Annotated in this window: 49 protein-coding genes and 1 pseudogene (2 of these 50 running past the window's edge); 31 read left to right on the forward strand and 19 right to left on the reverse strand. The window is 62.3% G+C overall.

The genetic code is table 11. The features are described from left to right. Positions 1 to 178, reverse strand: the 5' portion of a protein-coding gene (locus J0J06_RS02530) for a hydroxymethylglutaryl-CoA lyase (RefSeq protein ID WP_294039780.1). It extends 779 nt beyond the left edge of the window; only the first 178 of its 957 coding nucleotides appear in the window; its start codon is at positions 176 to 178; its stop codon lies beyond the left edge, outside the window. 85 nt (positions 179 to 263) lie between these two features. Between J0J06_RS02530 and J0J06_RS02535 the strand changes: the two genes are divergently transcribed. From J0J06_RS02535 to leuD, 3 genes are read left to right on the forward strand one after another with little or no spacing between them, the layout of a single operon-like run. Beyond that, positions 264 to 1,403 carry a CoA transferase gene (locus J0J06_RS02535; RefSeq protein WP_366931189.1) on the forward strand — a complete coding sequence of 380 codons (1,140 nt, stop codon included), beginning with the start codon at positions 264 to 266 and terminating at the stop codon, positions 1,401 to 1,403. Next, positions 1,400 to 2,806, forward strand: coding sequence for a 3-isopropylmalate dehydratase large subunit (locus J0J06_RS02540; RefSeq protein WP_294039781.1), 1,407 nt, complete (start codon positions 1,400 to 1,402; stop codon positions 2,804 to 2,806). The genes J0J06_RS02535 and J0J06_RS02540 overlap by 4 nt, the downstream gene beginning before the upstream one ends. Continuing rightward, complete coding sequence (gene leuD / locus J0J06_RS02545; protein ID WP_294039782.1) at positions 2,803 to 3,444, forward strand: 3-isopropylmalate dehydratase small subunit; 642 nt, start codon at positions 2,803 to 2,805, stop codon at positions 3,442 to 3,444. Before J0J06_RS02540 ends, leuD begins: the two co-directional genes overlap by 4 nt. Positions 3,445 to 3,540: 96 nt before the next feature. Here leuD and J0J06_RS02550 read toward each other — a convergent pair whose 3' ends face one another. Further along, positions 3,541 to 4,560, reverse strand: a complete 1,020-nt coding sequence (locus J0J06_RS02550) for a VOC family protein (protein WP_294039783.1) — start codon at positions 4,558 to 4,560, stop codon at positions 3,541 to 3,543. Positions 4,561 to 4,635: 75 nt separating this feature from the next. Here J0J06_RS02550 and J0J06_RS02555 point away from each other — a divergent pair, with 75 nt between their 5' ends. Further along, positions 4,636 to 5,274 (forward strand): TetR/AcrR family transcriptional regulator, encoded by a 639-nt coding sequence (locus tag J0J06_RS02555; protein WP_294039784.1) that lies wholly within the window; start codon positions 4,636 to 4,638, stop codon positions 5,272 to 5,274. Between the two features lie 150 nt (positions 5,275 to 5,424). On the opposite strand, the gene J0J06_RS02560 is transcribed toward J0J06_RS02555, so the two are convergent. The 4 genes from J0J06_RS02560 to J0J06_RS02575 all read right to left on the reverse strand — a co-directional run bounded on the left by J0J06_RS02560 (position 5,425) and on the right by J0J06_RS02575 (position 10,938). Beyond that, complete coding sequence (locus J0J06_RS02560; protein ID WP_294039785.1) at positions 5,425 to 7,692, reverse strand: TonB-dependent receptor; 2,268 nt, start codon at positions 7,690 to 7,692, stop codon at positions 5,425 to 5,427. 400 nt (positions 7,693 to 8,092) lie between these two features. Beyond that, positions 8,093 to 8,725 carry a 3-oxoacid CoA-transferase subunit B gene (locus J0J06_RS02565; RefSeq protein WP_294039786.1) on the reverse strand — a complete coding sequence of 211 codons (633 nt, stop codon included), beginning with the start codon at positions 8,723 to 8,725 and terminating at the stop codon, positions 8,093 to 8,095. After that, a complete protein-coding gene (locus J0J06_RS02570; RefSeq protein WP_294039787.1) occupies positions 8,722 to 9,426 on the reverse strand; it encodes a 3-oxoacid CoA-transferase subunit A in 705 nt (234 codons plus the stop codon). Before J0J06_RS02570 ends, J0J06_RS02565 begins: the two co-directional genes overlap by 4 nt. Before the next feature lie 12 nt (positions 9,427 to 9,438). Beyond that, positions 9,439 to 10,938, reverse strand: a complete 1,500-nt coding sequence (locus J0J06_RS02575) for a bifunctional 3-(3-hydroxy-phenyl)propionate/3-hydroxycinnamic acid hydroxylase (RefSeq protein ID WP_294039788.1) — start codon at positions 10,936 to 10,938, stop codon at positions 9,439 to 9,441. A gap of 201 nt (positions 10,939 to 11,139) precedes the next feature. Between J0J06_RS02575 and J0J06_RS02580 the strand changes: the two genes are divergently transcribed. After that, positions 11,140 to 11,802: a TetR/AcrR family transcriptional regulator gene (locus tag J0J06_RS02580; protein WP_294040812.1), complete on the forward strand. Its 663-nt coding sequence runs from the start codon at positions 11,140 to 11,142 to the stop codon at positions 11,800 to 11,802. Between the two features lie 4 nt (positions 11,803 to 11,806). Here J0J06_RS02580 and J0J06_RS02585 read toward each other — a convergent pair whose 3' ends face one another. Then, entirely contained in the window at positions 11,807 to 12,787 is a 981-nt protein-coding gene (locus J0J06_RS02585) for an amidohydrolase family protein (protein WP_294039789.1), read from the reverse strand. Between the two features lie 254 nt (positions 12,788 to 13,041). On the opposite strand from J0J06_RS02585, the gene J0J06_RS02590 reads away from it, so the two are divergent. Genes J0J06_RS02590 through J0J06_RS02600 form a run of 3 tightly spaced genes read left to right on the forward strand, consistent with a single transcriptional unit; the run spans position 13,042 to position 16,191 of the window. Continuing rightward, the gene (locus J0J06_RS02590; RefSeq protein WP_294039790.1) at positions 13,042 to 13,899 is read left to right on the forward strand and encodes a VOC family protein; all 858 of its coding nucleotides are present in this window, start codon (positions 13,042 to 13,044) and stop codon (positions 13,897 to 13,899) included. Next, positions 13,896 to 15,221 carry an MFS transporter gene (locus J0J06_RS02595; protein WP_294039791.1) on the forward strand — a complete coding sequence of 442 codons (1,326 nt, stop codon included), beginning with the start codon at positions 13,896 to 13,898 and terminating at the stop codon, positions 15,219 to 15,221. Before J0J06_RS02590 ends, J0J06_RS02595 begins: the two co-directional genes overlap by 4 nt. 10 nt (positions 15,222 to 15,231) lie before the next feature. Further along, complete coding sequence (locus J0J06_RS02600; RefSeq protein WP_294039792.1) at positions 15,232 to 16,191, forward strand: MBL fold metallo-hydrolase; 960 nt, start codon at positions 15,232 to 15,234, stop codon at positions 16,189 to 16,191. Positions 16,192 to 16,469: 278 nt separating this feature from the next. Here the strand turns inward: J0J06_RS02600 and J0J06_RS02605 are convergent, their stop codons facing one another. The 3 genes from J0J06_RS02605 to J0J06_RS02615 are packed head-to-tail and all read right to left on the reverse strand — an operon-like array spanning position 16,470 to position 20,022. Next, positions 16,470 to 17,444, reverse strand: a complete 975-nt coding sequence (locus J0J06_RS02605; RefSeq protein ID WP_294039793.1) for an MBL fold metallo-hydrolase — start codon at positions 17,442 to 17,444, stop codon at positions 16,470 to 16,472. Between the two features lie 54 nt (positions 17,445 to 17,498). Then, on the reverse strand, positions 17,499 to 18,530 hold the full coding sequence (locus J0J06_RS02610) for an alpha/beta hydrolase (RefSeq protein ID WP_294039794.1): 1,032 nt from the start codon (positions 18,528 to 18,530) through the stop codon (positions 17,499 to 17,501). Between the two features lie 55 nt (positions 18,531 to 18,585). After that, on the reverse strand, positions 18,586 to 20,022 hold the full coding sequence (locus J0J06_RS02615; RefSeq protein ID WP_294039795.1) for an amidohydrolase family protein: 1,437 nt from the start codon (positions 20,020 to 20,022) through the stop codon (positions 18,586 to 18,588). A gap of 374 nt (positions 20,023 to 20,396) precedes the next feature. Between J0J06_RS02615 and J0J06_RS02620 the strand changes: the two genes are divergently transcribed. The 7 genes and pseudogenes from J0J06_RS02620 to J0J06_RS02650 all read left to right on the forward strand — a co-directional run. After that, a complete protein-coding gene (locus tag J0J06_RS02620) occupies positions 20,397 to 21,263 on the forward strand; it encodes a fumarylacetoacetate hydrolase family protein (RefSeq protein WP_294039796.1) in 867 nt (288 codons plus the stop codon). A gap of 21 nt (positions 21,264 to 21,284) precedes the next feature. Continuing rightward, on the forward strand, positions 21,285 to 22,217 hold the full coding sequence (locus J0J06_RS02625) for a VOC family protein (protein ID WP_294039797.1): 933 nt from the start codon (positions 21,285 to 21,287) through the stop codon (positions 22,215 to 22,217). After that, positions 22,214 to 23,830, forward strand: coding sequence for an FAD-dependent monooxygenase (locus J0J06_RS02630; RefSeq protein ID WP_294039798.1), 1,617 nt, complete (start codon positions 22,214 to 22,216; stop codon positions 23,828 to 23,830). The genes J0J06_RS02625 and J0J06_RS02630 overlap by 4 nt, the downstream gene beginning before the upstream one ends. Continuing rightward, on the forward strand, positions 23,827 to 25,152 hold the full coding sequence (locus J0J06_RS02635; protein ID WP_294039799.1) for an MFS transporter: 1,326 nt from the start codon (positions 23,827 to 23,829) through the stop codon (positions 25,150 to 25,152). Before J0J06_RS02630 ends, J0J06_RS02635 begins: the two co-directional genes overlap by 4 nt. 172 nt (positions 25,153 to 25,324) lie before the next feature. After that, positions 25,325 to 27,679: a TonB-dependent receptor gene (locus J0J06_RS02640; protein WP_294040813.1), complete on the forward strand. Its 2,355-nt coding sequence runs from the start codon at positions 25,325 to 25,327 to the stop codon at positions 27,677 to 27,679. A gap of 122 nt (positions 27,680 to 27,801) precedes the next feature. After that, positions 27,802 to 28,506: an FCD domain-containing protein gene (locus J0J06_RS02645; protein WP_294039800.1), complete on the forward strand. Its 705-nt coding sequence runs from the start codon at positions 27,802 to 27,804 to the stop codon at positions 28,504 to 28,506. Positions 28,507 to 28,549: 43 nt separating this feature from the next. Beyond that, positions 28,550 to 28,726: pseudogene (locus J0J06_RS02650) on the forward strand (efflux RND transporter permease subunit); the annotation flags it as partial. A 140-nt stretch (positions 28,727 to 28,866) separates the two neighbouring features. On the opposite strand, the gene J0J06_RS02655 reads toward J0J06_RS02650, so the two are convergent. The 3 genes from J0J06_RS02655 to J0J06_RS02665 all read right to left on the reverse strand — a co-directional run bounded on the left by J0J06_RS02655 (position 28,867) and on the right by J0J06_RS02665 (position 31,993). Beyond that, entirely contained in the window at positions 28,867 to 29,463 is a 597-nt protein-coding gene (locus tag J0J06_RS02655) for a ParB-like protein (RefSeq protein ID WP_294039801.1), read from the reverse strand. 36 nt (positions 29,464 to 29,499) lie between these two features. Next, on the reverse strand, positions 29,500 to 31,113 hold the full coding sequence (locus J0J06_RS02660) for a SulP family inorganic anion transporter (RefSeq protein WP_294039802.1): 1,614 nt from the start codon (positions 31,111 to 31,113) through the stop codon (positions 29,500 to 29,502). Between the two features lie 220 nt (positions 31,114 to 31,333). Further along, positions 31,334 to 31,993 (reverse strand): helix-turn-helix domain-containing protein, encoded by a 660-nt coding sequence (locus J0J06_RS02665; RefSeq protein WP_294039803.1) that lies wholly within the window; start codon positions 31,991 to 31,993, stop codon positions 31,334 to 31,336. A gap of 212 nt (positions 31,994 to 32,205) precedes the next feature. Between J0J06_RS02665 and J0J06_RS02670 the strand changes: the two genes are divergently transcribed. Beyond that, positions 32,206 to 33,054 carry a class I SAM-dependent methyltransferase gene (locus tag J0J06_RS02670; protein WP_294039804.1) on the forward strand — a complete coding sequence of 283 codons (849 nt, stop codon included), beginning with the start codon at positions 32,206 to 32,208 and terminating at the stop codon, positions 33,052 to 33,054. Between the two features lie 185 nt (positions 33,055 to 33,239). Here the strand turns inward: J0J06_RS02670 and J0J06_RS02675 are convergent, their stop codons facing one another. From J0J06_RS02675 to J0J06_RS02685, 3 genes are all read right to left on the reverse strand, one after another. Continuing rightward, the gene (locus J0J06_RS02675; protein ID WP_294040814.1) at positions 33,240 to 33,770 is read right to left on the reverse strand and encodes a fasciclin domain-containing protein; all 531 of its coding nucleotides are present in this window, start codon (positions 33,768 to 33,770) and stop codon (positions 33,240 to 33,242) included. A gap of 94 nt (positions 33,771 to 33,864) precedes the next feature. Next, on the reverse strand, positions 33,865 to 34,518 hold the full coding sequence (locus J0J06_RS02680; RefSeq protein ID WP_294039805.1) for an anti-sigma factor: 654 nt from the start codon (positions 34,516 to 34,518) through the stop codon (positions 33,865 to 33,867). Positions 34,519 to 34,528: 10 nt separating this feature from the next. Continuing rightward, positions 34,529 to 35,098 carry a sigma-70 family RNA polymerase sigma factor gene (locus J0J06_RS02685; protein WP_294039806.1) on the reverse strand — a complete coding sequence of 190 codons (570 nt, stop codon included), beginning with the start codon at positions 35,096 to 35,098 and terminating at the stop codon, positions 34,529 to 34,531. 211 nt (positions 35,099 to 35,309) lie between these two features. Between J0J06_RS02685 and J0J06_RS16855 the strand changes: the two genes are divergently transcribed. Beyond that, positions 35,310 to 35,801, forward strand: a complete 492-nt coding sequence (locus tag J0J06_RS16855) for a divalent metal cation transporter (protein ID WP_366931190.1) — start codon at positions 35,310 to 35,312, stop codon at positions 35,799 to 35,801. A gap of 52 nt (positions 35,802 to 35,853) precedes the next feature. Here J0J06_RS16855 and J0J06_RS02695 read toward each other — a convergent pair whose 3' ends face one another. After that, positions 35,854 to 36,654, reverse strand: coding sequence for a hypothetical protein (locus J0J06_RS02695; protein WP_294039807.1), 801 nt, complete (start codon positions 36,652 to 36,654; stop codon positions 35,854 to 35,856). Beyond that, a complete protein-coding gene (locus J0J06_RS02700) occupies positions 36,651 to 37,916 on the reverse strand; it encodes an MFS transporter (RefSeq protein WP_294039808.1) in 1,266 nt (421 codons plus the stop codon). Before J0J06_RS02700 ends, J0J06_RS02695 begins: the two co-directional genes overlap by 4 nt. Before the next feature lie 265 nt (positions 37,917 to 38,181). On the opposite strand from J0J06_RS02700, the gene J0J06_RS02705 reads away from it, so the two are divergent. From J0J06_RS02705 to J0J06_RS02715, 3 genes are read left to right on the forward strand one after another with little or no spacing between them, the layout of a single operon-like run. Continuing rightward, positions 38,182 to 39,177 (forward strand): extradiol ring-cleavage dioxygenase, encoded by a 996-nt coding sequence (locus tag J0J06_RS02705; protein WP_294039809.1) that lies wholly within the window; start codon positions 38,182 to 38,184, stop codon positions 39,175 to 39,177. Beyond that, positions 39,174 to 40,640, forward strand: coding sequence for a carboxylesterase family protein (locus J0J06_RS02710; RefSeq protein WP_294039810.1), 1,467 nt, complete (start codon positions 39,174 to 39,176; stop codon positions 40,638 to 40,640). The genes J0J06_RS02705 and J0J06_RS02710 overlap by 4 nt, the downstream gene beginning before the upstream one ends. Beyond that, entirely contained in the window at positions 40,621 to 42,279 is a 1,659-nt protein-coding gene (locus J0J06_RS02715) for an AMP-binding protein (protein ID WP_294039811.1), read from the forward strand. Before J0J06_RS02710 ends, J0J06_RS02715 begins: the two co-directional genes overlap by 20 nt. Positions 42,280 to 42,282: 3 nt before the next feature. Here the strand turns inward: J0J06_RS02715 and J0J06_RS02720 are convergent, their stop codons facing one another. Beyond that, positions 42,283 to 43,086, reverse strand: coding sequence for an IclR family transcriptional regulator (locus tag J0J06_RS02720; RefSeq protein ID WP_294039812.1), 804 nt, complete (start codon positions 43,084 to 43,086; stop codon positions 42,283 to 42,285). Between the two features lie 173 nt (positions 43,087 to 43,259). Here J0J06_RS02720 and J0J06_RS02725 point away from each other — a divergent pair, with 173 nt between their 5' ends. From J0J06_RS02725 to J0J06_RS02775, 11 genes are all read left to right on the forward strand, one after another. Further along, the gene (locus tag J0J06_RS02725; RefSeq protein ID WP_294039813.1) at positions 43,260 to 44,606 is read left to right on the forward strand and encodes a Rieske 2Fe-2S domain-containing protein; all 1,347 of its coding nucleotides are present in this window, start codon (positions 43,260 to 43,262) and stop codon (positions 44,604 to 44,606) included. Positions 44,607 to 44,669: 63 nt separating this feature from the next. Further along, entirely contained in the window at positions 44,670 to 45,641 is a 972-nt protein-coding gene (locus J0J06_RS02730) for a PDR/VanB family oxidoreductase (protein WP_294039814.1), read from the forward strand. A gap of 230 nt (positions 45,642 to 45,871) precedes the next feature. Continuing rightward, positions 45,872 to 46,267: a hypothetical protein gene (locus tag J0J06_RS02735; RefSeq protein WP_294039815.1), complete on the forward strand. Its 396-nt coding sequence runs from the start codon at positions 45,872 to 45,874 to the stop codon at positions 46,265 to 46,267. A gap of 5 nt (positions 46,268 to 46,272) precedes the next feature. Then, complete coding sequence (locus tag J0J06_RS02740) at positions 46,273 to 46,665, forward strand: RidA family protein (RefSeq protein ID WP_294039816.1); 393 nt, start codon at positions 46,273 to 46,275, stop codon at positions 46,663 to 46,665. A gap of 54 nt (positions 46,666 to 46,719) precedes the next feature. Then, on the forward strand, positions 46,720 to 49,638 hold the full coding sequence (locus J0J06_RS02745) for a TonB-dependent receptor (RefSeq protein ID WP_294039817.1): 2,919 nt from the start codon (positions 46,720 to 46,722) through the stop codon (positions 49,636 to 49,638). 2 nt (positions 49,639 to 49,640) lie between these two features. After that, entirely contained in the window at positions 49,641 to 51,182 is a 1,542-nt protein-coding gene (locus J0J06_RS02750) for a class I adenylate-forming enzyme family protein (protein ID WP_294039818.1), read from the forward strand. 31 nt (positions 51,183 to 51,213) lie between these two features. Then, the gene (locus J0J06_RS02755) at positions 51,214 to 53,241 is read left to right on the forward strand and encodes a 3-hydroxyacyl-CoA dehydrogenase NAD-binding domain-containing protein (RefSeq protein ID WP_294039819.1); all 2,028 of its coding nucleotides are present in this window, start codon (positions 51,214 to 51,216) and stop codon (positions 53,239 to 53,241) included. Positions 53,242 to 53,353: 112 nt separating this feature from the next. Beyond that, positions 53,354 to 54,679, forward strand: coding sequence for an MFS transporter (locus tag J0J06_RS02760; protein ID WP_294039820.1), 1,326 nt, complete (start codon positions 53,354 to 53,356; stop codon positions 54,677 to 54,679). Then, positions 54,676 to 55,614, forward strand: a complete 939-nt coding sequence (locus J0J06_RS02765) for a helix-turn-helix domain-containing protein (RefSeq protein ID WP_294039821.1) — start codon at positions 54,676 to 54,678, stop codon at positions 55,612 to 55,614. Before J0J06_RS02760 ends, J0J06_RS02765 begins: the two co-directional genes overlap by 4 nt. Positions 55,615 to 55,652: 38 nt before the next feature. After that, a complete protein-coding gene (locus J0J06_RS02770) occupies positions 55,653 to 56,639 on the forward strand; it encodes an NADPH:quinone oxidoreductase family protein (RefSeq protein ID WP_366931191.1) in 987 nt (328 codons plus the stop codon). Next, positions 56,636 to 57,671, forward strand: partial view of an AMP-binding protein gene (locus J0J06_RS02775; RefSeq protein ID WP_294039823.1) — the 5' portion only. It continues 641 nt past the right edge of the window; 1,036 of the gene's 1,677 nt are visible here — the first part of the coding sequence; its start codon is at positions 56,636 to 56,638; its stop codon lies beyond the right edge, outside the window. The genes J0J06_RS02770 and J0J06_RS02775 overlap by 4 nt, the downstream gene beginning before the upstream one ends.

Consider the following 57,671-nt stretch of genomic DNA (forward strand, 5'->3'; position numbering starts at 1 on the left):
TATCGGCGAGTTGAGGAAGGAGACCGGCGGGCACGAAGCTGCCTACCTCGATCTCGCGGACGCCCGCCGCCGCTTCGGCCGCTATCCATGCTTTCTTGGCGGCGGTCGGCATGGTCCGGACGATGCTTTGCAGGCCGTCGCGCGGCCCTACTTCGCTGACCAGAATATCGGATGTCATCAAACCTCCGCTTGCTTTATTGTCCTATTTCTATATCAAATGGGAGTGGGCTGTCGAGACGCTGCGACGTAAAAGAGAAACAGGGATGATGGAATCGCTGCCGCTTGCCGGTCTGAAGGTCGTTGAGTTCACGCATATGGTGATGGGGCCATCGATCGGCCTGATCCTAGGCGATCTCGGCGCGGATGTCGTCAAGGTGGAGCCTGAGGGCGGCGATCATACGCGCCGGCTGCTGGGATCGGGCGCTGGCTATTTCCCGATGTTCAATCGCAACAAGCGGAGCGTCACGCTCAATCTAAAGACCGACGCCGGAAAAGCGATGGCGCGCGATCTGATCGACGACGCCGATGTGGTGATCGAGAATTTCCGGCCGGGCGCGCTGGCGAAGCTGGGTCTCGGGCCGGAGGTGTTCAGGGATAGCAATCCGCGCCTGATCTACTGCACGGCAAAGGGTTTCCTGACCGGGCCTTATGAGGAACGCACCGCGCTGGACGAGGTGGCTCAGATGATGGGCGGATTGGCCTATATGACCGGACCGCCGGGCCGTCCGCTGCGCGCGGGGGCATCGGTGATCGACATCGCCGGCGGCATGTTCGGCGTGATCGGTATCCTCGCCGCGCTGGAACGGCGGCATCGCACGGGCGAGGGCGGCGAGGTCAAATGTTCGCTGTTCGAGACCGCCGCCTTCTTCGTCGGGCAGCACATGGCGCAGATGGCAGTGACCGGAACACCGCCGTCGCCGATGCCAACGCGAATTTCGGCCTGGGCGGTGTATGACGTGTTCGAAACGGCCGATCCCGACGAGCAATTGTTCATCGGCGTCGTTAGCGATCCGCAGTGGAAGGCGTTTTGCGGCGAGTTCGGGCTGACCGAGTTCGCGGCCGACCCGGGCCTTGCCGCCAACAACGACCGCGTGCTGCAGCGCGACCGCGTGCTGCCACCGTTGCGCGCGATGTTTGCTGCGATGCCCCGCACGGCGATCATCGCGAGGCTGGAGGCGATCGGCCTGCCGTTCGCGCCGATCATGCGACCCCAGGATCTGTTCGAGGACGAACATCTGCTGTCCGGCGACGGATTGGTCGAGGTGACGCTGGAAAATGGCGACAAGACCATGCTGCCGGCACTGCCGATCGAGTTCGACGGCGAAAAACCAGCGCTGCGCCGCGACCTGCCGCTACCCGGACAGCACGACGCCGAGATATTGGGACAGGGCGCGGACACTTGAGCCGGACGATCTTCGACAAGATCTGGGACGCGCATAGTATTGCTCAAGCGCCGGGCGGACAGGATCTTATCCTGATCGACCGTATCCTGTTGCATGAGCGGACCGGCGGCGTGGCATTGCGCGGGCTGCAGGAGCGGGGCCTGCCCGTTCTCGCCCCCGATCAGGCGTTCGCGGTGATGGATCATATCATCGACACGTTTCCCGGCCGCACCGATCGCACGTTGATGCCGACCGGCACCGATTTCATCCGCGCGACGCGTGAGGCGGCGAACGAAGCGGGGATCCGGCTATTCGACTTGAATGATTCGCAGCAGGGTATCGTGCACGTCATGTCGCCCGAACTCGGCATCGTGCTGCCGGGCGCCACACTGATCTGTCCGGACAGCCATACCTGTTCGCAGGGCGCGTTGGGCGCGCTGGCTTGGGGGATCGGATCGACCGACGCCGAGCATGCGCTGGCGACCTCCACGTTGCGCGTGCGCCGTCCGCCGCGCATGCTGGTTCGGATCGACGGCGAATTGTCGCCGGGCGTCACCGCGAAGGATCTGGCACTCGCCCTGCTCGGGCGGTTCGGGGTCGGCGGGGGGGCGGGCCATGTCGTCGAATATGCCGGCAGCGCGATCCGCGCGCTGGATGTCGAGGGTCGGCTGACGCTTTGCAACATGGCGACCGAATTTGCCGCGTTCACGGCGATCATCGCACCGGACGAAAAGGTGTTCTCGTTCTTGAAAGGGCGGCGGTTCGCTCCGGTCGGCGAGCAATGGGATTCGGCGGTCGAATACTGGCGGACGTTGGCCAGCGACGATGATGCCGCGTTCGACGTAGAGCGATCGTTCGACGCATCGGCCGTGGCGCCGATGGTCACCTGGGGCACCAGCCCGCAACAGGTGGTGCCGATCGATGGCGCGGTGCCGGCGGTGGAGGATACAGCGGGGCAGGGGATGCGCGACGCGCAGGACCGGGCGCTTGCCTATATGGGACTGGAGCCGGGCCGGGTCCTGACCGATCTTCCGATCGACGCCGCATTCATCGGGTCGTGCACGAACAGCCGGATCACCGACCTGCGTCGTGCTGCCGCGCTACTGAACGGGCGGCGCGTGGCGGCCGGAGTCAAGGCGATCTGCGTTCCCGGATCGACCCAGGTAAAGGCGCAGGCCGAGGCCGAGGGGTTACACGAAATTTTCCAAGCGGCGGGCTTCGAATGGCGCGAGTCGGGCTGTTCGATGTGCTTCTACGCCGGGGGCGAGAGCTTCGGCCCGCAGCAGCGCGTCATTTCGTCCACCAATCGCAATTTCGAAAGCCGGCAAGGGCCAAAAACGCGCACGCACCTCGCATCGCCGGAAACTGTGGCGGCTTCGGCGATTGCCGGCCGGATCGCCGATCCCCGGAAGATAGCCGGATGACGCCGTTCACGAAGGTCACCGCGATCGCTGCGCCCTTGCTACGCGACAATATCGATACCGACGCGATCATCCCCTCGCGCGAGATGCGCAGCGCGTCGAAAAAGGGGCTTGCCGACGGTTTGTTTGCAGGCTGGCGCTATACTGCGATCGGGTCACGCGAACCGCAACCGGACTTCGTGCTCAACCGCGCGCGCTATGCCGGCGCACAGATCTTGGTCGGCGGCGCCAATTTCGGCTGCGGGTCCAGCCGCGAGCATGCCGTCTGGGCGATGGCCGAATACGGGTTCCGCGCGGTGGTCGCGCCGTCGTTCAATCCGATATTCAAGGGTAACTGCATCGCCAACGGCATGGTGCCCGTGATGCTCGACCATGCGGCGGTGGATACGATCGCGACGGCGCTGGAGCAGGCGGCTGAGCCGCTCCTGACCGTCGATTTGGAAATGCAGCGCGTCGCGCTTACCCAGGGGCTATCATGGCCTTTCGCTATCGATGGCGAGGCGCGCGAGGCACTGCTGGCGGGCCGCGATCCGATTGGCCAGACACTCCAGCTGGCGGAACGGATCAGGCGTTTCCGCGAGCAGGACGTGACCGTCCGTCCTTGGATTTACCGGACGGTGGCTACTTCACCGGCGGAATAGCGACCACATCGTAGACCGGGGTTCTGCTGGATGTAGGGCATCCGCCGGTACTCAGGGCGGGGGTCGGCAGGATGGGCGGCGAGGTGTTAGGCATATCTATACCGCGTTGCTTCCCGACTTTCGGCGAAACAAATTCTTGAGCCGGATCTGTGTCGCAGCGACAAAGGCAACGAGCCCGGGCGGGGGAGGGCGCTTGCCCGCAAACATCGGATGTGGCGCTCCCCATTGTACGTTCAGCAACGCGCTCATCGGTTGCTTCTGAGGAGGGTCTGCGGCGGCGAAAAGGTCGCCGTCGGTCCAATGCTCCAGCTCGTTACCGAACGGGTCTTGCCAATAGTCGAATACCTGGCTGCCCATGATGTGCCTGCCGACGCCCCAGGCTTGTTCGCGCTTCTTCGACTTTAGATATTGGTGTCCCAGCATCAGGTCGTCGAAGTTGGCCACTTCGAACGCCGCGTGCAGAAGGCCCAGTTCCCCAGGCAGTTGGGCAAGAAACAAGGTGTGGTGGTCCGCCGGCTTGTCACCCCGATCGCAACGCATGAAAGCGCCGAGAGGGACGCCCGCCGCTGCTTCCACTTCGTCCGAGGTCAGGAAGCCGAACCTGTCCTTGTACCAGCGTTCCGAGGTGCGAAAATCACGCACTTTGAGGACCGCGTGCCCAATCCGGAGCACGTGAGCAGGTGCGGCTTGCAGCCGTACCGCCGACCGGAAGCGGGGCTTCGATGTGGCAGTGTTGCGCGGCAGATCGGGCAACACCTCCGCCGGCGCTTCGCGTTGCTGACCTGCGACAACTTCGACCAGATACCCATCGGGATCGGTCAATCGCAAGACTTTGCCACCGCCCGGCTCGTCCAGGTCTGAGACGCTCAAGCCTTCAGCGGCAGCAAGAGTTTCCAAATCCGCCACGCTCTCCGCACGCAATCCGACGGCAAGAAACCTCGCATCGCCGTACTCGGTCACGTGAACGAATGGCCGGCCGTCCGCGCTCTGACCATACAAGCGGCCGCCAACCTCACTCACGCGAAGCCCGAAGTCGACCAGGAACGACCGCATGACCGCCAAGTCCGGCGCAGCGAAGCGTACGTGCGCAATGTCCTCGATCTTGATCACCGGCATCGCAGATCTCGAACCCTAGTTGACTATTTGGTCATATATGTTTGCGTTGACCAGTTAGTCAAGTATGGTGGTGATATGCTTGATCAACCCCTTATTTCGCCACGCGCTACGCGGACCCGTTCCGCGCTCGTCACGGCAGGATTCGATTTGCTTGCGACAAAGCCGATCGATGCCATCGCCATCGATGAACTGGTAGCTGCAGCTGGCGTTGGGAAAGGAAGCTTCTTCAATCACTTTGCCGACAAGCAGGCATTTGCAAGCGCACTGGCGACCGAAGTTCGGCTTGAGCTCGAGCAGCATGTGGATCGCGCGAACAATGGTCTAACGGATCCGGTCGAGCGAATTGCCGGGGGGCTGCTGACCTGCGCCAACTTTGCCATCGAGAAGCCCAAACGGGCCGCCGTGCTCCTACGCAGCGTTGCAAATGTAACTGACCCCAAGCACCCGCTGAACAAGGGCCTTGCCGACGATTTTTACGAAGCGGTGCGGTTGGGTCTGGTCCGGCCGGAGGCCAGGGAGAGCGGTGTGCTGTATTGGTTGGGACTCTGCCAGACTGTCATAGCATATCTGCTCGAGTGGACCGGCGACTCGTCACAGGCCGAAGCGCGCATTGCCGACCTCTTGTTATTCGGTCTGGCAGGTATCGGTGTCGACCATCGGCGCGCCGAAGAGCTATCTACACGACCACACAACGTAGTGAGGGCCAAGCAGTAGAATGTTAAATGAGCGCACCTGTTTGCCGCTGATTGGATAACCAATCAAAGCGGGCTTGGGATCATCGCTCAAAATCATGCCGTTCGCTAGGACACGTCAATTGCGACATGCCCGGCCAACCTTTGCATCGTCGGCCGGGCATACGATCAATCAGAATTTGAATTTCGCCGAAACGCCGACTTCTCGTGGTCGACCCACATTCCATCGCGCCGCGCCGACGCTGCTGAAGCGGATCCCGCCGATGAAGTATTTCTTGTCCAACAGGTTCGTGCCGAACAGCCCGATCGAGAATTTTCCTGAAGCATCGGTGAAGTCGATCCGTCCGCCTAGCAACCCATACGCCGGCAGCATCAGCGCGTCTGCGTCCGCAGCAATGCTGCGCTGATCGTCCTGGAAGCTGTAGTTAATCGTTGAAACGATTTTCGCGCCGGAATCCAGCCTAAGGGTGTGAGCTCCGCCAAGAGAGAATGTGATCGGCGGCGCACGCTGGAAATCGCTGTTCAGCGTAATGCCATCCGCGCGACCAATGTCGGTGTAATGAAGATTGAGATAGGCGAATGTCCCAAAGATTCGGACGGCCTCGGAGACTGACGCGGACCATTCGAGCTCGAACCCGTAGCTTCGCGCCGTACCCGCGTTGCTGAGAACCTTTACTAGCGTTCCGGTATTGTCAGGCTGCAGGGCCTGGATCTGAATTTTGTTCCAGTTGGTGTAGAAGATCGTCGGGTTGATCGTGATCCTGCGATTGAGGAACTGCATGCGCGCGCCGGCTTCGTAGGTGATCGCCGTTTCCGGCTCGAACGCCGTGAGAGGCGGGTTCTGCGTCGCCATGTAGGGATTGTATCCGCCCGCGCGGAACCCGGTCGCGACATTCACATAGGTCATGATGTCGGACGTCCAATCGTATTGCAGACCGGCACGATACGTGTTGCTCTTGAACACATCCGACCCCGATGCGACCGCGGCGCCGGTTGCGACGCTCTTGATCCTGATGTCGCGATGGTCTTCGCTATAGCGGTAGCCTCCAAGCAGCTTGAGCTTGTCCGTCAGCGCGAAGTTCGCATCGATATAGGCCGCATAGGACTTCAGGAATCGAAAGCCGAGCGTCGTCGTGACGACCGGGACGCCGGCCGTGGTGTTCGCCCGCCCGGGAAGCGAATCCGGATCGCGTTGATTGATGTAGAATAGCCCGCTTACGAAGTTGAGGCGGTCATCGAACAGCTTGCCGTTAAGCTGCAATTCCTGGGTGAAAGCCTTGGTCTTGGTGATGGTGATACCGCCGCCGAACACGGGCAGGGGGGTGCTGTCCTGATCGTTGCTCGCGCGATTGTATACGTCTTGCCAGCTTGTCAGTGACTTGAGCGTGAAGTTATTGGTCAGGTCCCAAGTGACAGTCGCCTGAGCGCTTTTGTAGGTGGTATTGCTGAATTCGCGGTTCAACGTTCCATACTGACAATAGAAGCAGCTGGATCGATATGTTTCGTTGTAGAGTGGCAGGCCCCGCGGCGTCGCGAACAGATTATAGCGCCACGCAGCGGTCGCCGCGGCCCCAGCCGCAGGCGCCACAGGCGTGAACGGACCGGGATTGTTATACGCGATCCCGTCATTGTTATCTTCGCTGTATTGGCCCGCCAGATCGATGCGTAGCCGCGACGTGGGTTCGATCGCGAGTTGGAGTCTCACGAGGTCGGCGTTCGTGCCGCCGACGTCCTTTCCGCCGCTCTGCACCTTCACGTATCCGCCATGCTGGAGATGGCCGCCCGACACGTTGAGGGCGGCGAAATCCCCAATCGGAACGTTCAGAGCGCCGGTCAGGTCATAGCGATCGTAGGTTCCGATCGTCCCCTTGATGCTTCCCGACCACTTACCCAGCTCGGCGCGCCGCGTCGTATACCGGATGGCGCCGCCGATAGTGTTGCGACCGAATAGGGTTCCCTGAGGCCCTCTGAGAACCTCGACCCGGTCGAGGTCTACGGTCTCGAAAACGGAGCCCGAGATCGAGGGATAATAGAAATCGTCGATATAGATGCCGACCGCGGCTTCCGAGCCGTTGGTGGCGGCTTGCTGGCCCATACCGCGCAGGAAGAAGGTTGCATTGCCGCTATTGCTCGCGGCCACGGGACTAACCTGGAGGCTCGGCACTACGGTCATTAGGTCGCGCGTGTCGGAAATGTTGAATTGGTCGAGCGCTTCGTTCGACAGCGCGGTCACCGCAACCGGTGCGTCCTGCAGTCGCTGGGACCGGCGCTGCGCCGTCACGACGATGTCCGCGCCAGCGGCGTCCTGAGCGTTAGCGGTATCGTTGGCTGCCGGAGCAGCGGGAGCGGTTTGCGCCAGCGCCGGAGTGACGACGATTCCTGCCGCAAGCGCCGTAACCGATGCAGCAATCATCGAACGTCGGCCGACAGAAATGCGCATAACCCTCTCCCTTTTTGACTCCGACGTGCCATTGAGCGGCGACGTTCGCAGATTGTTGATCTGACTATTCGGTCATTTATATCGGAACGTCAAGCTCTATGAAATACTGCTTCTTAAGATAGTTCGGCACATTTTATGACCAAGGCGTCAATTCTATCGCCCGAGAATGGGACGTCTGACGCAGCGAGCGTGCCTTAGAAAAGCGCATCTTCTGCACTGGCGACCGGAAACGCCACGCAATGGTCGCCTTTGGTCAAATGCGATTGTCAGCCTACCAATCGGCGGCCGTCAGCCAGTTATCCAGGCGTGAGTAATTAAAGGCTCATGCTTCCGCGCAATTCGATTGACCAGGCTCACCAGATTCATGAAATGGTCTTTCGAGCGAGGGTGTTGAGGATGGTTACGCCGTCAAGACGTCTGCGCCTGTAAAGCTGGCCAGGTGATCAAGGCTCACGCCGGGGGCTAGTCGCAACAGGCGGAAGGCGCTGCCAGTGGGTTCGAGTACCGCCAAGTCGGTGTAGACGCGCTTGACGATGTTGCGGCCGGTCGCCGGAAGCCTGACGGTCTTGAGCAGCTTGGGATTGCCGGCCCGCGTTGTGTGCAATGTAATCACGCGAACGCTCTTCGCGCCAGCCGCCAGATCCATTGCGCCGCCGACTGCAGGGACGCCGTCTCCACCAGTGGTCCAATTCGCTAGATCACCGTTGCAGGCTACTTCGAAGGCGCCAAGGATACATATATCGACATGTCCGCCACGGATCATCGAGAAGCTGTCGGCATGGTGGAAGAAGGCGCCACCGGGAAGAAGCGTCACTGGCTTCTTGCCGGCGTTGATCAGTTCCATATCTTCATCGGCGGCGGATGGCTGCGGACCCATGCCAAGAATGCCGTTTTCGCTATGAAGCACCACCTCGCGGTCGGTGGGGATGAAATTCGCCACACGTTCAGGCTGCCCGATCCCGAGATTAACGAACGCACCCTCCGGGATGTCGCTCGCGGCGATCGCCGCAATCTCGTCGGCGGTCCAGCTCATGCTGCTTTGTCCAGCACATGGTCGCGTTCACTGACCGGTGTCGGCACCAGCACCACGCGGTTGACGAAGATTGACGGCGTGACGATTTGCTCCGGGTTGATCGCCCCCAGGTCGACAGAGCGTCTTACTTGGGCGATCGTGGTCTTGGCGGCCATCGCCATCACCGGACCAAAGTTGCGCGCCGCCTTTCGGTAGATCAGGTTTCCCCACCGATCCGCGACTTCGGCCTTGATAAGTGCGACATCGCCCCTGATCGCATGTTCCAGCACGTGATCTCGACCATCGAACTCGCGGACTTCCTTACCGTTCGCCAAATCGGTACCGGCTGCGGTGGGCGTGAAAAAGGCAGGAATTCCCGCGCCGCCGGCCCTGAGGCGTTCGGCTAGTGTGCCTTGAGGCACAAGCTCAAGCTGGATGCGCCCCGCCCTGTAGAGATCGTCGAACACATGGCCATGCGCGCTGCGGGGAAACGAACAGATCAACTTTCGGACCCGGCCTTTCAGGATCAGCCTGGCTAAACCGATCTCCCCGTTCCCCGCATTATTGTTGACGACGACGAGATCCCGCGCGCCCTGTTCGATAAGCGCATGAACGAGTTCGGTGGGATTTCCGGCTTCGCCAAAACCTCCGATAAGAACGGTATCGCCGTCTTGGACTGCCGACACCGCTGACAGTGCATCTTCCGTCAATTTATTGATCATGGGATTTCTCCGTCACGCAGCCGATTGCACGGCAGGGACCGGAGAGACGACCTCTGCGCGCCAGTGGTCCAGGAGATCACCAGGCGCTCCCGTGCCGAAAATGTAGCGATCGGGGCGGACCAACACCGCTTCGACCGAATTGGTTTCCAGCCAGCGCCGTAGTTCATCCTGAAAAGGAGCTATTCTCGGATCGGTTGAGGCGATGTGCAGGACATCTGGTTCGTCTCCCCCTGTTGCATCGATCAGCCAGGCGTCCCCGGACAACGCATCATCGAGCCTCTGGTCGCCATTCACGAACTGAGGCAAAATGGTGCCTGATAAGGCATTATCAGCCATGAACGCGCCGCCCGTTTTGCCTGGCGCGCCGGCCCGAGCCGGGGCGGGGGCCGAACCGGATTTGAGCGCGGCGATCATTTCCGCATCGCGCTGCGCCGCGCGTTGCTCGTCGAGCGTGCACACCACGCGTCCCATCTCGATCGCGAGTTCTATATAGTCGCGTACGCTTCGCTCACGTTCCGCCTGATACGTGTCGAGCAGGCGTGGCGCGGCGCGCCCAGCGAGGACGGCAGCCAGTTTCCAAGCCAGGTTGGCGGCGTCGCGAATACCTGAGCACATTCCCTGCCCGGCAAAGGGCGGCATCTGGTGCGCAGCATCGCCCGCGATAATGACGCGTTCGCTTCGCCAGTCCTCTGCAATCAGACCGTGAAACCGATAGACGGCACGCCGTTCCATGGTGACGTCGACATTCCATTGCCGAAGCAGATCTTCGACGAAGCCCGGTTGCATCACCGTATCGGCGTCTTCGCCCGGCAATAGCATGAATTCCCAGCGATGCCGGCCTGGTCCCATCAGCACGCATGTCGTCGGGCGTGCCGGATCGCATATCTGTAGATTGGCGGTGGGGAGCTGCTTCGGGTCCGACGGGATCGTATCGACCACGAGCCAGGGCTCATCGAACTGATAGTCTTCCAGCGTGGTGCCCAAGGCTTCACGCACCGGACTCCAGGCACCGTCGCACCCCACGACGTATCTCGCTTCGTAAAGTTGAGATCCGCCGTCACCGTCTCCAGTCGATACTTCGACCTCCACGTGCTCTGCAAATGTGCGAAGACCAACGAAGCTGGCGCCAAGCGCGACTGAGACATTGGCCATGTTTGCCAGCTTGGCTCGCAAGGCTAGTTCGACGCCGGGCTGGTTGAACATGTAGGAATATGCCCAGCCGGAAATCCCGCGCTCGTCGCCGCGCCGAGCGAGCATGAGTAGTTCGCCCTTCGCATTGCGGAACTCGTAACGGCCGGCGGGCCGGGCGTGCCGGAGTACCTCGTCCGCTATGCCCAACCGCTGGAATATGCGCATGATCTCATGGTCGAAATGCGCAGCTCTGGGCAACGGGTAAACCTCTGTTGATCGCTCGACCACCGCGACGGAGAGGCCATATTCCGCCAGCAGGCCGGCTAATACCGCCCCGACTGGTCCAAGGCCGACGATCAAAACGTCGTAGCGCTGCTTCATCCTCTATGAGCCTCTCCCCGTTATTTCTCTATAATGACTAATCGGTCAGATTTGTAAATGCCTCATGTTCATCGGCTCTGACTTAACGGTTTAGGGCGCGCATTAATATGACTATCTGGTCAATAGAGATTATAGAGCTTGGCCCTGCGACTTGTGGTGCTAGCGCCTTCTACGCCGATGGTGCAGCTAGGACAGATGACGATGCTTTCTCGATCGACACCACCCTCGTCCCGTACCGCGAAGACGCGATCTGCGCTGCTGTCCGCAGGGCGGAAGTTATTCGCGGCGCGACCGATCGATGCAGTGGCGGTCGACGACATTGTGAGCGAAGCTCTCGTCGCCAAAGGCACTTTCTACAATCACTTCGAAGATAAAGAGGCGCTGCTGTATGCGATCGTCTCCGAAATTCGTTCGGGCATCGAGGGGCGGGTAACAGCGGTAAACGCTGGCATCGAGGACCCCCCCGCCCGCATCGCCCGGGCGATCTGCGTCTATGTGGTTAGCGCGTCCGACGACCCTGCCGAGGGCCAGATTCTGCTACGTAACGACCTGCGAAGCTCGAGCAGTATGCCGCTCAATGACGGACTGGAGGCAGATCTCGCTGCTGGCCTTCATAGCGGCCGGCTGGTCATTCCCTCGATCGACGCCGGGCTTCTCTACGTTATCGGCGTCGCGCACAGCCTTTTGCTTGCGGCAGTGAGGTATCGAGATCTTAGCAGGGCGATGATCGCCGCTCAGCAACTGTGCATGCTGATGCTGCGCTCATTCGGTTTGTCGAACCATGAGGCGGAGATGATTGCGTCGCAAGCTGCAGACAGCATTATCCGGCGCCGCGCCTTCGAAGACGGCTCGTCGTCTGGCTGATCATTCAGTCGATCGTGCATCCGCAAGACTTTGCGAATGGAGGAAAGAGCCTCGCCGCGTTGCCATGCAAAATCGCACGGCGGTCTTCCGAGGGGAAAGGAAGAGTCGGGAAGGCTTGGACAGCTAGTCTTACTGAAGGTGCGGGAGAGAAGGGATAATCAGTCCCGAACAAGATCTGCGATGCCGGCACCATGGTACGCAACGCCTCGACCTGCGCGGGCGTCGTGACCGACGCCAAGTCGTAGTGCCAAGACCTTAGACGGTCGAGCGACTCTTGTACGGGACGTGAGCGATCGCCGGTCACGGGGCTTGCGCCAACGCGGGCGATGCGCGGCGCCAGAAAGGGCATCGTCCCACCGCCGTGCGAGAAGATGAATTTTATGCCTTCGTACCGGCGTGAGGCGCTCGAATAGAGTAAACTGATCATCGAGCGCGTCGTATCGAAGGGAAATTCGATCATCGGTGCCGGAAGCGCCAATCCGAATTTCTCGAAACAGCACGGCGATGTGGGATGGACAAAAACAGTCGCTTGGCGTTCGTCGAGGGCGGCAAGCACGGGCGCCAGTGCTGGGTCCCCAAGATAGAGGCCCGCGGCATTGGTCGGCAAAGCGACGCCATCGAGGGCCAGATCGTCCAGTGCGCGACCGATCTCGTCAAGGCTGGCGGCGACATCCGGGACCGGGAGCATGGCGAGGGCGCCAAATCGCGTCGGATATCGCGACTTCAGCTCGGCGGCGTAATCGTTGACCTTTCGGCAAAGTGAAGCGGCATCAGCGCCCGCGACGGTGGTCGCGAATGGCGACGAGACCGACAGCATCGCGGCCGTCAGGCCGACCTCGTCCATGAGATCGAGCGCTTGTTGCGCAGACCACTCCGGTATCGGCATTCCACCGTCCAGCAAGCGGAACCCGTTCGACCTTAGCGCATCGCGGTAGGCGCGCGGCAGGAAATGAGCGTGAACGTCAATCGCTTTTTCGGGCAGCATCGCGCGTCCTCGTCTGCGTGGCGTGGCTCGATCCGCCCGGCATATGACTAGGTGGTCAAATATGGTCGCTCGTGTTGGCAGGTGGGAATGGCGTCGGCAAGCAATTAGCACACTTCGTTCTCACACCAGTCTAAGATTCTTGTTGCATAATATGCAGCCCTACTCATAAAATGACCATATAGTCATAAACGGAGAGGGCTGTGCGAATAATCGACGTCGCCCACGTACGCTTCACTGCGCCAGATCTCGACCTCATGGAACGGTTCATATCCGACTTCGGGATGGCGCCGTTTCGCGATGCGGGGTCGCTCTATGGTCGCGGCCTGACGTCGAGCGCCTATCTGCATGTAACCGATTTGGGAGAGCCGGCGTTTCGAGCGCTCGGCCTGATGGCGCCGTCCCTCGAGGAGTTGCGCGAATTCGCAAATCGCTATGAATGCGAGGTCACGCCATCGTCGCGTCCGGGCGGGGGTTGGGTCGTCGAACAGACTGATCCCGATGGGTATCTGATCGAGATCGTGGCTGGCCAGGCCCAAGTCGAACGCCGTGAGCCAAGTCGCGATGTGGGATGGAACGACGCGATAGCCAAGTCGCGCATCCGCGCTGTAAAGCGGGTCGGCAATCGCCCCTCGCAGGTGGTCCGGATGGGCCATTGCGTGCTTGGTGTGTCGGACTTCCGGCGCTCCGAGCAATGGTACAAGGAGCGGTTCGGCTTCATCACTTCTGACGAAATCGTCTTGCCGGACGGAAAGTCGATCGGCGCGTTCCTGCGCTGCGACCGGGGTGACGAGCCGACCGACCACCATAGCCTGTTCCTGATCCAGGGCATCCGGGGCGTCGGATTCAATCACGCCGCTTTCGAGATCGTCGATGCCGACGACTTGTTCGCGGGCCATGAGTGGCTGTCCGGCGCGGGCTGGAAACCGCACTGGGGGATAGGGCGGCACCTGCTTGGGTCGCAAATCTTCGACTATTGGCGCGATCCATGGGGGCATGCGCTGGAGCATTGGACCGACGGCGACCTGCTCGTCGCGGCCGATGGATCGCGGACCGCCTCGCTGGTTGAACTTACATCTGTGCAATGGGGGCATCAGGCCCCCCACGCCGCATGACCAGCATTGAGTCCGACGCGCCCCAAGGCTTGTTCGATCGCGCGCCGATGCACCGCTTGCAACGGGGCGTCATCGCTCTGACGATCATGTTGTCGGCGCTGGACGGTTATGACGTCCTGTCGGTCACCTTTGCGGCGCCCGCGATTACTTTGGGCTGGGGGATCGGCAAGGCCGCGCTGGGCGCTGTATTGTCGGCCGGACTCGCTGGCATGGCGCTCGGATCGTTCTTCCTGGCACCACTGGCAGATGTCTTCGGCCGACGAAGGATGGTTTTGGTGAGTCTGACCCTCATGGGTCTTGGCACGTTGTTGTCGGCCAGCGCCCAATCTCTCGCGATGCTCTCCGCCTGGCGGGTGGTCACAGGGCTGGGGATCGGTACCTGCGTGGCTGTGATCAATCCGCTCGCGGCAGAATTCTCCAATGCGCGCTGGCGTCCGCTCGCGCTCGCCGCGATGGCTATGGGATATCCGGCTGGCGGGCTTTTCGGAGGGCTCCTCTCCACGCTCCTGCTCAAGAGTTTCGGCTGGCAAGCAATTTTTCTGGCGGGGTTCGGTTTTGCCGCGATCCTTTTTGTGGTCGTTTTGCTGATCCTGCCGGAATCTATTTCGTTTCTGGCGACGCGTCAGGCTCCCGATGACCTCGACCGCGCCAATGCGCTTCTCAGTCGGTGTGGGCACCCGACGCTTCGTGCTTTTCCGCCACGGCCCGAGGCTCGCGCGAGGGGGTATGCGGCGCTCTTCTCAGGGGCGGAGGCCAAGCGAACGTTTTTGCTGGCGGGGGTAAACGGGGTGAACGCGGCCGTGGCCTATTACGTGCTGAGTTGGCTGCCCCAGATGGTCGGCGATGCGGGGTTCAATCCGGCAACGGCCAGTCTGGTCGCTGCCGTCTCTAACCTCGCCGGGATCGCTGGCGGTCTGCTCCTTGGCTTTGTCGCGCAACGCGCGGGTATTGTCCGATCGACGAGTTTTGTCGTTGCGGGTCTCGGCTTTGCCACGTTGGCCTTTGGCCATGTGCCGCCATTTTTCCCGGCACTCGTCCTCGCCGCAGCCCTGTGCGGTTTCTTCCTCTTTGCCAGCGCTGCCGCCTTCGCCGCGTTGCTCGCTGCGTCGTTTGCCGCCGAAGAGCGGGCATCCGGCGTGGGCTTTGTCATCGGCGTCGGCCGGATCAGCAGCGCGATTGCGCCTCTCGCCGCCGGTTGGCTGTTCGCGGCTGGCCTCGGCCGCGGCACCGTGTCTGCCTCGTTCGGCATTGCCGCCGTCCTGGCCGCACTGATGCTCTTTGCGGCGCTACGCCCAACCATGTCCTCGACGGAGGGCTCTTAGGAGAATTGTGATGAAGAAGTCGACGAAAGCTGTGCTGGCAGCATTTTGCGGGTCTCTTGCTTTAGCTGGCGTCAGTGCCCAGACGCTGCCATCGGCCTCGTTTACGACGCTCGGCACGAATTCCGGTCCGATCCCGAATCCGCGGCGCGGCGAACCGGCCAACCTTCTGCGCGCGGACGGTCAGACCATTCTGATCGATGCGGGTGATGGCGCTGCCTGGCAATTGGGCAAAAGCGGTGTCGAACTGGGCAAGATCAACACGATTTTCATCAGTCACTTGCACTTCGACCATACCGGTGGCCTGTTCGCCGTTCTGGGCCAGCGCTTTCAAACGCTGAACTCGACGCCCATCACGATTTACGGGCCGCGCGGAACGAAGGCGGTAGTCGCCGGGCTCGTGACGGCACTGACCGCATCGGTCGAGGGTGCGATGAATATGCGCGCGCGCATGCCTGGGGCGCCCGGCGATAATATCAAAGTCGTCGAGCTTGATGACGGTGCATCGTTTGCTTTAGGTCAGATCCGCGTGACCGCGGCGTCAAATTCTCATTTTTCAGCCACGCCAGGTAGCGAGGCGACGAAGCGTGCTACACTGTCTTTCCGGTTCGACACCCCTGGGCGATCCATCGTGTACACCGGTGACACAGGACCCAGCGCTGCTGTCGAGAAGCTAGCCAAGAATGCGGACCTGCTGGTCAGCGAGATCATGGACCCCGACGAAGCGATTGCGCGCCGCCGGAAGCAAACGCCCGATCGTCCGGAAGCTGTTTGGAAAATGATCAGCGAACACTTTTACAAGGAGCATCTGTCGCCGACCGAAGTGGGCCTTCTGGCGTCGCGGGCCAATGTGAAGATGCTCGTCCTGACTCACAACGCGCTGCCGCCGGAAATCATCGATCGCGCACGCACGCAGATCCAAGCCAACTTCAAAGGGCCAATCCAGTTTGCCGAAGATCTGAACTCGTTCTGATAGATGCGGCGAGCATCCCAATCATCCGGTCGGCTAAGTGCTGACTGAAGGCAGCAAGCGCGGGGTGTGCTGGGTGGTCGTCTCGATTGTACTTCCGACGGCTTGGGGCTGCGGGCTATTCGAAAGCCCATAGCCATATCTTGGAGGAATTGCCTGAAAGGCAGTCGAGGCCGTCGCTGGCTTTCGCGAGATGATCGGGCGCCGTGGAGCGGCGCCCGTCATCGTTTGAGGTCGGGACCGAGCGCCGATAGCGTGTGTTCTTTCCCTTCTCACTACCGCTAGAAGGTTTGCAGGTCCTTTGCGAACGTAACCGGACCCTTGAAGTTGGCGATGATCTGCGCCTTCGCTTTGGCGATCGCATTGTCCGGTAGCGCATTGTGGGTCAGCACCAACGCTTTAACGCCAGCGCGAGACGCCATCAGGCCGGCTTCGGTGGGGGACACATGCTCCTTGCGGAAATGGGCAAGGACCGAGTCAGCGATGAACGAGGGCATAGCCGGGGCCGCTGCCTTCACCTTTGCGAAGGCGATCTCCGGATCCATGATCTCGCATACGAGCAAATCAGCATTTTTGGCGAGTGCTTCGACGGCCGGACTGGGTCCGGTATCGCCGGTGTAGACAATCGAGCGGCCGGGACCATCAAATCGAAACGCGAAGGACAGCGCGCTCGGATCGTCGCCTCCGGGTGTCGCAATATAGTGCGTATTCCTCACCGCGGTTACCCTCACGTCGCCGATCGACAGCTTCTGACCATCGCTCATCTCGATGACCTTGATATTGTCGCCCGGCTTACCGCGCACGAACCCGCGCATGTTGTTTGCGCCTAAGGCCGAAGTGAGCATGCCATTGACCATCGATTCCACCAGACCCTTGGTGCCTGGAGGTCCATAGATCGTGAGCGGGCTGGGTTCGATCATCTGATAACGCTGGCTCAACACGGCAAAGAGTCCGCCGGTGTGATCGAAATGCAGGTGGCTGATAAAGATCGTGTTGATTTGACGCAGGCTGACCCCGGCCTTTGCGGCTTGCCAAGCGGCGCCATCGCCGCTGTCCACCAGGATATTCTGCGTACCAGTTTTCAGCAAATTGGCGGGCTCGGCGCGCTCGGCATTGGGTATCGGGCCTGAATTTGTCCCGAGGGTCGTCCATTTCATCACAGACGGAGCGCTTGCCGGCTTGCTCGACCCGACAGCCGATACTGTTCCGAGCGCGGCCAAGGCGAGGGCGGGCACAATGATAGTGGCAAATCGCATTCAACTCTCCTGCGTATCGATTAACTGTCGCGCTGTGCGGGGCTGTTGGGATGGTCAAACCGGCGGAAGCGTTTTCGACCAGGTTTTGACGATCTCCGCGTAGCGCTCCGGCTGAAACAGGTGCATCATGTGCAGCGCATCGGGATGGGATTGATAATCGACCTTTACGCCGGCGGCGCGGATCAGCTCACAAGCCTTTTGAGCCTGGAGATCGGACAAGGCGCCGATCAGATTTCCTGTCGCCGGGTCGATCGCGCGTTGGTGATGGGTGATCAGTACGGGGACCTTTACCGAGCTCAACATCCGGTCATGTGGGCAGTTGAGGCCCACGGTTCCTTCCCAAAAAGCACGCGCCCATTCCGGATCGTATTCCTTGAGATTTTGCCGCGGTTCAGGAGAGGAACCCGCCATTCGTAACAGCGGGCTGGTGGAAGACTTCGCAGCGGCGAGGAAGCCCGCCCAGTCGTTTATCTTCCACTGGTCGCCAAGATAATCCCGGTACATTTCAAATGCGGGACCGGCGGCCTGCCGGATCGAATGACCGAACTTTGGTGTCAGCTCGGAGGCGAACAGCGGAGGGTCTTCATAGACTGCCCCGCGGATTTGACCCGGCATCGCATAGGCCGACAGCCAGGCGGACAGAACGCCTCCTGAGGAATTGCCGGCGCAGATGACCGGCTTCCTGATGACCAATGCAATGAACCGGACCAGATCGTTGCCGAAATTGTCGAAGCTGTATCTCTTGGGAGTCCAGCTGCTTCTCCCTTGACCGCGCAGGTCGACCGCGAAGACGTGAAAGTCCTCTGCCAGGAGTTTCATCGCCTTCTCGTATGTCCACCAGGACCCGGTTTGTTCGGGCACGAGGAGCAGGGCGGGCTTTTCCGGCGAACCCGCCTCTGCGTAATTCATTTGAATTTCGCCGAGATCTGCCAGGCGTTCCGGATAGTCATGCGGAACATACACGTTGCGATTGGCCGGCGAGGGGGGCTTTTCGGACGCTATGGCTCCTGAAGCTGCAATCGCGATTGGAGCCGTCGCTGCGGATTTAATGAAGTCCCGGCGCCCATTTTCAGGTGAACTGGTCATATCCGTGTCTGTCCATAAAGATTGGGCCGCATCGTTGCGCGACTGTCGGCCAGGCTCAGTGGAAATATCCCTTGCCCGCTTCGACCTTGTGCAGGATGCCGTCGAGATCGGCGCGCGAGTAATAATAGCCGGCTCGCACCACGCCCGCGATCCGATGCAGGTTTTGCACGCTATCGATCGGGTTGGCGTCGAGAAGAACCAGGTCCGCGCTGGCGCCGGTAGCGATGCGCCCAAACATCGGCCAGCCCATGAAGTCGCCCCCATTGATCGTCGTCATCTGGAGAATTTTCAGTGGGGTGATACCAGCCTTTGCGAGCTCGTCGAACTCCTGATGCAGCGAGAAGCCCGGCACTTCCCATTGACCACTCACGTCGCTCCCCGCGAGCATCTTCACGCCGGCATCGTCGTAGAGTTTCGTCATGCGAAGCTGCAGTTCGTACACTTTGGCGAGAGCGGCCCGTTTCGGCGCATCATGGTTCTTGGCGAACTTCGCCGCTGTCTCACGCCACAAGGCGATGGTTTCAGGCGGCATGTACTTATAATTGGCGTCGTCAGCGTATTCGGGGGCACCGCTGAGTTCGATCGTTCGGAGGCGGATCAGGGTTGGGATCTGCCACGTTTCGTATTTGACGAACGTGGCGGCCAGCGCGCGACATTTGGTATCGTCGAATGTCGCCAAAATGCGATCGTAACGCGCTGCGCCAGCCTCATCGGCGTCCGCTGACGGGTTGATGATCCGCTTCTGGATCAGGTCGGCGGCGAGTTTTTCCATGAGCGGAAGTTTTGTGGGAGGAGCTTTCATGACCGGCTGTTTGGCGACCGCTTCCCGCAGCGCTGCCTCATCAGTCGAGCACGAGATCATTTCCGTATCGCCAGGCCCCAAATGTTCGATCGCGCGCATTCCGCGTCGCGCGGCTTCCGCGGCATCGACGCCGGGCTGAAGATGGCCGACGAACGGAAGACCGACTTTTCGCGCCTCTTCTTCGGCCGCGAAAAAGATGTCGGGCGCAGCAAGCCCGACCTTGATGAAGTCGGCGCCTTGCCTTTTTTGGGCGTCGACTTCCTTGCGTACCTCGTCAGGAGAGCCGGCATTGAACGGCGTTAGGATCGTCCCGGGCATAAGCAGCGCTTCTGGCGCATATCGCCCTGTTGGCTTGCGGCCCTGCGCGCGCTCCTCGAGCATCCGGGGCGAGCCCGACATCTGCCGAAAGCCCGTGATGCCATTGGCAAGCATGAGGGCCATCGTGCCTGAGACGTCGAACGGACCGAGCGGGTGCGCGTGAAAGTCGTTATACCCGGGGACGAGAAACTTCCCCTGCGCCTTCACTATTTGCGCGCCCGTCGCTTGCGGCAACGTGCCCATCGGCACAATCGAGACGACTTTCCCCTTGTCGGTCAAAACGTCCATGTTCGGCGAGAGCTTGCCGTCGCGGACATCGACGACCGTGACGCCGGACAGGATGAGCTTGCCGGACGGCTGGATCGTCGTCACCGGATGCCATGGTTCGTAGTCGACCCAGGCATAGGCGCCCGTGCCCGCGACGAGCGCGATGCCTAGCGCAATCAGCCATTTCCTACGCATGTTGCCTCCTCAATCCTCACTGTCTGCTGCTGGACCCCGATAAGGCTCGGCGAACGGCCAATGTGCCGCTCCCGCAACCCCTCGGGTCGCGGCCACTTGCCGGTTGGCGCCAAGCAAAAGAGTTGGGCATCCTCTCAATCCTTTGTTCGACGAGTGCGCTTTGCCCCAGCCGTTCAGCGCACGCCAGTAATAAATATATTGCTTAAAAAAAACTATGAATGCAGGATGCCCGTAATGGTGATTTGCGGGATTGGCGGCCGAATCGACTGCCGGAGAGGGATTTCATGAAGCTGTTGCGATTCGACGATGCGGCTGGGCCGCGTCTGGGAGTTATGGCGAACGACGTAATTGTCCCGCTCGATGCGCTACGCGGGGATTATCCGACAATGCTTGCCGTCATTGCGGCGGGCGACGCGGCGTTGGCGAAGATCGCGGCTGTCGTCGATCAGGCCGCCGATACGGTGCCGCTGGCAGACGTCAGACTGTTGGCGCCCCTTGAACGACCCGGCAAATTCCTTGCGATCGGCATGAATTACAAAAAGCATGTCGCGGAGGCGGAGAAGCTCGGGATCGCAGCCCCGACAAACCAATATTGGTTCAACAAACAGACCACGTGCATCGCTGGCCCGTTCGAGGATACCGATCCCGGCGTGTCCCAGGCGCTCGATTACGAGGTCGAACTGTGCGTCATTATCGGAAAACCGGCCAAGAGCGTCGACGCAGCTAACGCGAAAAACCACGTTTTCGGCTACACCGTTTGTAACGACGTATCGGCACGCGACTGGCAACGGCATTCGCCGACGTTCACCGTGGGCAAGTCGTTCGACACGCACGGGCCGATCGGACCCTGGATCGTAACGGCCGACGAGATTGCCGATCCCCACGGACTCGATCTTCGCTGTTTCGTGAACGGTGACTTGCGACAGGCCGGAAACACCGGTGAACTGATCCACAACGTCTGGGATCAGATCGCCTATCTCTCGACGGCCTTCACCCTCGAACCGGGCGATTTGCTTGCCACTGGAACGCCTGACGGTGTGGGCGCGGCGATGAATCCGCCTCAGTTCCTGAAGGTCGGCGACGTGGTGCGCTGTGAGATCGAGGGCATCGGCGCGATCGAGAATAGGGTCGCCGCTCCGGCGGCAAAATAACGGCTGACGTCGGAGACGGTTATGGCCGTACATGGAATATTGTCCGTTACGCTGGACGTACCGTCGCTAGACGAGGGCGTAAAATTCTACACCGATGCCGGTCTCGAAGCGGTGATCGAGGACGGTATCGCGCACTTGCGATGCGTCGGTCAGGACCGAAGCTCGATCATCTTGCGCGGGGGGATGGCGAAAAAGCAGCTCCATCATGTCGCGCTTCGCGCTGACGGCCTCGACGAGATTGCGAGTCGAACGGAAGATGCCGGAGGGCAGGTCGTTCCGGCGCCAACAGGGTTCGCGGACAATGGGCTGTGGGTGACCGATCCAAATGGCACCCTGTTTCATCTGATAGAGCATCCGGCCGATCCCGACTTGGCGGCGACGCCGCCGTTCGAAATCAACGGCCCGGGGCGCATCACGCGCATTCGCCGCTCGGCCATGCTGCCCGCGACGCACTATGCGCGGGTCAGGCCGCTAAGATTAGGCCACGTTCTCCTGTTTTCGCCTGATGTGATGGCGAGCGTGCGTTTTGTCACCGAAGCGCTAGGCATGGGTCTCGCCGATCAAGCGCAGGATGTGATCGCCTTCACCTGCGCACGCCGAAACAGCGACCACCACGTCCTCGCCTTCGCGAAGTCGCCGGGGATCGGCTTCCACCATGCCAGTTTTCAGGTGGTCGATCCCGACGAGGTCGGTCGCGCGGGACGCGCGTTGCTCGACAAGACCGGGCGGGGCGATTGGGGCGTGGGCCGGCACACGATCGGCTCGAACTTCTTCCACTACATCCAGGACCCTTGGGGATCCTGGTTCGAATATTATTCCGACATGGACCATATCGACGATTACGCGCTGTGGTCGCCGACGAATTACGGAATGGAAGACAGCCTCGCGAACTGGGGCCCAGCGGTGCCCGGTGATTTCGTCCACAATTATGAAGTCGAGGGTACGAACGCGTGAGCGAAGTCGATGTTGACGTCCTGGTCGTGGGCGCCGGCCCGGCCGGTCTGGCCTCTGCCATAGAATTGGGGTCACGCGGCGTGCGTGTGCTGGTGGCGGAGCGCAATGACAGGGGAGGGACTGCGCCGCGGGCGAAGACCACGAATGTTCGGACGCGGACCCACCTTCGGCGTTGGGGGCTGGCGGACAGGCTTGCCGAAGAGTCGCCCTTCGGCGTCGATTACCCGAACAATATGGTGTTCGTGACGCGCCTTTCCGGCTTCGAACTGGCGCGCTTTGCCAATGCGTTCAATGCTTCGCCGGAACGTTCGCAGCTCTATCCCGAGCATGCACAGTGGATTCCGCAATATTCCCTTGAGAAGGTCCTGATCGAAAAGGTTCGGTCGCTGCGCTGCGTTGATCTCCGCTTCGATACCGACTTCGAAACGGCAAGCCAGGACGACACTGGCGTCACCGCCAAACTGACCGATAAGGACGGTGGCGAATTGACAGTTCGCGCACGGTATCTGATCGGCGCAGACGGCGCCCGAAGCAAGATACGCGATCTCATTGGCGCGACGCTGGAAGGCCAGCACGGCCTGTCGCACAGCTACAACATCATCTTTCGCGCCCCCGGCCTGAGCGAAGCGCATGCTCACGGCCCCGCAGCGATCTATTGGCAGTTGGGCAGGCAGGGCCTCAGTGCGGTCGGTCCGATGGACCGGGACGATAAATGGTTCTTTATGCCGGGCGGTGCAAAGCCGGGCGAAAAGCTATCCGATGAGGAGGCCGTCGCACTCATCGTCGAGCGCACCGGCATCGACATGCCATTCGAGGTCCTGAGCGCAGATTCATGGGCGGCAAGCGAACTGATCGCCGACAAATATGCCGATCGCCGCATCATCCTGGCCGGCGATGCATGCCATCTCCATCCACCATTTGGTGGTTACGGCATGAACATGGGAATCGGCGATGGCGTCGATCTGGGATGGAAGATTGCCGCGACGTTGCAAGGGTGGGGCGGCCCTAGACTGATCGACACCTATGAGGCCGAGCGGCGTCCGATCCACCGTGCGGTCATCGACGAGGCGATGGCGAACTACGCCATCGCCGGTACGATGCCTCCGCCGCAACTCGAGGACGACGGACCGGAAGGCGAACAAATCCGCAGGGCCGTGGGGATGGTCATACAGTCGGCCAAGGGTCGCGAGTTCAATACGCTGGGGACGGTTCTGGGGCTGGGCTATGAGGGATCGCCGATCGTTTCGGCCGAGCCCGGGCCACCGCCTGAACATGTCAACGAAGTGTACACGCCAACCGCTCGACCGGGCTATCTTGCGCCCCATGCCTGGCTCGAGGATGGTCGATCGCTTTATGACGCTTTCGGCCAGGGGTTTTCGCTCGTCGTGGCACGCAATGCCGATGAGACCGAGGTCGCCAAGGCGGTCGATGACGCCCGAATGCTGGGGGTCCCCCTGACGATCGTGCGACCCGGAAATGTCCCCGCTCGCGACCTCTACGGTGTTTCGTTGACCCTAGTGAGGCCGGATCAGCATGTGGCGTGGCGCGGTGATCAGTGGACGAGCGCGTTGGGTATGGCAGTTGCGCGCCGCGAGCCTGTCGCTGCGGCATGACGGTTCCAGCTGCACCTGACCTTGTCCGAGCGCGGCTCGACGCTGCGCCGATGAGCACGACGCAGTCGCTGGCCGTGGCCATCGCGTTCTTGCTGTCGGCGTTGGACGGCTTCGACGTGCTGTCCGTGACGTTCGTCGCCCCGGCAATCATCAAGGCGTGGCATGTTGAGAAGGGGGCGCTTGGCGTGTTACTGTCAGCGGGCCTCGCCGGGATGGCTGCGGGGGCATTCATCCTGGCGCCGATCGCGGATCTTGCCGGCCGCAAGGTGATGGTGTTGGTCGCGCTCGGGCTGATGGCGGCCGGCATGGCCCTCAGTGCCGGCGCGGGGTCGCTTGAACAACTGATAGCTTGGCGAGTGGTAACCGGGGTCGGCATCGGATCATGCGTCGCCGTTATCAATCCTATCGCCACGGAATTTGCGAATGCGCGGCGTCGACCCCTGACCATCTCCGTGATGGCGCTCGGCTACCCCGTCGGCGGCGTCGTTGGCGGTCTGCTCGCTGCGGTGCTGCTGCGGCATTATGGATGGCAGGCAGTTTTCGCCGCGGGTGCGATCGGCGCCCTCATCATGATCCCGGCGGTCTTGCTGCTGTTGCCCGAATCAATTGCGTACCTGGTATCGAGAAAGGGCAGTCTTGAGCAGCTCAACGCCGTGCTTGTACGCTGCGACCAACCGCCGCTAGACGCCTGGCCGGAAGAAAGCGCGGTCGCAAAGCGTGGCTATTCGGCGCTCTTCACCCGAGAACAGGCGGCGGCCACAGTTTGGCTCGTTTGCATCACGATGCTCTTCACGTTCCCGGTCTATTTCGTGCTCAGCTGGCTACCGCAGATGATCGCCGAAATGGGATTTGCTTCCTCGACAGCAAGCCTCGCCTCAGCGGTTGCCAGCATGGCAGGCGTTGCCGGAGGTCTGGTGCTCGGCTGGCGCGCTCAGCGCGGCGGCCTGCGCTGGCTAACCAGCGGCGGCATGGTTGGGCTGGGGCTAGCTACCAGCCTATTCGGGGTAACACCGCCCCATTTACCCATGCTGATGGCAATGGCCGCTGCCTGCGGATTTTTTTTGTTCGGCGCGTCGTGCGGTTCATTTGCGACGGCGGCGACCACGTTTAAGGACGAAGCGCGCGCCGCAGGCAGCGGTTTTGTCAGCGGGGCGGGGCGGGTGAGTAGCGCTATAGCACCCGCAGCGGCAGGATGGTTGTTCGCGGCCGGGTTCGATCGCGCAGTCGTCTCGAGCATCTTCGGCGGGTTTGCGATCGCTGCCGGCGCCATTCTCTACTTCGGTTGGGGGCGGTTTCGACCGGCCCAACATCGTTTGCGATAGCCACAGGCATCGCGAGAATATTCAGCCAGATAAAAAAGTCATATTGTAAAAAAATATTTTTATTTTACACGTATCGTTATCCGAAAACGGCGACGGGTTACCCGATCGCAAGGGGAGGGGAATAACGATGCGGAGCAATCTGCTAATCGCGACAGCTTTTGGCGCACTGATGATGGGAGCGCCGGCCTACGGGCAAACCAAGTCGGATGGGGACGCTCCGGTCACGCCCAACGACGGGCAATCGTCGCAACCCCCGAACTCAGCCCAACTCGGTGACATCATCATCACCGCTCAACGCAAAACCGAAAACCTCCAGAAGGCGCCCGTTGCGGTGGCGGTCATAGGTGGCGACACGATCAGTAATGCGGGCATCACGGCCCCTGGTCGTCTCCAGGAACTCGTCCCGGCGCTTTCGATACAGCCGACTAGCTCTGGCAACCTGATCTTTATTCGCGGTGTCGGCAACTTCACGTTGACGTCGAACAGCGATCCATCGACCGCCTTCAATTTCGACGACGTCTATGTTGGCCGGCCAACGTCCAGCAATGGCGTCTTCTACGATCTCGACCGTCTCGAGGTGCTGAAGGGCCCTCAGGGAACGCTATATGGTCGGAACGCGACGGCGGGTGCGATCAACGTCATTCCCACGCAGCCGAAGTTGGGCGAACTGAGCGGTTACGCCACCGTCGGCTATGGCAACTACAATGCGCTGACCGCCGAAGCCGCGATCAACGTGCCTCTTGGGCCGAACGGCGCGTTGCGCGTGTCGGGCAATTATTCAAAGCGCGATGGGTATCTGAAGGACGGCACCTCCAATGATGATACCAAGGCGTTCCGCGTCCAGCTCAAAGGCGAACTGACGTCCGATCTCACTGTGCGCGCAACCTTTGACTATGCGCATGTCGGTGGGACTGGCGAGGGTATGGTCTATATCGACAAAGCTGTCTTCAACGGCACCAATTTCGTCATCACGCCATCCGGACTGCCAGAAGCCGAAGGGCTGGGAACCCCAGCGTCACAAGCCTATCGACAGACGCTTGTATTCGCCGCGATCGGCGCAAAGGCAAATCCGCTGTTGCAGGATCAATATCTCAACAACAGCTACTTCGGCGCAAACCTCAACATTGCGTTGCGCACCGGCATCGGCACTTTCACCATCATCCCGGCATGGCGGTACGCGCACATCGACAGCATCGTCCGGCCGGGCTTCATCGGCAACTCGAACGAAAAGGACGATCAGGAGAGCGTCGAACTCCGCTTTGCGGCGAAGCGGTTTTCGATCTTCGATTTCTCCGCCGGTCTCTATTATTACAACGAGAAAGTCCGATCGATCGGAGCGCTCAGCCTCGAATCCGCGATCAGCTTTACCGACCAGCGCTATGCAACCCGGTCAAAGGCAGCCTATGCCCGTCTCACGGCCAATGTCACGGACTGGTTCCGCCTGACGGGCGGCATCCGCTACACTGACGATGACAAAACCTTCGTCGGCAAGGGCACTTCGCTTGCCATCGTGTGCCAAGTTCGCGTCGCCGGCGTCGCCAGCTGCCCCAACGCGCCACTCATCCGCTGGACCAAATCGCTTGCGGAGCAGCCGATCGTTCCGCCGGCAGGGGGGGCGGTCCCGCTAGGGACGTCGGGCGCGGTCATCACGCGGGTTGATAGCGTCAATAACGCAGCCATCGCGCAGAACCAGACCACGTATCGCGGCGCGATCGAGTTCGATGTCGGCCCACGCTCGCTGCTCTACGCAAGCGTGGAAACAGGCTATCGGTCGGGCGGCTTCAATTTCGCCGCCGGCCGCGGACCGTTTCTGCCAGAGTATATCACTGCCTATACCTTTGGCCTGAAGAACCGCTTCTTCAACAATCGCGTGCAGCTCAATCTCGAAGGCTTCATCTGGAAGTATCGTGATCAGCAGTTGTCGCACATCGCACTCGACGCCAATAATCGGCCGGCAAATATCACTGAGAATATCGGTCGGTCGACCAACAAGGGTTTCGAGGCGGAACTGACGGTAGCGGCGACGAAAAACACGATACTCAATGCCGACGTCCAGTATCTGAACGCGAAATACGATTCCTTTCTTTACCAGACACCCGTGTCGGCTGGTCGGCCATTCACCGGGTGCCCGGTCGCGGTCTCCAGTAATCCGGCATTCTACAACGTCGATTGTTCGGGATACCCCGCGTTCAATGCGCCGAAATGGACAATCAATTTCGGCCTTCAACAGACGTTTAATGTCAGTGATCGCTACAAATTCGTCTTTTCGGCGGATACGCAATACCGCTCCAGCCATTACGCGTTTTACTACTTTACGGCCGACGAACTTGTTGGCGGGGTTTGGCGCAGCAATGCACTGCTGTCCTTCGGCCCGTCGGATAACCGCTGGTCAGTATCAGCCTATGTTCGCAACATTGAAAACAAACGAACAATTCTATTCATCCCCGAGCATCCTTCGCTGACGGCGGCGACGGCACAACTCGCGGCACCCCGGACGTTTGGGGGGCGAGTGTCGATGAAGTTCTGATTTGCCGCACCGGCTTCCCCGCCACCCGCGGACCTCACCAAGGCTCTGCGAAAATTGCCTTGGCGGGGGAAGGGCGTTCATGCGAATACCCGAAAAATAGTGCGGGGCGGCGAATAACTACGATGCTGACGATGATGGATTCTCGCGACGATGAAAACGGGGGCTCGCGCAGCCAAACGAGTTGGGCGTACGAAGCCATACGTCGCGATATTCTAAGCGGTCGCCATGTTCCCGAGAAGAAGCTCAAGATCCAGGATTTGGCAGAGGAGCTCGAAGTAAGTCCTGGTGCCGTGCGCGAGGCTTTGTCGCGTCTGGTGCCTGAGCAACTCGTTGTTTCGCGAGACCAGCGCGGATTTGCTGTCGCGCCATTGTCGATTTCCGATCTGGAAGACTTGACGGAACTTAGGTGCGATATTGAATCGATCGCTCTCAGGCGGTCGGTCGAACGGGGCACGGTAGAGTGGGAAGCCGGCATTGTGGCCGCTGAGCATCGGCTGCGCGCGCAATCTATCACCATTGATGAGCCCGAACCGCGTCTCAATCCGGATTGGGTCGTCAGTCACGCCGCATTTCACCTCGCACTGGTCGCGGCTTGCGGTAGCCGACGTCTGCTCCAGCTTCACTCGCAGCTATACGAACAGTCAGAGCGATATCGCGGGCTTTCGGTTCGGACCGAAACCGATCGCGACGTCGGCAACGAGCATAGCGAGATTGTGCGTTACGCACTGGCGCGCGATGCTGACCGCCTCGTCGCGGCCACGGTCGATCACCTGCGGACCACCACCGAATTGATCGTCAACGCCGTTCGCAATCGCATAGCGGCTTAGGAGTCGCGACCGTTCTGTCAAACCAACAGGGCAGGTGATAGCTATGACCGCGCTGGTTGCGAGCCTCGGTTTCCTGCCAATGGCGCTTGGCCATGGTTCGGGCGCCGAAGTTCAGAAGCCGCTCGCAACCGTTGTGATCGGGGGACTGATCTCGGCCACCTTACTCACGCTGTTCGTCTTGCCGACGCTCTATGCGCAACTCGCCAAGCGGGTAAGATGACCCCACGCTGCTTTGCGCCCCAATTTCGGCCGTTCGGTGGCGCCCGTTCGGTCCTGAAAGGTGTCGCTCGTCCAGGCCCCGGTTCAAGGCGCAATCTAGGTAGAAAGCGGATTTTCAGCTTGTGCCAGCCGAATTCAGGTTCAGCGATTTGTATCGTCCGAGCGGCCACACCAACCGGGAAGGTAGGAAGCATCCTGCTCGACGGCCATGGCCGCCGCCTTAACTACCGCCCGCTCGAAATCACGCTCGAGCAATTTAAGCCCGATCCGCCGGCGCAGGAAATCGGCCCACAGAAACTCCGAATAGGGCGTGATATCCTTGGCGTAACCGCCCGATCGTCGCAGTTCCCCAGCAAGCGAGCGATAGGGATCGTCTTTCATCGCGCTCACCGACTTTGGCAATTTTTCGTGGCCTTGACGCACGCCCTCCGCGTCGAACGGATGCAGCCAGTTGCGGTTCTCCATGAACGTCCAGAATGCGCTTTTCTTGAGGTAGTGGAGGTCGGCAATCACACTGACCAGGACGTGGCTCACCCCTTCGTCGTGCAACGCGCGGACCAAGTGATGGTGATCGATGACGTAGGGCACGCCCTTTGGACCGACGATCACAGGAATCATGTGCCTACCCAGGAAATCCGGGCCGTCACGCTCGGCGCGTTGGCGCCAATCGGCGCGTTTTCGCTCCACCTCGCGCAAGCCCACGGTCATCTGAGTCGGGCGGAGCGCGGCAATCGCCACGGGATGGAGGGTCGGCGCGAAATCTTCTCTCACCGGTCATCCTTCCGATTCTGACATTGCTGCACTCACGGTTAAAACAGCATCATCGACGCTATAGCTGCTACGCTGGCCGAGATCGGTTTCGCCGGCCGCAGCAATGAGGTCGCGGGCGGCGTCGTGCAAGCGCGCCAGCTGGAGGCGAATTCCGGCATGGGTCATCGAGTGATCGAACTCGACCAGCGCGTCGAGCGCGGTGCTATCGAGATCGTAACTCTCCTCGAGACTGAGGACGACGGCGCGGATTGATGAATCGCCGCGCGTGCTGGACGCGACAAGCCCGAGCATGCGTTCGGCGTTGGCGAAGAACAAAGGCGCGGTGGGCCGCCAAATACCGATATGCGTCGGCGTGATAGCTTCGGCATGGCGCGCCACGTCGACATAATCATGGCTGTCACCCAGTCGACCGAGTCGGGCGATCTGCGGCGTCGCCAGCCGGCGGATGAGCGCCGCGAGGGACAGTGCGATCGCGAGCAACATGCCGTCGAGCACGCCCAGCGCGAGCACGCCAAGGGCGGCCCCGAGCGCGACGAACTGATCACGATCCAAGCGCCATAATCGAACGATCGGCGCAGGGTTGAGTGAGTGAATTAGCGCGGCAATCACCACCGCGGACAGCACCGGTTCCGGCAGAAGCGCGACCAGCGGCATCGCGAACAGCACTATCATCACCAGGCCGATCGCTGCGATCACGCCTGTCATCCGGCTGGTCGAGCCAGCCGCCTCATTCGCCGATCCAGCCGAAAACCCGGCCCCGACCGGCATGCCCTGAACCAACGCGCTCGCGATGTTGGAGAGACCGAGCGCAGCGAGTTCGCGATTGGCGTCGATCGCATCGTCATGTCGGAGCGCGAGTGTCCGAATGGTGCCCCAGGATTCCGCGAACAATATTAGGACGAGCGGTACCGTAAACTGCGCGAGCCGCGAATAATCGCCCCATTCGAGATTGGGTAAGGTGGGCATCGCCAGCGCGGTGTCGATGCGGCCGACCACCGCTACACCGTGCCCCTCAAGACCGAACCAGGCGGAAGCCGCGATCCCCGCGACCAGCACGATAAAGGCGCCTGGGATTGCCGGAAATCGTCGAAGCAGGAGGAGCGCAACCAGCGCTGTCCCTCCCGTCGCTATACTCACGCCCTTCCAGGCCGGCGCTGACCGCACCAAGGCCGCGCAATAGGCGACGATGTCCGAAGACTTGATGCTGACGCCGGTAATGATCGGTAGCTGATGGAGGACGATCGTGACGGCGATGCCCAAAGCGAAGCCGCGTAGAACTGGCCGCGAAATGAAACCGGTTAGTCCACCGAGGCGTGCCGCAGACGCCGCGAGGAACAAAAGCCCCGCCATGCCGACAACCACCGCACCAAGCGCAGCGCGCCCTTCGCCGGGCAGCGGCACCACCGCCAGCGTCGCCGCCAATATCGCTGCCGATGACGATGTGGCGGAGACGATTGCGAACCGGCTGCGCCCGATCATCGCATACGCTATGCAACCGGCGATGCCCGCGAAGATTGCATGCTGGGGCGCCAAACCGGCGATACCCGCATAAGCCACCGCCTCGGGTAGCATGAGGCCCGCAACGCACAATCCCGCGACCAGATCATTTGTCCGCATCGACACCGATTAGCCGCGCAATCCAGGCGGTTGGCAAGTGTGAGATTGGCGGTGACGGAAAGGTGCTCCAACAGCCGCCGCTGAGCCGGATGGCGGCGATCCCGGATGCAGCATCTGTCCGCCTCCGGCGCTTTGTTGATGGAAAACAACCCGGCCTCGACCTCCTCTGCGAATCAGAGGCAAAAGCCCCGGCGGCGCTGAGCTCACCTTGGGTCCGCGGTTAGGCTACGCATTTCTCCATGCTCGCATACCGGCTGGCGCCCAGCCAGGTTTGGAACGTGGCTTCGAGTTCCCGGTCGCCGACCAGCACTAGCGAGCCGTCCTCAATTGCGCTCGTTACGGGCTCGTAGCCCATCCACACTTCGGTCATCGTGCGCAGGTCGGTCGTGATGTAAAGATCCACGTCGAATCCGGGGTCGACCGAACACAGGTCGACGTCCTTGCCGGGTTCAGCGATCAGCCACCAGTTGCGGCTTTCTATAGGCAAATCGCGGTAGATGATCTGAATGGTGCTGCGACGCCGTGGCATCGGGTCCGGGTTGATCTTGCGGCGCATATTCCACATCAAGAGTTTGACATCGAGATGCGCCATCGTCGCTTGCGTCGTCACCCAGCGGTGACCCCAATTGCCCATGGCATCGACGATCGGTTCAGTGGCGCGGCCTGCTTCGGTAAGCGAGTATTCGTAGAGGTCGGGGCCTTCGCTCGACCGCGAGCGTTTGACCACGCCCGCAGATTCCAAATCTTTGAGCCGCTTCGAAAGCAGCGCGGGCGACATCCGCGGTAAGCCACGTCGCAGGTCGTTGAAGCGAGTCGTGCCATTGAGTAATTCGCTCAACAGCATCATGGTCCAGCGCGAACACAAGATGTCGGATGCCATTGCCAACGGGCAGAACTGCCGGAGTCCGTTGTCAGCCATTAGCTTACCTCGCGCGGTCGAGTTCCGTTGAGCTTATGTCGGGCCGCGTGAGGTGACCAGTTCACTTTCTATATCGGCGCGATTCACATTCTGAACTGGCTGCAGCGGCATAGACGGGGTCTACCTTTATTGATCTGGCGAGCCACTCTCGCCTCGAGCAACGGAGAGCCGTCATGACTACCATCGACCGAACGACACAAACGGCCGCCGCTGCAAACCCCAACAAAGCACTGTGGGAGAAAGGCGACTTCACACGAATTGCTGCGTCGATGCGCGAGTCCGGCGAAGAGTTGGTCGAAACGATGGGCGTCACACCGGGCATGGAGGTCCTCGACCTCGGCTGTGGCGACGGAACCACCGCCGTACCCGCCGCCCGGCGCGGCGCGCGAGTGCTCGGCGTAGACATCGCCGCCAACCTCGTCGCGGCAGGTAACGTCCGCGCCCGCGAGGCGGGCCTTTCAAACCTGTTCTTCCGGGAGGGCGATGCGTCTCGTCTGGAAGGAATAGACGACAATCGCTTCGATCTCGTCGTCAGCATCTTTGGCGCGATGTTTGCGCCCAACCCGTTCGACGTAGCGCGTGAGATGGTGCGTGTGGCCCGGCCCGGTGGGCGCATCGTCATGGGCAATTGGATACCCGGCGATCCCACGCTGGTCGCACAAGTCCTCAAGATCAGCGCCGAATTCACCCCGCCGCCGCCCGATGGATTCGTTAGCCCGGTTAGCTGGGGCGTGGCCGATAATGTCCAGGAGCGCTTCACCGCTGCCGGCATTTCACCGGATGCGATCTCCTGCACGCCGACGCTTTATACATTCCGGACGCCTAATCCGCCCGCTGCTCTGCTCGATACGTTCCGCCACTATTACGGGCCGACCATGAACGCGTTCGATGCGGCGCAAAGGGATGGCCGGGCAGACGAACTCTACAACCGACTGTCGGCCCTTTTCGAGGAGGAGAATCAAGGCGGGGCGGACGAAACCATAATTGCTGCGAACTACCTGAAGGTCATAGTCCGCAAATAGCCGGAGGCAGTCCAAACCTGACGGATCTCAACGATGCCAGTGGGTCACTGAGGTTTGGCGACAAAGCGTCGTTGGTCGTTCGCGGCGGACCGGATTTCACCCAATAGCCGTCATTTTCGAACGGTATTGACCAGCGATGTGAGAGGCCGGCCACAGGAGGCAGGCCGGCCTCTCGCTCCCGAAAGCTACGGGAGCATCACGGTATCGATAACGTGGATGACGCCGTTCGACTGCATCACGTTGGCGATGGTGATCATGCCGGTGTCGCCTTTGCCGTCCATGATCGCCCAACCGCCGCCCATCTTCTTGAAGCTCAGCACGCCGCCGTTGACGGTCTTGTAGGTGGCGGTGCCGCCGTTCGCCTGGGCCTTGGCGGCGATCATCGCGGCGGTAATTTTGCCGGGAACAACGTGATAGGTTAGAACGCCGGTGAGCGCAGCTTTGTTTTCGGGCTTAAGCAGTGTGTCGACCGTGCCGGCCGGCAGCTTCGCGAACGCGGCATTGGTCGGCGCGAAGACGGTGAACGGGCCCGGGCCCGACAGCGTATCGACGAGGCCAGCCGCCTTCACCGCCGCGACCAGCGTGGTGTGATCCTTCGAATTGACGGCGTTCTGGACAATGTTCTTGGTTGCATACATGGCCGCGCCACCGACCATCGGATTTTTCATTGCGGCGTATCCGCCCGTCGCGCCGGCGACCAACGTCGCGGCGATCATGATGTTACGAACAACCTTCATATGCCTGTCTCCTATGCCCGCCTGGTTGGCGATTGCGGGCGGAGATACGGACCGGGTGCGTGCCTGGATGCGCTCAGGCGAGAGAAAGTTTTCCCGAGGCGACGACCGGGCCGGTCGGCTTGCCGGTGGGCGAGCCACCCGCCGGCTCGATCGAGACGGCGAGCGTGATACCGGCGGCGAGCTGGCCACGCTGGCCGGGCGCCAACGTCATACGCGACGTGCCTGCCGCAGCAAGCAAGCCCATCGGCTTTGGCACCCCATCGCTGCCGATCATCCAGAGCTGCGCGCTCTTACCGGCGGGGGCCATATTGGCATGCGGGATGGTCATTTCACCGGTCGTCATGTCGATCATCGCCGGGACCGAGGCAGACTTGTCGGTCATCATCAACGACGCGACCATGATCGGGTGCGGCTGCGCGACTGGCACCTGCAGCGGGGTGGGAACGGGGCGGGACACGAAGAACAATGCGACTGCCGCAGCCAGCGCGGTCGCGAGGGCAAGGATTGGCCAGGCGCTTCGCGGCTTCGCGGCGTCTTGTGGCTTGGCAAGGCGTGCGGCGACCGACGCCGGCGCTTCGACCTCGGTGTAATCGTCAAAAAGCCCGGCGAGCCGGTTGCGCCAGCTCTCCACCTCGCGCGCGAAGGCCGGATCTGCGATCACGCGACGCAGCGCGGCCGCACGCTCCTCGCCGTCCAGCAGCCCGATCGCCAGTTCGGCGGCGGTCATGTCGGGCTCCTCAATCATCGCCGATGCATTCCTTAAGCTGCATCAGACCGCGGCGCACCCAGCTCTTCATCGTTCCCAACGGCACGCCCTTCACGTCGGCCAGTTCGGCGTACGTCATGCCGTCGAAAAAGGCGGTGCGGATCGCGTCCCGCTGTCGATCGCCGAGCGCGTCGAGACAGTCGTGCAGCCGCCGCGACATCTCGTCGCGCTGCGCCAAGCTCAGTTGGTCAGGGGCCTCGTCGGCGATTTTGGCCGCTTCCGCCATCGGCTGCGTCGGACGCACGCCCCGCGCGCGAACCCAGTCGATCGCACGATTGCGGGCGATCGTCGCGAGCCAGGAAATCGGGCTCGCGCGTCCCGGCTCGAACGCACCAGCCCGTTTCCAGATCGTGAGGTAGACCTCGTGCAACACATCCTCCGCGCCCGCGCGCTCACCGCAGATACGCAGGCAGATGCCAAATAGCTTCGCCGACGTGAGCCGGTAGATGTCCTGAAAAGCCGCGCGGTCTTCGTCTCCGGTCCGCCGTAGAGCTTCGATCAGGGTCGCCCGCGCGGCGTCAGCGTCGAGGCGATAGAGCATGTCGCGAGGCTAGCCCCGGCAGGGGTCGGGTGCAATCGGTCGTTGTCATATGGGACGCAGCATCGCAGTTGCGATCGCAGTCGGAGCCGTCTGGATTTGGTCCGCCGGCATCGAGGCTGGTTTCGAACGTTCCGCTCTGCCCGGTTATTGCGTAGGTTATCGTCCGGGCGATGGCTGGTCCCATGCCGATCTCTCGGGAGAGTCTTGAAAAATGGAACCTGATCCCGCGAGCGAGACGGAACAAAAGGGACCACGGCTTCTAAGGGTGCTCAAAATATTTGGGCCGGGGATCGTGACCGGCGCGGCTGACGACGATCCCTCCGGCATCGCAACATACTCGCAAACCGGCGCTCAGTTTGGCTTCGGTCAGCTATGGACCTCGCTCTATCAGATACCTTTACTCCTGGCGGTTCAGGAGGCTTGTGCCCGTATCGGCGCGGCAACCGGCAAAGGCTTGGCCGAGCGGCTCATTCTAAACGGCCCGACAGCGCTGGGCCGCCTCGAGCAGGATTTTGCGGGCAGCCGCAGACTGGCCCTCGGACCAAAAATGGCAGCGCCAGTCCGAAATGGCGCAACCGGCGCTTCAGTCGGAGGATCGCCGCGAGGGAGCGCGAGCGCTCGTCGAAAAGCGGGCGCCGGTCTGGAAAGGGCGCTAAGGCTTCGTCAAAGCAACTCGACGCAAGCGCGAACCGCAGTCAGTTGAACTTTTATAATATATAATCATCAACTTACGCGGGGCTGGAGCTTCGTGTGGATCAGTCATTCTCAGCACGGACCAATATGGTCCCGCGCGAACTGGTGCCTCTTAAATCGATCAGCGACAATATCGCGGCTGCGCCGGTGCGTGCTGGATCGTGGCGCTGTTCCACTTCGGGCGTGGACTCAAAAATGGAGTCGCGCGCGACCGGATCGTCGATGATCGTGCCGGCAGCGCGCCCGATCAGCGTCGTACGCGTGCTGCTGTCGCGATACAGGAACGCGATCGCCTGCCCGGCTGCGATGGCATCGGCCAGCCCGCCGGTCGGCTTACGAAGCCACAAGCCCAGCCTAGTCTCGTCGATCGTGTACAGGCTGCCGCGCAGCGATATGCTTGGCAGGCCCTCCTTATCGACATAGGTCACGGCGACGGGTCTGCCTTCGGCCAACGCGCGGTCGAGGCAACGGCGCACCCAGGGCGACATGCCGGCCGCTGGTGTCGGTGGCGCCGCAGGTGTGAATATCTCTTGGATCGTCGAGATTTGCCCCGCCTCGTTGAACCGGAATTCGAGCCGATACGCTGCCGGGGCTGCGCCGATCCCGGCAAAGTCGCCAATGGCGGCGACGCCGTCATCGCTATCGATTACTTCCCAGGCGCCCGCCGCGAGGACGGGTGTGTATGTCCACAACCCCGTCAAGCGCTCGGTCACCGCGTCGATGCCCGCGAAGGCCGCTTGCGCCCCGGCGAATTCCACCGTGGAGGACAAATGGCCGTGCGCTATCCGCGCGGCGGTGACCTCACCGGTACGTAAGGCGCGCACCACTGCCCAAGCCGCCGTTTTCCGTGCCGTCGTTGTCATTGGCGCATCTCCGCATTGAGCCTCAGGCTGGTACGCCAGAACAGGAAGGCGGGGATCGGACCGAGCAGGGCGGCGGCATAGAGCACGTAGCGGACGCTCTGCCCGCCTGCCCATGGCGTGATCGCGTCCGACAGTACGCCGAACAGCAGGGGTCCGAACCCCAATCCAACCAGATTCTGCACCAGCAGGAATACGGCGGTGGCGCCACCGCGCGACGACGGCCGCACTATTCCCTGCAGGCAGGTAAAGACCGGACCATAGGACAAACCGCTGGCAACCGCGCCCGCCAGCAGGAAAAACGCGGCGACGCGCCAGTCTGGCGCACTGTACGCGATCAGCGACAGTGGCACCGATGCGATCAAGCCCATGACGACAACGGTCAGGATGTGCTTCCGATTTTTGGCGCCGTAGCGGCTGGCGCACCAGCCACCGGCCCAGGCACCGACGCCGGTGCCGATACCGGCGACCAGGCCCAGGGTTACCCCGGCGACGCCGGGGCTGAGGTGGTGAATGCGGATCATGAACACCGCCTGCCAGACGCCCTTGCCATAACTGAGGAAGCTGCCGAGCGTGAACGCGGCCATCAGCAACAGGAAGGCGCGCGACGCCATCAGTTCGGCGAAAAGATCCTTGAACGATGGCGGCACATGCTCAGCGGGCATGGCGTCGCGTTCGAATTTGGCCCACACCGTGCGCGGCTCGGGCACGTATCGCCACACGACCAGCCCGAGCGCAATGCCCGGCAGACCGAGGATGAGGAATGCTTCACGCCAGCCAAAGGCATCAGCGAGCAATCCACCAAGACTGAGGCCCAGCAGTGATCCGAGCGGCAGGCCCATGCCGTAAAAGGCCAACGCCTGTGGTCGTTGAGCAAGCGGATAACTGTCGCTGATCAGCGAGTGGGATGGCGGGGTGCAGCCGGCTTCGCCCGCACCGACTCCGATGCGCGCGGCGAGCAACTGACCGAAATTCTGCGCCAGTCCGCACAGGGCCGTCATCGTCGACCATATCGCGAGCATGATGGCGATCAGGCGGGATCGATTGGTCGACGGGCGGTCCGAATAGCGCGCGATCGGAATGCCGACGATCGTGTAGAAGGCCGAGAAGGCCAATCCTGTCATCAGACCAATCTGGGTATCGCTAAGCAGGAGTTCCCGCTTGATCGGTTCGGCTAGGATGCTGGCGATCTGCCGGTCAAGAAAGTTGAGCGTCGATACCAGCATAAGCAGCCATAGCGCGCCGCTCGCGTAGACCGATCGCATCGGTTGCGCCGTAACCGATGACGATGGCGCCGACCATTCTGCCGGGGGCCCATCAAGCGTGGAATCAGCCACAATTCTCTCCATGCGTGAAGCCCTTCCTAAACGGATCAAAGCTTGCTTCTAAAAACCATAGACTGTCAATAACCGCGTAAAATATGCGATGAATTTGAAACTGACTTGCTAATTAAGACCAAACTTGACGGCCAGGAGCGTGGCGGCTAGCGAATCGAGCGGCGCGCGGAGTCGCCGTTTTTGAGAGGTGGAAATGGCGAAGATCGTCTACGGCGCTGGAACATCGCATACGCCGGTGCTGACGCTCCCGCCCGAACACTGGCACGAACGGGCAAAGGCCGACATCAACAACCCCAAACTGACGCTGACGGACGGGCGCACGCTCGACTACCGCGCGCTGCATGCCGAAGTCGGCGACAAATATGCCGACCAGGTTACTGTCGATGTTTTCGCCGAAAAGGGGGTCCGATGTCAGGCTGCGCTCGACCGCCTGGCCGACGATCTGGAGCGCGCCAATCCGGACGTCGTCCTGATCGTCGGTGATGACCAGGACGAACTGTTCGGCACCGACAATCTGCCCGTGATCTCGATCTATTTCGGCGACGAGCTCGTCATGCACAGCGAGCATGATGACGGTAGCATTCCGGCCTGGCGCGTGCCCGTCCGCGAGGGCTTTGCGATGGACGATTTCCATCGCTTTCCCGGCCATAGCGCTCTCGCGCTCGACATCATTGCCGGACTGCTCGACCGCGACGTCGACATCGGCAGCTCGGCGCGTGTCTCTAATCCCGCCGAAGCGGGGTTCGGCCATGCCTATGGCTTTGTCATCAAACGCTTGTTCAAGGGGCGCGCGATCCCGGTCGTGCCGGTACTGCTCAACACCTATTTTCCGCCCAACGTCGCAAGCGCGAAGCGCTGTTTCGACATCGGCCGCTTCATGCGCGAGGCGATCGAGCAATCGCCCGCCGACCTGCGCGTCGCGGTCATCGCATCGGGCGGGCTCAGCCATTTCGTTGTCGATGAGGAGCTGGACCGTCGGATCCTTACCGGTCTGCGGGACAACGATGCCGACATGCTGCGCTCGATCCCGCGCGCGGCCCTGCGATCGGGATCGTCGGAAATCCTCAACTGGATCGTTGCGGCAGGAGCGATCAACGGCATGCAGGTGGCTTGGGAGGAATATGTCCCGCTGTACCGCACTCCGGCGGGCACCGGGATCGGCGCCGCGTTCATGTCATTCTGCCCGTGACCGACGGAGCGGCCGATCTCGTCGTGTTTGCGCCCGCCGGCGCGGTTCGGGGCACGCGCAAGGATGGTGTCAGCCGCTTTCTCGGTATTCCCTATGGCGCGCCGCCGGTCGGTGACCGCCGGTGGCGGCCACCCGAACCCGCGGCCAAATGGCAGGATGTGCGCGACGCGACGCAATTCGCGCCCGATGCCATGCAGCGCAACCGGCCGGCAGGGTCGCGCGCACCAAGTGTCTCTGAAGACTGCCTCACGCTCAACATCTGGGCACCCGCCGCCAAGGCACCCCCGCGTGCCGTCATGGTCTGGTTTTATGGCGGGTCTTTCATACACGGAAGCGCCGCGGATGTCCGCAGCGACGGAACGGTTTTCGCGCGGGAGGACGTGGTCTTTGTTTCGGTGACATCGCGCACGGGCATTTTCGGCTGGTTGGCGCATCCGGACCTCGCAGCGGAATCGCCCGAAGGAGCTGCCGGCAATTATGGGCTGCTCGACGCGATCCTGGCGTTGCGCTGGATCAAGGCAAACATCGCGGCTTTTGGCGGCGATCCTGATCGCGTGACGGTTTTCGGCGTGTCATCCGGTGGCGCGTCGATCGCGTTGTTGATGACGTCCCCGCTGGCGGTGGGCGCGTTCGATCAGGTGATTTTGCAGAGTGCCGGCTCGTTCCGTCCGCTCGCCACGCTCGCCCAAGCTACGGATGCAGGCGCCGCGCTGGGTTCGCTGGCGGACTTGCGTGCGCTCCCGGCGGATCAGGTGCTGGCGCTCGAGCCTCGTCTGGTCCCGGCGGTACGCGGGTTGACCACGCCCCGTGTGCTACGTCCGGTGATCGACGGCTGGGTCGTGCCGCAGGATGAGCGCGCGGCATATCGCGCCGGCGCGTTTGCCGCTGTGCCGGCGATCGTCGGGAGCAATGCCGATGAGGGGTCGCGGCTGACCGCCAGTTGGCCGGTGGATGACCTGGCAGGCTGGAATGCGACGCTCGATGCCAATTTCCCAGCCGATCGTGACCGCGCGGCGGCGCTCTATCCGGCGGCGCGCGACGACGAAGCGCGCGGGGCGGTGGCGCAGATGTTCGGTGACAGCCAATTCCAGCTCGGCACGCGTGAACTGGCGCGCGCCCTGCTTGCGAGAGGTGTTCCCGTGTTCCGCTATCTTTTCACCCGGCGCCGGGCAGGGACGAGCGACGGCCCGCATCATGGCGGCGAAGTGCCTTATGTATTCGGCCATCTCGACGAGCCCCCGGCCGGTAATGCGCCGGCGGCGGGGGAGCGCGATGTTGCGCTGGCCCGGTCGTTCGTCGTCGCGTGGACGAATTTCGCCAAAACGGGCCAGCCTGGCAGTATCGATGGCGTCGACTGGCCTTCCGCAGAAACCGGCTTCCTCGAACTCGGCGACCAAACATGTGTCGGCCATGCATGGCGCGATGCGCAGTTGGACTTCCTGAATGACTATGCCGACCGTTGATGCCGCTGCGCCATGGCTGCGCAGCTATCCCGCGCATTGGCGCGCGCCCACGGACGGCAGGCCGATGCTCGAGCTGTTCGCCGATATGCTCGGCCGGCATGGCGACGCGGTCGCGATCCGCTATTTCGACGGGGTGCTCACGTGGCGCGACGTCGATGTCGAGAGCAACGCCCTTGCTGTCGGCTTGATCGAGCGAGGTGTCCGCGCGGGTGACCGCGCCGCCGTCCTTGTACAGAATATTCCGCAATTCGTGATCTACGTGCTTGCGGTGTGGAAAGTCGGTGCGATTCCCGTGCCGAGCAACCCGGGTTATCGTGAGGTCGAACTGGCACGGCTTTTCGCCGACTGTACGCCTGCCGTCGTCCTGGCGCAGCTCGATCAGGGCGGGGTTGCGCGTGCAGCGCTGGACATGGCGGAAAGCGGTGCGCTTCTGCTGGTGACGAATCCGCGCAGTTATCAGACGCGCAACACTTCGATTCTGCCGGCACCGGTCGCCGCGCCCGATCGCTGCGAACTTTTCGAGGACGTGATCGCGGCGCGCATCGGTTGCACGCCGCCGACGATCATCAGCACGTCAGCATCGCTGGGCCTGATCATGTATACGTCGGGCACGACCGGTGTGCCGCGCGGGGCAATGATGACGCATGCCAACCTCGCCTTTAATACACAGGTGTTCACTATCCTGTCGGAGACCACATCGGCGGACGTGATCTTTGCTGCGGCGCCGTTCTTTCATATTACCGGTATGATCTGCCACTTTGCTGCCGCCTGCGTCGCGGGCTGCGCGATGGTGCTGCCGTATCGGCTGATCGCCGAGCCCGCGCTGGCGTTGATCCGCGAGCACCGCCCGACGGTGACGATTGCCGCGATTACCGCGTTCAACGCGCTGATGAGCGCGCCCGGCGCGACATTCACCGACTTTGCTAGTTTTCGTCATGTGTCCAGCGGCGGTGCGCCGGTCGCGCCGGCGCTGCACGACGAATTGCTGCGGCGGACGGGCATGGAAATTCATGTCGGCTACGGCATGACCGAGACGACCAGCCCGGCGGTCTTCACGCCGGTGGCTCGTAATATCCCGGTCCATCCTGAATATGGCGCGCTGTCGATCGGAATACCGACGCCTGGCACGGAGGTCCGGATCGTCGGTGAAGATGGTGCCGAAGCTCCCCCCGGTGAACCGGGCGAGGTGTGCATGCGAGGCCCGCAGATCATGGCCGGGTATTGGCAGAAGCCGGTCGAAACGGCCGCTGTACTATCGGACGACGGCTGGCTGCGGTCGGGCGATGTCGGAGTGATGGATGACGCTGGCAGGATCTACTTGGTCGACCGCAAGAAGGATATGATCGTCGCCTCCGGGTTCAAGGTGTGGCCGCGCGAGGTTGAGGATGTGCTGCACCAACACCCGGCTGTGCATGAAGCGGCGGTGGTCGGCGCGCCGGATGCCTATCGCGGCGAGACGGTACTGGCCTATGTCTCGCTGAAACCCGGCACGGTGGCCGCTCAAGATGACTTGAAGGCGCATTGTCGCGCCCTGCTGACGGGATACAAGCAACCGCGTGATATTGTCATTCTGGACGAACTGCCAAAGACGGTCACCGGCAAGATCCAGCGAAACGTGCTGCGTGATCGGACCGCCTAGCCGCTATATCTCGCCGCGCAGTTTCGCCGCCACCTCGACCAGTCGCGGTCCCCATTTCTCGCGCATGTCCTCCTGCGAAAGGAAATAGGCTGGCCCGGCAATGTGGAAAGCCAGGACGTCGGACCCGTTGGGGTGGAGCAGGGGCACACCTACGGAATTATAGGCTGGGCTGAATTCGCCCGCGCTGGTGCAGAAGCCGAATTCATGAATCTCGTCGAACGCCTTCAGCATTCGCGCCTGGATAGCATCCGCCCGGTCGCCATTGGCCGCGCGAAGTTCGGCAAAGGCGGCCGCCTGATCCGACGCCGACAGGCTGTGCATCGCTGCCCAGCCCATCGAGGTGACGCCTACGGGCAAGCGGCGGCCGACGCCGATCGCCGTCATGGTGCTGGAGTAGTGGCCGCGGGCATATTCGATGATCGTCATGTCGATCCCGTCGCGGATGCCGAGGCCGACACCCAAGCCGCTGTCCTTCGCTAGCTGCTGCATATAAGGGCGCGCCAGCGTGTGCATTTCGCCGCGCGACAAAACGACATAGCCAAGCGACAAGACGGCTGGAGCCAGTTCGTATTTCCCGATGGATTCGAGATAGGTGAGCATTCCGACATCGGCGAGAGTCTGGGTCAGGCGCGAAACCGTCGCCTTGGGCAGGCCGACTCGCTCGGCCAATTCGGCATTGCCCAGATGCGTATCGCCGATTTGAAACGCTCGCAGGATCGCAAAACCCCGCGCTAGCGCGCTGTTAGGCTGCGTACCTTCACTGTCGATCGCAGCATCGTCCGATCCGGCCGTTTTCCGCTTTCTCATTCAATCTCCTCGGCTTCCACCACCCTGAAGCGCATTCGAGGCCTTAGGCAAGAGCTTGTTGCGATTCAGTCTCAAAATTGTGCAAAGGAATATATAAAACGGAATTAAATTCCGAATTGACGCATTAAAAAACTGTGTCATGGTGATTCCCATAAGAGTTTGGGAGAACGGATGTGGGAATCGAACAAGACTCGCAGGATTTGACGCGCGTCGGACCGGGCACGGTGATGGGCGAGTTCATGCGACAGTATTGGATCCCCTGCATCATGTCGTCCGAACTGACGCCCGATGGAGCGCCGATGCGTCTGCCGATCATGGGCGAAAAATTGATCGCGTTCCGCGACACGTCGGGAAAGGTCGGCATCATCGACCAGAAGTGCCCGCACCGCTGCGCTTCGATGTTCCTTGCGCGCAATGAAGAGAACGGCCTGCGCTGCGTGTATCATGGCTGGAAATTCGACGCCGAGGGCAAGTGCGTCGATATGCCGAGCGTACCAGAGGGCGAGACGCTGAAGGACAAGATCCGCGCAAAGGCCTACAAGACCGCCGAGCGCAACGGCCTGATCTGGGTCTATATGGGTCAGAACCAGGATAACCCGCCGCCGCTGCCATGCATCGAAGTGACGCTGCTCCCCGAAGAGGAGCTCAGCATCTCGATGGTCTATCGCGACTGTAACTGGCTGCAGGCGCTAGAGGGTGACATCGACACCGCGCACTTCGGTTTCCTCCATGCCGGTACGCTCGAGCCGGACGAGATGGACGATACGCACCCGATGTATGCGACCGTCGTCAACCGCATGCCGAAATACGAAGTCGCCGACACCGAATGGGGCACGAGCTACGGCGCGTATCGGCCGTTGCCGCAGGGCGGCATCTACTGGCGCACGGCCAATTTCATGTTTCCGTTCTGGACCCAGAACCCTGCGGGCAAGTTCCCGACCCACGTCCACGCCCGTGCCTGGGTGCCGATCGACGATGACCGGATGATGTTCATCAACGTCTATTGGAAGGAGGCGCTCAACCCGCTCAACCGCCGCGGCGATCCGAAGTTGAAGGACGGCACTGTGCTCGATCAGGGCTACAAGATCGTCAACAACTACCAGCCCAACGGCACCGGCTGGTATGATCGCTGGCGTCTGGTCGAAGTCGAGGAAAACGACTGGATGATCGACCGCGAAGCGCAGGCCAGCGGCGTCAATTATACCGGCCTGATGAACATCCATCTCCAGGATCACGCGATCACCGAGAGCATGGGGCCGATCACCGATCACGCCAGCGAACATCTGACCACGGCCGATCTGATGATCGCGCGCACCCGCCGTCGCGTGCTGCGCGCGGCGCGTGCCTATGCCGAAACGGGCGCGCCGCCGCCCGGTACGCAGGATCCGGAAGTCTTCCTGAAATCCCGCGCGGGCTACTTTGTCGCCGATGAAGGGGTCGCCTGGCAGGACGCCTATGCCGAGAACATCACCTCGGTGATTCGTCCCGCCGCCGACATCGTCGCCGTTCCCGCCGAATAGGAGAGGCACCGATCCGGCGGCGCGCCTGCGCGTCCGCCGGTTCGCGCCACTGATATGGTCGATATGTCGAACCTGTCCAGCTTGTCCGCAAGCCTGATCGATATGCGTCTCACGGCGGTGCTTTACGCCGCCGAAGGGACGAATATCTATGAGCTGCGCCGGCCGGAAGGAGGCTCGGTCGCGCCGTTCACCGCGGGCGCGCATATCGACGTGCATCTGCCCAACGGCCTGATCCGGCAATATTCGATCCTGAACGCGCAGAGCGACACCGAGCGCTATCTGATCGCGGTCAAGCGCGATCCGGCGAGCCGCGGCGGATCGGCGTCGATGCATGAAGAGCTGCGCGTCGGCGCGATCCTGCCCATCAGCAAGCCGCGTAACCACTTTCCGTTGGTCGAAGGCGGCGCGCCGGTGGTGCTGATCGCGGGGGGCATCGGCGTCACACCGCTCTGGTCGATGGCCCAGCGTGCGTCGGCGATCGGTCTCGATTGGCGGCTGCATTACGCGGTGCGCAACCGCGCGGAGGCCGCGTTGCTGAACGACATGGCAGGGCACGGTGACCGGGTCCGGCTGCACGAAGACAACGTCGCCGGCGGACCGATTGACCTGGCGGGGATCATCGCCGGAGCGGCGCCCGAAGCGCATCTCTACTGCTGCGGCCCCGGGCCGATGCTCGACGCGTTCGAGGCGGCCTGCGCCGCTGCGGGCATTGCGCCGGACCATGTTCATGTCGAACGCTTTTCCGCGCCCCCACCGGCTGCGACCACGCAGGGCTTCGTCGTAGAACTCGCACGTAGCGGGATCGAACTGACCGTCGCCCCGGGCGAGACCATTCTGGAATGCGCGCGGAAGGCCGGCCTGCCGGTCGAGGCGTCGTGCGAGCAGGGGATTTGCGGGGCCTGCGAAACCCGCGTGCTGGCCGGGGTTCCGGACCATCTCGACATGATTCTGAACGATGCCGAGCGAGCATCGAACGCAACGATGATGATCTGTTGTTCCGGCAGTCGAACCGAACGTCTGAAATTGGACCTGTAAGCGGCACGAAGGCCGCAGCAGGACCGGAGAGAGGGTAAGCGAATGGCATGGCCCGATAACGAAGCGAGTGGTCGGCCGGAGCGCACGATGCGCGCCGCCGTGATCGGTTTTGGCACGCGCGGTCGCTGCATCGCGCAAGCGCTGTTGCGCTGCGGTTCGACGTCGCCGTGTTCGATCGGCAATTCGCCCGTTGCCATAGCCGGCCCGCGCGCGCCGTGCATCGCATGGGCGTGCAAGAACACGCCTCGATCGGCGGTGCCGTCGCCAATAGCGCGCTAGTGATTGTCGCCGCTGCCCGCGACGCTGCAGTCGAGATAGCGCGGTCGGCGGCGGACCATGTCGAGCCGGATTCCTGGTATCTCGATATGTCAGGGTGCGCGTCTCGTGACGCAGCCGCAGTTGACCGCGCACTGGGTGATTTGGTGAGGCTCAGCCTGCACGACCGGAATTTGCTGGTCGACCGCGCGCGCACCATTCCGTTCGGCCTGACGCTGGAAGAGGTTGCCCGGCACTTGGTAGCGGGGTCGGCGACCAGTGTGGTCCCCGCTTATGCCGGGGCGCAAGTCCTGCCATTTGCCCTCGCGGCGCGCGCGGCTCGGCGCTTGCCATCCGTCAGGGCGGCGTAGCGTTTATGTCGACCCGCAACAGCATCGTCGTCGACGGCTTCGCGCATGGAGCACAGCCGATTCCGGCCGCCTCGCGGGTTGGGCCGCTGCTGATGACCGGTGGCGTCCACGGAATCGACCGCGCCACGGGAAAGCTAGCCGACACGCTCGAGGATCAGGTCGCGCACATGTTCGACAATCTGGCGGCGATTCTGCAGGCCGGCGGCGGCGGGATGGAGCATCTCGTCAAGCTGACGATCTATGCTGGTGTGCCGGAGGTGCGGGCGGCGGTGAACGCTCGTTGGGAAATCGAATTCCCCGATCCCACCTCGCGCCCCGCGCGCCACACACTGACCTCCGCACAATTGCGCGCGCCGATGCTGGTGCAGTGCGACGCGACGGCCTTCATCATGACGTAAGTTCGATTAAAATACTGATTTATATATAAAAATAATGAATGCAGGAGAGATAAAATGATTAAGGGACAGAGCCGTCAGCGGTTGATTTCCGGCACCTCGTTCATCGTTCTGTTGATGGCTAGCGCGAATGCCGGTCACGCCCAGACGGCCGGCGCGCCGACGACGCCCGCACCAACTAGCGCGCCCGTTGCGGCCGATCCGCAGGAGCAAGCCAACCCGACCCCGCCGCCGGGTTCGCCCGACATTGTCGTCACCGGCTCGCGGGCCATCACCAACGGCTCCGCCGCGCCGACCCCACTGACCGTGGTTACGTCCGACCAATTGGTCGCCGCCTCGCCCGGCAATCTCGCCGAGGGTCTTGGGCAACTACCCGTGTTCCGGGGCTCGACGCGGTCATCCTCCGCGGGATCGGCCGGCACCGTTCTGGGCGCGGGCGCCAGCTTGTTGACGCTGCGCGCGCTCGGCGCGTTCCGCACGCTCGTACTGCTCGACGGCCGGCGCATCACGCCGAGCCAGCCGACCGGTGCGACCGACGCCAACCTAATTCCGCAAAGTCTGGTCAAGCGCGTCGACGTCGTTACCGGTGGCGCATCGGCGGCCTATGGCTCGGACGCCGTATCGGGCGTCGTCAACTTCGTGCTCGACACCAAGTTCACCGGCATCAAGGCTAATCTCCAAGGCGGCATTTCGTCGCGCGGCGATGCCGGTACGATGAAGGCCGGACTAACCGTGGGCAAGGCATTCGCCGACGGCCGCATCAATGTCGTGTTTGCCGCCGATTACCTGCGTCAGGAAGGCATCGGGCCAGAGGACTTCGGCGGTCGCAAATGGGCCGAGACGCAATGGGGCGTAATTGGTGTCAGCACGACGACGACGGCGCTGATCGTCGCCCCCGACGTGCGCGACGCGCTGGCGACTGGCGGTGGCGTTATCACCGGGTGTGCACCGGTGAGTGCCGCGTGCCCGCTCAACCGGCAGCAATTCCTGCCGGGCGGTGCGCTGGCGCCGTATCGGCAAGGCACATTCGTGACGTCGGCAACGATGAGTGGCGGTGACGGCTCGCTGCGCCGGACGAACCTGATCGCCGGGTTCGAGGTGACGAACCTGTTCGGCCGCATTCAGTATGAAATCGGCAAGGGCACGATCATCTACGCCGAAGGTATCTACGGCAAATTGCACAACCATTACTTCGGTTCGAACTCGGGCGAACTGGGCACGTCGCCGCTGACGATCTTCGCCGATAACGCCTATCTGCCAGACGCCGTTCGCGCGACGATGACCGCCAACGGCATCACGTCCTTCACGATGGCGCGGACCAATTACGATTTTGGGGGCTCGTTCTACACCAACGATACGGCGACGCGCCGTGGGGTCATCGGTATCGACGGCGGCCTGGGCGGCACATGGAAATACTCGGTCTACGGCGCCTATGGGAAGACCACGTTCGACCTGTTGACCGAGAACAACATGAACGTCGAAAACGTCTATAACGCGGCCGATGCGGTACGCGCGCCGAACGGCTCGATCGTGTGCCGCTCCACGTTGCTTGGGCTGGCGCGCGGTAACGGCTGCGTGCCGGTCAATCTGTTCGGCGAAGGGTCGCCAAGCGGCGAGGCGCTGAAGTACATTCTCCGCACAACTTACCTGAACACCGATCTCGACCAGTTGGTCGGGTCTGCGAGCGTCCGTGGTGAACCGTTCAGCCTGTGGGCGGGGCCGGTGTCGTTCGCCGCAGGCGTGGAATATCGCCGCGAGACCTACAAGCAGGTCAGCGGACCGGATAATGCGATCACTCGTACCGGCACCGACATCCGCGGTTATCCGGCCGCACAGCGCAATCAGTTGGGCGCCTATCTGCTGAGCCCCGCTCAGGCCTTCAGCGGCGATTTCTCCGTCAAGGAGGGCTTCGTCGAAATCAACGTGCCGTTGCTGAAGGACGTCACCGGGTTTCGCAATCTGTCGTTCAACGGCGCTGCGCGTTACGCCGATTACAGCACCGTCGGTGGCGTGGTGACATGGAAGGGCGGCATCAACTGGGAGCCGGTAAACGGCCTGCGCTTCCGCGGCACGCGGTCGCGCGACATCCGCGCGCCCAGCATCAACGAGCTCTATTCCCCCGCGGTGCCAGTCACTGGGCAGCCGGTCAACGATCCACTCAACGGTGGCGCTCGCTTCACCGTCGTGCAGATCAACCAGGGCAATCCCAACCTGAAGGAAGAAACGGCCAATACGCTGGCGCTCGGCGTCGTGCTGCGCCCCGCATTCCTTCGCGGGTTCACGGCCTCGGTCGATTATTTCAACATCAACATCGGCAACGTCATCGCGCCCCCGACGCGCGATTCCGTGGTGAATGCCTGCGGCCTGTCGTGCCCCGATGTTATTCGCAACCCGGACGGCACGATCAACCAGGTGATCACGCGGCAGCAAAACCTCGCCCGGCTACGTACCAACGGCGAAGACTATGAGATTGGCTATATCACCCGACTTGATGGGGTTGGCTTGCCGGGGACGCTGTCGACGCGGTTGCTGGTCACGCACACGCGCCATCTTCAGCTGACCACGGCAGGTATCACGGTGGATCGCGTCGGCGATCTGAACGTCACTCCGGGCGCCAATGTCCCACCGGGTGCAGCCGAGTGGGCCGGTTCGCTGGCGGTCGAATATCGCAGCGATCGCGTTCACCTGTTCGTACAGGAGCGGTACATCGGCTCGGGCTTCCTCGACAAGACCCAGACCTATGACCCGCGCCAGGACACGCGTGTGCCAGCGGTCTTCTATACCGACTTGACGGTGGGTTATTCGCCGAAGACCTTGGGCGGCGGCATGGAGATTTTCTTCACTGTCAACAATCTTTTCGACAAGGATCCACCTCTTACGCCGAACGGATCGAACACCACGCCGCGTGCGGCGAACGGCGCGCTCTATGACTTTATCGGCCGTAACTACACTGCTGGCGTCAGATTCAAATTCTGACCATGACGGCGGAAGAAATCCTCGAACGCGACTTCGGCACGCTGCCCGATCTGATCCGGGCGCATGCCGACGCGCGAGGTTCGCATCCCGCGCTGATTGAGGGCGGGCGGACACTGACATACCGGGACCTGGACCGGCAGGTCGATCGCGCGGCGGCCGCCTTGCAGCGCGATGGAGTGTCGCAGGGGCAAGCGGTCGCCATTATGGCGGCGAATTCGATCGACTACGTGATCGTTTACATCGCGGCGCTGCGCGTCGGCGCGGTCCCGGCGCTGATCGCGCCGTCGTCCAGCGCCGATTCCGCTCTTCGGATGATGCGCGACGCAGGGTCCAGCTTGCTGTTCGCCGATGGCGCGGCGGCGGCGCAGCTGCCGCCCGGTGCGATCCGACCGATCGGTATCGGCGCCGCGGCCGAAGCACCGCTGTTGCAGGATTGGATGGCGCCGGAGGATGTCGTGCCAGCGCCGGCGGCCATCGCGCCGGGGGATGCCTTCAACATCATTTACTCATCGGGCACCACGGGCGAGCCGAAGGGTATCGTTCAGAGCCACCGGATGCGCTGGCACCATATCTGGCGCGGGCGCCTGACCGGCTATGCGCCCGATGCCGTCACGTTGATTTCGACGCCGCTTTATTCGAACACGACGTTGGTCAGCCTTATCCCCGCTTTGTCCTATGGCGGCTCCGTCGTAATCATGCCCAGGTTCGACGCGCGGCGATTCCTCGAGCTTGCCGAGAAGCATCGCGTCACCCACGCCATGCTGGTGCCGGTCCAGTATCGCCGTTTGCTCGCCGATCCCGCGTTTGACCGGTTCGACCTGTCGGCGTTCCGCATGAAGACCTGTACCAGCGCTCCGTTCGGCGCCGCCCTGAAGGCCGAAGTGCTGCAGCGCTGGCCGGGCGGGTTGATTGACATCTATGGCATGACCGAAGGCGGCGGGACGATGACGCTTGTCGCACACCTTTATCCGGACAAGCTGCACACCGTCGGCAAGCCGGTCGACGGCCACGACGTGCGCCTGATCGATGACGACGGCGTGGAAGTGCCGCCGGGCGGCACGGGCGAGGTGGTCGGCCGCTCGATCGCGATGATGACGCATTATCACAACCAGCCGGCCAAGAGTCGCGACGCCGAATGGCATGATCCGCAGGGCAATCGTTTCATCCGCACCGGCGATGTCGGCCGCTTCGACAAGGACGGGTTCCTGACCTTGGTCGACCGCAAGAAGGACATGATAATTTCGGGCGGTTTCAACATCTATCCGTCCGATCTCGAGGCGGTGATCGCGACGCATCCGGCGGTCGCCGACTGTACGGTTATCGGAGTCGAATCCGACCAATGGGGTGAAACGCCCGTTGGCTTCTACGTCGCGCGCGACGCGACGCCGGCCGAGGAAATCTTGGCCTGGACCAACGCCCGCCTGGGCAAGACCCAGCGCTTGTCCGCTCTACATCCGATCGACGAACTGCCCCGCAGCGCGATCGGCAAGGTTCTTAAACGCGAGTTGCGAGACCGGATCGCCGCCGCTCGCCAAGCCGCCTGATCCTTTCTCCGCTCCATACAAGGAACAATCGATGACGTCTCCGATCCGTACCGTGCGCCACGACGATGTGCTTGAATTCATCTCGGACAATCCGCCGGTCAATGCGCTCGGTGCCGCCGTTCGTCAGGGGCTGGCCAAGGCGGTCGAGGAACTTCTCGGCGATGACGGTCTAAAAGCCGCAGTGCTGCGCTGTGACGGCCGGACTTTCTTCGCGGGCGCCGACATCACCGAATTCGGCAAGCCGATGCAGGAGCCGGGGCTGGGCGCACTGATCGCGATGATCGAAGGCGCGCACAAACCGGTAGTGGCGGCGATCCACGGCACCGCCCTGGGCGGCGGTTGCGAGATCGCATTGGGTTGCCACTATCGCATGGCCGCCCCGTCCGCGAAGGTGGGCACGCCCGAGGTCAAGCTCGGCCTGTTGCCAGGGGCAGGGGGCACGCAGCGGATTCCCCGCCTAGCGGGTGTCGCCTTTGCGCTGGAAATGGTCGCAAAGGGCGATCCGGTTTCCGCGAAACGCGCCGCGGACGCTGGCCTGATCGACCGCTTGGCCACCGAAGGCAAGCTGGCCGAAGACGCCATCGCCTTTGCTCGCGAGATCGCCGCCGTGCGGCCGCTGCCGCGCGCTTCGGAAAAGGTAGCAGCCCCGGATCCCGAAGCGGTCGCCGCATTCCAAAAGGCCAATGCCCGGCGCTTCAAGGGGTTCGATGCGCCAGCCGCCAACATCGCCTGCGTCGTGAAGGCGACCGAAGTTCCGCTTGAGGAAGGGCTGGCGTTCGAACGGCAGGAGTTTCAGAAATTGCTGGCGGGCACGCAATCGTCGGCGTTGCGGCACATGTTCTTTGCCGAACGCAAGGCGGCTAAGATTGATGACGTGCCTGAGGACACGCCGAAGCGCGACGTGACGCATGTCGGTATCATCGGCGCCGGTACGATGGGCGGCGGCATCGCGATGAATTTCCTGACCGCCGGCATTCCGGTGACAATCGTCGAAACGGCGCAGGAAGCGCTTGATCGCGGGGTCGCGACAATCCGCCGCAATTACGACAATTCGGCCAAGCGCGGACGGTTCACCGCCGAACAGGTCGATACGATCATGGCTCGGCTTACCCCCTCGCTCGCATTCGACGACCTCGCCACCTGCGACCTGGTGATCGAGGCGGTTTATGAGAATATGGACCTGAAAAAGACGCTGTTCGGCAAGCTCGGCGAGATTGCGAAGCCTGGTGCGATCCTGGCGTCGAACACCAGCTTTCTGAACATTGACGAAATTGCCGAAGCCAGCGGGCGTCCGGAAGACATGCTGGGTCTGCACTTCTTCTCGCCCGCCAACGTCATGCGCTTGATGGAGGTGGTGCGCGGGGCGAAGACTGCGCCCGACGTGCTGGCGACGGCGATGGCGCTGGCCAAGAAGATCGGCAAGGTCGCCGTGGTCTCGCGCGTGTGTCACGGGTTTATCGGCAACCGGATGATGGCGCAGCGCAGCGCTCCCGCGACGGCCATGCTGATCGAGGGCGCGTCGCCCGAGCAGATCGACGCAGCCTTCACCGATCTCGGTATGGCGATGGGGCCGTTCCAGATGAGCGACATGGCGGGTGTCGATGTCGGTTGGCACCGCGATCCGACGCGCGTCACGACGATCCGTGAAGCATTGTGCGCAGAGGGGCGGCTCGGCCAAAAAACGGGCGGCGGCTTTTACGACTATGATGCCGACCGCAACCGCACGCCGAGCCCGCGTGCGGCCGAGATCATCGACGATTTCCGCAAGAAATCGGGCGTCGAAAGCCGCGCCATCGACGCCACCGAGATTGTCGAACGCGCGATCTACCCCATGATCAACGAGGGCGCGAAAATCCTTGATGAGGGCGTTGCCCAGCGCGCGAGCGACATCGATACGGTTTGGCTGACGGGCTATGGCTGGCCGACCTATACCGGCGGTCCGATGTTCTGGGCGAACACCATCGGTTTGTCGAAGATTGTCGCGGGGCTGGAGCGTCACGGTATCGAGGTCGCGCCGCTGCTACGCCGCAAGGCCGAGCTCAACGAGGCATTCGACTAAGTCTTACTGCGCAAGTCGAAGAGATAAAAATGCGACCAATCAATCGTGACATCGCGGTTGATTGGTTCGTAATTGAAAGCTAGGGTTTGTCAGAGGATCTGAAAGAACCGTCATGGCAAGCAAATCCCTGGGGCCGCCGCTAACTGCCGATCTCGGCTCCGCCGTGGCCGTGAATGGGTCTATCTACCGCAGCCGTGCGATGTGGTTGCTGCTCGCGGTATCGACGATGAACTTTCTCGACCGCAAGGTGGCGAGCATCCTGGCTGAACCCATGAAGCTCGACCTGCACCTGACCGATACCCAGGTTGGGATGATGACGGGGCTGGCCTTCGCGACGTTCTACACCTTCGTCGGCATTCCGATTGCGCGCTATTCGGATCGGTTCGGGACCAGTCGCCCGCGGTTGATCGCTTGCGCGCTGATCTTTTGGTCGGTGATGACGGCGCTGTGCGGCATGGCGCAGAACTTCATCCATTTGATGCTGGCTCGGATCGGCGTCGGTGCGGGGGAGGCGGGATGCACACCGCCATCGCACTCTCTGATCAGCGATCTCATACCGCCCGAAAAGCGCACCTCGGCGCTGGCCTTTTACGGGCTGGGCCTGCCGATCGGCACGATGCTGGGCATGAGCATGGGCGGGGTGTTCGCCGACCTGTTCGGTTGGCGCATGGCGTTTTTCCTCTGTGCGATTCCCGGCATCCTGATCGGCATCGCGACCTGGATCATAGTGCCCGAGCCGCGAAGGGCGATGTTCGCGCGCAACGCGGGGGCCGTTCCGACCGACCAGGCGGTAGTCCCGCTGCGGTCGGTGCTGGTCGAAGTGCTGAAATCGCGCGCCTTCGTCTTCCTGACCATCGCCATGTCGATCGGATCGTTCCTCAGTTACGGCAAGGGTGTGTGGCAGGCGGTGTTCCTGATCCGCGTACATGGCGCCAGCCCGGGTGCCGCGGGGCTCGCGCTGGGGCTGGTCGCGGGGCTGGGTTCGGCCGCCGGGGCCTGGTTCGGCGGCTGGATGGCGACCCGATATGGCGTGCGCGATCGCGCTTATATCCTGACGGTAGTGTGGGTCGGCCAGTTGGTGGCGATGCCGCTTTCGGTTCTTGCCTACACGGTCGACAACTGGCAGCTGGCGGCGGCGCTCATGCTGGCGCCGGCGATCGTCAGCGGTGTGTCCTATGGCCCGGTCTTCACCTGCCTGCAGGGTCTGGTCCGCCCCGCCTCGCGCGGGGCCGCGGTAGCGATGTTCCTGTTGGTGCAGAATTTGGTCGGGCTGGGGCTGGGGCCGATGATCTTCGGCATGCTGTCCGATTTCTTCCGATCCTGGGCGGGCATCGAAAGCGTCCGTTATGTGCTCTATCTGTCGGTCTTGCTCGCTCCGATCCCCGCTTTCTGTTTCTGGGCGGCGGGACGTTATCTCGAAAGGGAGATGCTCCGGTGAGTATCGAGATGCCAGTGCAGCCGCCGTTGAGTGTGGTCGTACGCTGTTCCCCTGCGGCGCGCGCTGCCACCGTGCTGGGCGATAGCTGGATCCAGCTGATCCTGCGCGAGATGATGACGGGGCCGCAGCGCTTTTCCGACCTGGCGGCCAATCTTGGCATTTCGCGCGCGGTGCTGATCGAGCGGCTGCGGCGGATGAGCGATGCCGGCCTGGTCGAACAGGAACCAGCCCAGCCGAATGGCGTTCGCCGCACCTACATCTGCACCGCCAAAGGCGCCGACACGATCGGCATCATGTTGATGCAGGACGCCTGGGAGCGGCTGTACGGCGCTGAAGACCGTGTGTTGGCGTTGTGCGATCGCGACAGCGGCTATCCGGTGCAGCCGGTGTTGCTTGCCACGCCGGGGGGGAGTGCGATCGAGGCGCGGCGGATCGGCTATGTCTTCGACGGCGAGTGCGCCGATGTCGAACACGCGTCTAACGCCCGGCGACGTGGGGAAAGCGGGCAGCAGGTGGCCGAACTCGGCGCGATCTCGGTGCTCGGCGACCCCTGGTCTTGGCGCATTCTGATCGCCGCAATGCTCGGCGTCCGGCGGTTCGACGAGTTCACCGACGTGCTAGGTATCGCCAGCAACGTATTGACCGACCGGTTGAGCCGACTGGTCGAGGCCAATCTGATGTTGCGGGAGCGGTATCGCCGGGTGCCCGAACGGTATGAATACCGCATGGCGGTCGCCGGGCGCGCGCTGCATCCTCTGTTCTGCGCGATGTACGGCTGGGGAGAGCGCTGGCTGTATGACGGCGAGCCGCTGCCGATGCGGTTGTTCGATCGCATTACCGGCGCGCGCGTATCGCCTGTTGTGTGCGACGCCGCGTCTGGTCAGCCGATCGACATACGGCGGCTGCGTCGTGCGCGCGTCTCGATCGCCGCCTGAATTTCCTGGGGTCGAAAGGTATTCCGATGAGAGCGTGGTTGAGTGACACCCCGGGCGGACCGGAAACTCTGACCTTGTCCGAGCGCAATGTGGCTCCTCCTGCAGCGGGAGAGGTACAGATCGATGTTCATGCGTGCGGCATCAATTTTCCCGACTCGCTGATCATCCGCGACCTCTATCAATATAAACCGCCGCGGCCGTTCGCCCCGGGTGGCGAGGTTGCGGGAATCGTCAGTGCGGTCGGGGATAACGTCGCGGGGTTCGCCCCGGGTGACCGCGTGCTGGCACGCACCGGCTGGGGCGGCCTGTCCGAAACGGTGTCGATCGACCAAGCGCGGGTCGCGCCGTTGCCCGAGGGGATGAGCTTCGCCGAAGGTTCGGCCTATCTATTCACTTACGAGACGTCCTATCATGCGCTGAAGCAGCGCGCGGCCTGCCGCCCCGGCGATGCGGTACTCGTACTTGGGGCCGCCGGTGGGACTGGTGTGTCGGCAATCGAAATCGCAAAAGTGATGGGTGCGCGCGTCGTGGCGGCGGTGTCGAGCGAGGACAAAGCCGCGTTCGTCAAAACCTGCGGTGCGGATGACGTGATCGTCTATCCGCGCGGACCCTTGTCCAAGGAACAGATGCTGGCGCTAGGCGCGGAGTTCAAGGCGGCAGGTGGCGCGCATGGCTTCGACATTGTCTATGACCCCGTAGGCGGCGATTATGCCGAACCCGCGTTCCGCGCGATGGCGTGGGGCGGGCGCTATCTGGTGGTGGGGTTCACCGCCGGTATTCCGCGACTGCCGTTCAACCTGCCCTTGCTGAAGGGGGCGGGGATCATCGGCGTGTTCAACGGTGGCTTCTCGCAGAATGAGCCGGAGGAATCGGCGCGCAACACCGCCGAGTTGATGGACCTCTACGTCACCGGGAAGTTGCGGCCGACCATTTCGTCGGTCGTGCCCTTCACTGACGCGCCGTCGGCGATCACAGCGATCGCCGACCGCCAGGCGCTGGGCAAGATCGTGGTGGCGGTTCGATGAGCGCGGCAAGCAGCGAGGCCGGTGGCTGGCAGGACGCCTGGGCCTATCCCAATATGTGGGAAGCGATATGCGCCGTTCAGCCCGATGTGCCGATCATCATCCAGGATGGCCGCACGTTGACCTATGGCCAGTTCGACGCCGCCGCCGATGCGCTGGCGCAGCATATGCGGGACGCGGGGCTTCAGCACCAGAGCAAGGTAGCAATCTACACGCCCAATCGCGCCGAATATCTCGTTGCCTTCTATGCCGCGTTCAAAGCGGGACTAACGCCGTCGAACGTCAATTATCGCTATGCCGCGAACGAGGTCGTCCAGCTGCTCGACAACGGCGATGCCGAAGCGGTGGTGTTCGACGCGGCCTATCTGCCCATCGTGCTGGAGGCGCGTCCGCGCGCGCTGGCGGTCAGGACTTGGGTCGCGATCGCGGGTGATGGCGGTTCGTTGCCGGAGTGGATCGCGGATTACGCCGAGATTACCGCGCAAGCCCCGGCGCGGCGGCCGGTGGTCGCGTCCTGGGGACGGTCGGCCGACGATATAATGTTGTTGTTCACCGGCGGCACGACCGGCGCGCCAAAGGGCGTGATGTGGCGGCAAGGCGATATGATCGGCCGGTTCGGCTATGGCGCCAACCCGGCGCTGGGCCTGGGGCCGCTAGCGCGTCCGGCGGATGCGGGTGCGCGGGTTGCCGAACACCCATCGAGTTTCCGCTCGCTCGTCGCCTGTCCGCTGATGCACGGAACCGGGCTGATTTCGTCTCTGTCGGTGATCGGGATGGGCGGCACGATCGTGCTGCTGCCGCCGGGGTCATTCGATGCGGAGTTGCTGTGGGATACGGTGGAGCGCGAGCGCGCCAACCGCGTGACGATCGTGGGGCAGGCCTTCGCCCAGCCGATGCTTGCCGCGCTCGATGCGCATCCGGGGCGGTGGGATCTCGGTTCGCTGACGCTGATCGGATCGTCGGGCACGATGTGGAGCCGCGAGAACAAGCAGGGGTTGTTGCGCCATTTGCCGGACATCCAATTGTCCGACAGCT

The sequence above is a fragment of the Sphingomonas sp. genome (assembly GCF_017304615.1).
Classification (GTDB): domain Bacteria; phylum Pseudomonadota; class Alphaproteobacteria; order Sphingomonadales; family Sphingomonadaceae; genus Sphingomonas.

Bases quoted from the DNA above. Each gene is read 5' to 3' on its own strand.
- J0J06_RS02665 (WP_294039803.1), bottom strand. From the start codon at position 31,993: ATGGCATCCGACATCTTGTGTTCGCGCTGGACCATGATGCTGTTGAGC.
- J0J06_RS02585 (WP_294039789.1), bottom strand. From the start codon at position 12,787: ATGCTGCCCGAAAAAGCGATTGACGTTCACGCTCATTTCCTGCCGCGC.
- J0J06_RS02595 (WP_294039791.1), top strand. From the start codon at position 13,896: ATGACCAGCATTGAGTCCGACGCGCCCCAAGGCTTGTTCGATCGCGCG.
- J0J06_RS02740 (WP_294039816.1), top strand. From the start codon at position 46,273: ATGTCGACCCGCAACAGCATCGTCGTCGACGGCTTCGCGCATGGAGCA.
- J0J06_RS02695 (WP_294039807.1), bottom strand. From the start codon at position 36,654: ATGACAACGACGGCACGGAAAACGGCGGCTTGGGCAGTGGTGCGCGCC.
- J0J06_RS02555 (WP_294039784.1), top strand. From the start codon at position 4,636: ATGCTTGATCAACCCCTTATTTCGCCACGCGCTACGCGGACCCGTTCC.
- J0J06_RS02750 (WP_294039818.1), top strand. From the start codon at position 49,641: ATGACGGCGGAAGAAATCCTCGAACGCGACTTCGGCACGCTGCCCGAT.
- J0J06_RS02605 (WP_294039793.1), bottom strand. From the start codon at position 17,444: ATGCGATTTGCCACTATCATTGTGCCCGCCCTCGCCTTGGCCGCGCTC.
- J0J06_RS02715 (WP_294039811.1), top strand. From the start codon at position 40,621: ATGACTATGCCGACCGTTGATGCCGCTGCGCCATGGCTGCGCAGCTAT.
- J0J06_RS16855 (WP_366931190.1), top strand. From the start codon at position 35,310: ATGGAACCTGATCCCGCGAGCGAGACGGAACAAAAGGGACCACGGCTT.
- J0J06_RS02590 (WP_294039790.1), top strand. From the start codon at position 13,042: ATGGAACGGTTCATATCCGACTTCGGGATGGCGCCGTTTCGCGATGCG.
- J0J06_RS02660 (WP_294039802.1), bottom strand. From the start codon at position 31,113: ATGCGGACAAATGATCTGGTCGCGGGATTGTGCGTTGCGGGCCTCATG.
- J0J06_RS02730 (WP_294039814.1), top strand. From the start codon at position 44,670: ATGTCGAACCTGTCCAGCTTGTCCGCAAGCCTGATCGATATGCGTCTC.
- J0J06_RS02625 (WP_294039797.1), top strand. From the start codon at position 21,285: ATGGCCGTACATGGAATATTGTCCGTTACGCTGGACGTACCGTCGCTA.
- J0J06_RS02645 (WP_294039800.1), top strand. From the start codon at position 27,802: ATGCTGACGATGATGGATTCTCGCGACGATGAAAACGGGGGCTCGCGC.
- J0J06_RS02535 (WP_366931189.1), top strand. From the start codon at position 264: ATGATGGAATCGCTGCCGCTTGCCGGTCTGAAGGTCGTTGAGTTCACG.
- J0J06_RS02685 (WP_294039806.1), bottom strand. From the start codon at position 35,098: ATGCTCTATCGCCTCGACGCTGACGCCGCGCGGGCGACCCTGATCGAA.
- J0J06_RS02680 (WP_294039805.1), bottom strand. From the start codon at position 34,518: ATGACCGCCGCCGAACTGGCGATCGGGCTGCTGGACGGCGAGGAGCGT.
- J0J06_RS02720 (WP_294039812.1), bottom strand. From the start codon at position 43,086: ATGAGAAAGCGGAAAACGGCCGGATCGGACGATGCTGCGATCGACAGT.
- J0J06_RS02580 (WP_294040812.1), top strand. From the start codon at position 11,140: ATGCTTTCTCGATCGACACCACCCTCGTCCCGTACCGCGAAGACGCGA.
- J0J06_RS02670 (WP_294039804.1), top strand. From the start codon at position 32,206: ATGACTACCATCGACCGAACGACACAAACGGCCGCCGCTGCAAACCCC.
- J0J06_RS02635 (WP_294039799.1), top strand. From the start codon at position 23,827: ATGACGGTTCCAGCTGCACCTGACCTTGTCCGAGCGCGGCTCGACGCT.
- J0J06_RS02760 (WP_294039820.1), top strand. From the start codon at position 53,354: ATGGCAAGCAAATCCCTGGGGCCGCCGCTAACTGCCGATCTCGGCTCC.
- leuD (WP_294039782.1), top strand. From the start codon at position 2,803: ATGACGCCGTTCACGAAGGTCACCGCGATCGCTGCGCCCTTGCTACGC.
- J0J06_RS02560 (WP_294039785.1), bottom strand. From the start codon at position 7,692: ATGCGCATTTCTGTCGGCCGACGTTCGATGATTGCTGCATCGGTTACG.
- J0J06_RS02745 (WP_294039817.1), top strand. From the start codon at position 46,720: ATGATTAAGGGACAGAGCCGTCAGCGGTTGATTTCCGGCACCTCGTTC.
- J0J06_RS02570 (WP_294039787.1), bottom strand. From the start codon at position 9,426: ATGATCAATAAATTGACGGAAGATGCACTGTCAGCGGTGTCGGCAGTC.
- J0J06_RS02700 (WP_294039808.1), bottom strand. From the start codon at position 37,916: ATGCGATCGGTCTACGCGAGCGGCGCGCTATGGCTGCTTATGCTGGTA.
- J0J06_RS02640 (WP_294040813.1), top strand. From the start codon at position 25,325: ATGGGAGCGCCGGCCTACGGGCAAACCAAGTCGGATGGGGACGCTCCG.
- J0J06_RS02610 (WP_294039794.1), bottom strand. From the start codon at position 18,530: ATGACCAGTTCACCTGAAAATGGGCGCCGGGACTTCATTAAATCCGCA.
- J0J06_RS02620 (WP_294039796.1), top strand. From the start codon at position 20,397: ATGAAGCTGTTGCGATTCGACGATGCGGCTGGGCCGCGTCTGGGAGTT.
- J0J06_RS02600 (WP_294039792.1), top strand. From the start codon at position 15,232: ATGAAGAAGTCGACGAAAGCTGTGCTGGCAGCATTTTGCGGGTCTCTT.
- J0J06_RS02550 (WP_294039783.1), bottom strand. From the start codon at position 4,560: ATGCCGGTGATCAAGATCGAGGACATTGCGCACGTACGCTTCGCTGCG.
- J0J06_RS02575 (WP_294039788.1), bottom strand. From the start codon at position 10,938: ATGAAGCAGCGCTACGACGTTTTGATCGTCGGCCTTGGACCAGTCGGG.
- J0J06_RS02565 (WP_294039786.1), bottom strand. From the start codon at position 8,725: ATGAGCTGGACCGCCGACGAGATTGCGGCGATCGCCGCGAGCGACATC.
- J0J06_RS02705 (WP_294039809.1), top strand. From the start codon at position 38,182: ATGGCGAAGATCGTCTACGGCGCTGGAACATCGCATACGCCGGTGCTG.
- J0J06_RS02675 (WP_294040814.1), bottom strand. From the start codon at position 33,770: ATGATCGCCGCGACGTTGGTCGCCGGCGCGACGGGCGGATACGCCGCA.
- J0J06_RS02755 (WP_294039819.1), top strand. From the start codon at position 51,214: ATGACGTCTCCGATCCGTACCGTGCGCCACGACGATGTGCTTGAATTC.